At 49.0% G+C, this 46,804-nt stretch carries 40 protein-coding genes (1 of these 40 running past the window's edge); 27 read left to right on the top strand and 13 right to left on the bottom strand.

From position 1 onward, the window contains the following. Positions 1–811, top strand: partial view of a TatD family hydrolase gene (locus EOE67_RS10875; RefSeq protein WP_127699104.1) — the 3' portion only. Its footprint begins 5 nt before the window's first position; the window shows 811 of its 816 coding nt (coding positions 6–816); its start codon lies off the left edge, out of view; its stop codon occupies positions 809–811. A gap of 22 nt (positions 812–833) precedes the next feature. Here EOE67_RS10875 and EOE67_RS10880 read toward each other — a convergent pair whose 3' ends face one another. Beyond that, the gene (locus EOE67_RS10880; protein WP_127699105.1) at positions 834–1,463 is read right to left on the bottom strand and encodes an AhpA/YtjB family protein; all 630 of its coding nucleotides are present in this window, start codon (positions 1,461–1,463) and stop codon (positions 834–836) included. A gap of 80 nt (positions 1,464–1,543) precedes the next feature. On the opposite strand from EOE67_RS10880, the gene serB reads away from it, so the two are divergent. After that, entirely contained in the window at positions 1,544–2,566 is a 1,023-nt protein-coding gene (gene serB, locus EOE67_RS10885; protein ID WP_240652785.1) for a phosphoserine phosphatase SerB, read from the top strand. Beyond that, positions 2,563–3,459, top strand: a complete 897-nt coding sequence (locus EOE67_RS10890) for an alpha/beta fold hydrolase (protein ID WP_127699106.1) — start codon at positions 2,563–2,565, stop codon at positions 3,457–3,459. Before serB ends, EOE67_RS10890 begins: the two co-directional genes overlap by 4 nt. A 52-nt stretch (positions 3,460–3,511) precedes the next feature. On the opposite strand, the gene EOE67_RS10895 is transcribed toward EOE67_RS10890, so the two are convergent. Beyond that, on the bottom strand, positions 3,512–6,049 hold the full coding sequence (locus tag EOE67_RS10895; protein ID WP_127699107.1) for a PilZ domain-containing protein: 2,538 nt from the start codon (positions 6,047–6,049) through the stop codon (positions 3,512–3,514). A gap of 94 nt (positions 6,050–6,143) precedes the next feature. Between EOE67_RS10895 and radA the strand changes: the two genes are divergently transcribed. After that, positions 6,144–7,505: a DNA repair protein RadA gene (gene radA, locus EOE67_RS10900; protein WP_127699108.1), complete on the top strand. Its 1,362-nt coding sequence runs from the start codon at positions 6,144–6,146 to the stop codon at positions 7,503–7,505. A gap of 64 nt (positions 7,506–7,569) precedes the next feature. Here the strand turns inward: radA and EOE67_RS10905 are convergent, their stop codons facing one another. Further along, positions 7,570–8,313, bottom strand: coding sequence for an outer membrane protein assembly factor BamD (locus tag EOE67_RS10905; RefSeq protein ID WP_127699109.1), 744 nt, complete (start codon positions 8,311–8,313; stop codon positions 7,570–7,572). A 125-nt stretch (positions 8,314–8,438) separates the two neighbouring features. On the opposite strand from EOE67_RS10905, the gene rluD reads away from it, so the two are divergent. The 3 genes from rluD to clpB all read left to right on the top strand — a co-directional run bounded on the left by rluD (position 8,439) and on the right by clpB (position 12,873). After that, positions 8,439–9,413 (top strand): 23S rRNA pseudouridine(1911/1915/1917) synthase RluD, encoded by a 975-nt coding sequence (gene rluD, locus EOE67_RS10910; RefSeq protein ID WP_068059986.1) that lies wholly within the window; start codon positions 8,439–8,441, stop codon positions 9,411–9,413. Further along, the gene (pgeF, locus tag EOE67_RS10915) at positions 9,413–10,165 is read left to right on the top strand and encodes a peptidoglycan editing factor PgeF (protein WP_127699110.1); all 753 of its coding nucleotides are present in this window, start codon (positions 9,413–9,415) and stop codon (positions 10,163–10,165) included. The genes rluD and pgeF overlap by 1 nt, the downstream gene beginning before the upstream one ends. Positions 10,166–10,290: 125 nt before the next feature. Further along, positions 10,291–12,873 carry an ATP-dependent chaperone ClpB gene (gene clpB, locus EOE67_RS10920; RefSeq protein ID WP_127699111.1) on the top strand — a complete coding sequence of 861 codons (2,583 nt, stop codon included), beginning with the start codon at positions 10,291–10,293 and terminating at the stop codon, positions 12,871–12,873. A gap of 20 nt (positions 12,874–12,893) precedes the next feature. Here clpB and EOE67_RS10925 read toward each other — a convergent pair whose 3' ends face one another. Next, entirely contained in the window at positions 12,894–13,319 is a 426-nt protein-coding gene (locus tag EOE67_RS10925) for a DUF4124 domain-containing protein (RefSeq protein WP_164852292.1), read from the bottom strand. Between the two features lie 224 nt (positions 13,320–13,543). After that, the gene (locus tag EOE67_RS10930; RefSeq protein WP_127699113.1) at positions 13,544–15,091 is read right to left on the bottom strand and encodes a methyl-accepting chemotaxis protein; all 1,548 of its coding nucleotides are present in this window, start codon (positions 15,089–15,091) and stop codon (positions 13,544–13,546) included. An 87-nt stretch (positions 15,092–15,178) separates the two neighbouring features. Between EOE67_RS10930 and EOE67_RS10935 the strand changes: the two genes are divergently transcribed. Together EOE67_RS10935 and gshA are read left to right on the top strand one after the other, a co-directional pair. Further along, the gene (locus EOE67_RS10935; protein ID WP_127699114.1) at positions 15,179–15,622 is read left to right on the top strand and encodes a CBS domain-containing protein; all 444 of its coding nucleotides are present in this window, start codon (positions 15,179–15,181) and stop codon (positions 15,620–15,622) included. Between the two features lie 92 nt (positions 15,623–15,714). Next, on the top strand, positions 15,715–17,310 hold the full coding sequence (gene gshA / locus EOE67_RS10940) for a glutamate--cysteine ligase (RefSeq protein WP_240652786.1): 1,596 nt from the start codon (positions 15,715–15,717) through the stop codon (positions 17,308–17,310). Between the two features lie 413 nt (positions 17,311–17,723). Here gshA and EOE67_RS10945 read toward each other — a convergent pair whose 3' ends face one another. Together EOE67_RS10945 and EOE67_RS10950 are read right to left on the bottom strand one after the other, a co-directional pair. Next, positions 17,724–18,992 (bottom strand): HlyC/CorC family transporter, encoded by a 1,269-nt coding sequence (locus tag EOE67_RS10945; protein ID WP_127699116.1) that lies wholly within the window; start codon positions 18,990–18,992, stop codon positions 17,724–17,726. Between the two features lie 64 nt (positions 18,993–19,056). Then, on the bottom strand, positions 19,057–19,863 hold the full coding sequence (locus EOE67_RS10950) for a cytochrome C assembly family protein (protein ID WP_127699117.1): 807 nt from the start codon (positions 19,861–19,863) through the stop codon (positions 19,057–19,059). Positions 19,864–19,995: 132 nt separating this feature from the next. On the opposite strand from EOE67_RS10950, the gene ffh reads away from it, so the two are divergent. The 10 genes from ffh (at position 19,996) to EOE67_RS11000 (ending at position 28,917) form a co-directional block, all read left to right on the top strand. After that, positions 19,996–21,363, top strand: a complete 1,368-nt coding sequence (ffh, locus tag EOE67_RS10955) for a signal recognition particle protein (RefSeq protein ID WP_127699118.1) — start codon at positions 19,996–19,998, stop codon at positions 21,361–21,363. A 122-nt stretch (positions 21,364–21,485) separates the two neighbouring features. Next, entirely contained in the window at positions 21,486–22,427 is a 942-nt protein-coding gene (locus EOE67_RS10960) for a GAF domain-containing protein (protein WP_127699119.1), read from the top strand. Positions 22,428–22,524: 97 nt separating this feature from the next. Next, complete coding sequence (locus EOE67_RS10965) at positions 22,525–24,093, top strand: M23 family metallopeptidase (protein ID WP_127699120.1); 1,569 nt, start codon at positions 22,525–22,527, stop codon at positions 24,091–24,093. 96 nt (positions 24,094–24,189) lie between these two features. Further along, a complete protein-coding gene (locus tag EOE67_RS10970; protein ID WP_127699121.1) occupies positions 24,190–24,936 on the top strand; it encodes a hypothetical protein in 747 nt (248 codons plus the stop codon). Positions 24,937–24,995: 59 nt separating this feature from the next. Further along, positions 24,996–25,394 (top strand): ACT domain-containing protein, encoded by a 399-nt coding sequence (locus EOE67_RS10975; RefSeq protein ID WP_127699122.1) that lies wholly within the window; start codon positions 24,996–24,998, stop codon positions 25,392–25,394. A 156-nt stretch (positions 25,395–25,550) separates the two neighbouring features. Beyond that, positions 25,551–25,802 carry a 30S ribosomal protein S16 gene (rpsP, locus tag EOE67_RS10980; protein ID WP_068059953.1) on the top strand — a complete coding sequence of 84 codons (252 nt, stop codon included), beginning with the start codon at positions 25,551–25,553 and terminating at the stop codon, positions 25,800–25,802. A gap of 26 nt (positions 25,803–25,828) precedes the next feature. Beyond that, positions 25,829–26,356, top strand: a complete 528-nt coding sequence (gene rimM, locus EOE67_RS10985; RefSeq protein ID WP_127699123.1) for a ribosome maturation factor RimM — start codon at positions 25,829–25,831, stop codon at positions 26,354–26,356. Next, positions 26,356–27,147 (top strand): tRNA (guanosine(37)-N1)-methyltransferase TrmD, encoded by a 792-nt coding sequence (gene trmD / locus EOE67_RS10990; protein WP_197489946.1) that lies wholly within the window; start codon positions 26,356–26,358, stop codon positions 27,145–27,147. The genes rimM and trmD overlap by 1 nt, the downstream gene beginning before the upstream one ends. Before the next feature lie 7 nt (positions 27,148–27,154). Further along, entirely contained in the window at positions 27,155–27,514 is a 360-nt protein-coding gene (gene rplS, locus EOE67_RS10995; RefSeq protein ID WP_008898080.1) for a 50S ribosomal protein L19, read from the top strand. Positions 27,515–27,690: 176 nt separating this feature from the next. Further along, positions 27,691–28,917, top strand: coding sequence for a threonine/serine exporter family protein (locus EOE67_RS11000; RefSeq protein WP_127699124.1), 1,227 nt, complete (start codon positions 27,691–27,693; stop codon positions 28,915–28,917). Positions 28,918–28,942: 25 nt separating this feature from the next. On the opposite strand, the gene EOE67_RS11005 is transcribed toward EOE67_RS11000, so the two are convergent. Next, positions 28,943–29,704 (bottom strand): substrate-binding periplasmic protein, encoded by a 762-nt coding sequence (locus EOE67_RS11005; RefSeq protein WP_127699125.1) that lies wholly within the window; start codon positions 29,702–29,704, stop codon positions 28,943–28,945. 383 nt (positions 29,705–30,087) lie between these two features. Between EOE67_RS11005 and EOE67_RS11010 the strand changes: the two genes are divergently transcribed. Then, on the top strand, positions 30,088–31,146 hold the full coding sequence (locus EOE67_RS11010) for a 3-deoxy-7-phosphoheptulonate synthase (RefSeq protein WP_127699126.1): 1,059 nt from the start codon (positions 30,088–30,090) through the stop codon (positions 31,144–31,146). A gap of 9 nt (positions 31,147–31,155) precedes the next feature. Continuing rightward, positions 31,156–32,298, top strand: coding sequence for a bifunctional chorismate mutase/prephenate dehydrogenase (gene tyrA, locus EOE67_RS11015; RefSeq protein ID WP_206099563.1), 1,143 nt, complete (start codon positions 31,156–31,158; stop codon positions 32,296–32,298). 78 nt (positions 32,299–32,376) lie between these two features. Here the strand turns inward: tyrA and EOE67_RS11020 are convergent, their stop codons facing one another. Beyond that, entirely contained in the window at positions 32,377–33,612 is a 1,236-nt protein-coding gene (locus tag EOE67_RS11020; RefSeq protein WP_164852293.1) for a response regulator, read from the bottom strand. After that, positions 33,602–36,547 (bottom strand): ATP-binding response regulator, encoded by a 2,946-nt coding sequence (locus tag EOE67_RS11025; RefSeq protein WP_164852294.1) that lies wholly within the window; start codon positions 36,545–36,547, stop codon positions 33,602–33,604. Before EOE67_RS11025 ends, EOE67_RS11020 begins: the two co-directional genes overlap by 11 nt. A 426-nt stretch (positions 36,548–36,973) precedes the next feature. Here EOE67_RS11025 and mtgA point away from each other — a divergent pair, with 426 nt between their 5' ends. The 3 genes from mtgA (at position 36,974) to EOE67_RS11040 (ending at position 40,048) form a co-directional block, all read left to right on the top strand. Beyond that, the gene (gene mtgA, locus EOE67_RS11030; protein ID WP_127699129.1) at positions 36,974–37,678 is read left to right on the top strand and encodes a monofunctional biosynthetic peptidoglycan transglycosylase; all 705 of its coding nucleotides are present in this window, start codon (positions 36,974–36,976) and stop codon (positions 37,676–37,678) included. Between the two features lie 261 nt (positions 37,679–37,939). Beyond that, positions 37,940–39,436: an alanine/glycine:cation symporter family protein gene (locus EOE67_RS11035; RefSeq protein ID WP_127699130.1), complete on the top strand. Its 1,497-nt coding sequence runs from the start codon at positions 37,940–37,942 to the stop codon at positions 39,434–39,436. Between the two features lie 96 nt (positions 39,437–39,532). Then, complete coding sequence (locus EOE67_RS11040) at positions 39,533–40,048, top strand: GNAT family N-acetyltransferase (RefSeq protein ID WP_206099564.1); 516 nt, start codon at positions 39,533–39,535, stop codon at positions 40,046–40,048. Positions 40,049–40,113: 65 nt separating this feature from the next. Here EOE67_RS11040 and EOE67_RS11045 read toward each other — a convergent pair whose 3' ends face one another. Continuing rightward, positions 40,114–40,335, bottom strand: a complete 222-nt coding sequence (locus tag EOE67_RS11045; RefSeq protein ID WP_127699132.1) for a hypothetical protein — start codon at positions 40,333–40,335, stop codon at positions 40,114–40,116. Between the two features lie 149 nt (positions 40,336–40,484). On the opposite strand from EOE67_RS11045, the gene EOE67_RS11050 reads away from it, so the two are divergent. Both EOE67_RS11050 and EOE67_RS11055 read left to right on the top strand, forming a co-directional pair. Next, complete coding sequence (locus EOE67_RS11050; protein WP_127699133.1) at positions 40,485–41,513, top strand: M14 family zinc carboxypeptidase; 1,029 nt, start codon at positions 40,485–40,487, stop codon at positions 41,511–41,513. Between the two features lie 26 nt (positions 41,514–41,539). Then, a complete protein-coding gene (locus EOE67_RS11055; protein WP_164852295.1) occupies positions 41,540–42,283 on the top strand; it encodes an alpha/beta fold hydrolase in 744 nt (247 codons plus the stop codon). A gap of 128 nt (positions 42,284–42,411) precedes the next feature. Here EOE67_RS11055 and EOE67_RS11060 read toward each other — a convergent pair whose 3' ends face one another. Both EOE67_RS11060 and aceK read right to left on the bottom strand, forming a co-directional pair. Beyond that, on the bottom strand, positions 42,412–43,110 hold the full coding sequence (locus tag EOE67_RS11060; protein WP_206099565.1) for a tRNA-uridine aminocarboxypropyltransferase: 699 nt from the start codon (positions 43,108–43,110) through the stop codon (positions 42,412–42,414). Between the two features lie 103 nt (positions 43,111–43,213). After that, positions 43,214–44,956 carry a bifunctional isocitrate dehydrogenase kinase/phosphatase gene (gene aceK / locus EOE67_RS11065; protein WP_127699135.1) on the bottom strand — a complete coding sequence of 581 codons (1,743 nt, stop codon included), beginning with the start codon at positions 44,954–44,956 and terminating at the stop codon, positions 43,214–43,216. Positions 44,957–45,245: 289 nt separating this feature from the next. Between aceK and EOE67_RS11070 the strand changes: the two genes are divergently transcribed. Next, positions 45,246–46,804 (top strand): InlB B-repeat-containing protein (locus EOE67_RS11070; protein ID WP_164852296.1); only part of this gene is annotated, 1,559 nt, incomplete at its 3' end.

The following is a 46,804-nucleotide window of genomic DNA, read 5'->3' on the forward strand; positions in this document are numbered from 1 at the left end:
TGAGTTGCTGTCCGATATACTGCAACCGTCACCGCAGTTGGCCTTGTTTGACAGCCATTGTCATCTGGATTTGCCAGAGCTGTGGCCCGAATGGCAGCAGCACTGGCAACAGGCGCAATCGGCCGGTGTCAAAGGCTGTTTAATCCCTGCGGTGCAAGCAAGCGCTTGGCAACCGCTGCTGGATTTTTCGCGGTCATACCCAGAATTTAATATCGCGTTAGGCATCCATCCCTGGTGGGCAGCGCAGCATGACGAAACCCATCTGGTATTGCTGAAAAGCTTGCTCGAACAGCATCAGTCACAGATAGCGGCAGTTGGTGAAATTGGTTTGGATTACGCGCTGGCGCCGGAAACCTTTGCCCGGCAACAGCAATTGTTTGAAGCGCAATTAAAGCTCGCGGCCGAATTTCAAAAACCGGTGGTGCTGCATCATCGCAAAAGCATGGTGCAGTTGCTGGCGGAGATTAAACGGCAGCAGTTTCAATATGGTGGCATTTTACATGCCTTTTCCGGCAGTCCGGAGCAAGGGCAGGTGTTTGTTGATGTGGGGTTTAAACTGGGTATTGGCGGTACTATTACTTATCCACGAGCGGCCAAAACCCAGGCTGCAGTGCGTCAGTTACCATTAAGCTGTTTTGTATTAGAAACCGATGCACCCGCAATGCCGTTGTCTGGTTTTCAGGGGCAAATCAATACCCCAAAACAACTGGCGCTGGTGTTTCAGGCATTTTGTGGGCTACGGCAAGAAGCACCAACCGACATCGCCGCACAGCTCTGGCGCAATAGCCAAGTGGCGCTTGGCATCTCATAAAGCGCGTTCAATAACTGCGTTATCAATGACCAACATGTTCATGACTATCAATAGCCGCATGGTGTAGCTGCCGGTTTGAAGCCAATTTATGCGATAACCATAACAAACTGCTGCGCGCCATTAAAGCTATCACTGCCGCTAACAGCAACATCCACAACACTTGTTCCATCATCGCATGCCAGGCGCTGGAGACAGCGCTAAAACCGGTATCTTGTTTCAGGCTGATTTTGATATAACCCAGCAATTGTTCGCCCTGATAAATCTCCTGCACCATTGGCTGTAGCGCAACTTCATGTTGTGGCGCGTACAGTAACCGTGCTGGTTCACTGCCGGGCGACTCGCTGAGCCTGACACCATTAGCGTCATACACCACCACATCATGCAAATAAGGGCTGGATGCCAACTGCTGTGTTAAGGCCGTTAAACCATCAAGTTGATCGTTTTCAATCAGATAAGCGGCCGTTTGTGCCAGTGCTTTTAAGGTTTCGCGCATCAGTACCGAACTTTGTTCGGCAAACAGCCGTTGACCTTGCTGATTACTGTCATTCCACCACTGCAACAACGCCAGCAAGCCTAAAGTTGCCACCAATAGTTGGATCCAGCGGAACAAGCGTGCTGATTTTTTTGGCAGTTTTGTAGTTAAATTCGTCATATTCGCCGCCTGAGCCCCTGACAGAGGCTGAAAAATGTCGGTAGAATGCCACGGTGTTTAGCTGAAGTACAGGTGAAAGGGTGGCGTTTTTTGAGCAGTGGGAGCCGCAACAGCAGGTTCAGGTATCCTTAGTACACATCGTTGCAGCACAGGGGCCGCTATCGGTCAGTGCCACAGCGACAGGTTTTCAGTATCGGGCTGAACAGAATGCAACGCAGATGCCAGTCAGCAGTATTCGCTGTTTTGGATCTGAGCTGTTAGCTTCCCAGTTAAGCCAAATCCTGGCGTTGGTAGCACCACAGCAAGCGCTGCTCCGTTTATATCAACCACATCCGGAACTTACACCGGCGCTGGTGCTGGATTTTGCCGTTGCATTGCCAGCAGACCAGGTGGCCGCGATTCGCGAAGTCGCAGCAAACTGGCCGCTGGAATTGGTTTGCCTGAATAATTTTGTCCGTCTGACCGAACCTGGTTTGCTGGTGATGGATATGGACAGCACTGCGATCCAGATTGAATGTATTGATGAAATTGCCGTATTGGCCGGTGTCGGCGCTGAAGTGGCTGCCGTGACTGCCAGAGCGATGAATGGCGAGCTCGATTTTGCGCAAAGTCTGCGTCAACGAGTGGCCACACTGGCAAACGCGCCAGAACATATTTTACAGCAGGTGCTGAATGCCGTGCCGCTGATGCCGGGTTTAACGGCATTAGTGAGCCATTTGCAGCAACAGCAGTGGCAAGTGGCGATTGCTTCTGGTGGTTTTACCTTTTTTACTGAAGCACTGAAGCAGCGGCTTGATTTGACCGCTACTTTTGCCAATGTGCTGGAAATTGTTAATGGCAAACTCACTGGTCAGGTGCTGGGTGAGATTGTTGATGCCGAGCGCAAGGCTGCGGTGGTGGCTGAACTAAGTGCGCAGTTTGGGCTGGCATCTTCGCAGACCGTGGCGATTGGTGATGGCGCCAACGATTTACCGATGCTTAAAGTAGCGGCGCTTGGCGTGGCCTTTCATGCCAAACCAAAAGTACAGGCGGCAGCCAAAGCGGCCATCCGGCAGGGTTCGTTGTTGCAGTTGTTGTATCTGCTTGAGTCAGAGCAGGCATGAAGCATCAACAAAGTTCGACCTTTGTCGATTTAACCGATTACCAGCTGCATTTACGCCGGTTAACGCCGCTGCATATCCAACATCCGCCGGTGTTGATGCTACACGGTGCTATTGAAAATGGCCGGATTTTTTATAGCCATCAGGGCAAGGGCTTAGGTTGTTTTCTTGCCGATCAAGGTTTTAGCGTGTACTGCGCCGACTTTGCCGGGCGTGGTAAGTCGCAGCCAGCTGCTTCCAAAGATTTTGATCACAGTCAGCACCAGCTGATTTGCCGTGATATTCCGGCCTTGATTGAGCATCTTTATCAGCAATATCAGCAAAAAATCCATGTCGTTTGCCACTCTTGGGGCGGAGTGGTGTTGGCGGCGAGTTTGGCCAGATTTCCACAGCTTTGCGAAAAAGTGGCTTCGGTCAGTTATTTTGGCAGCAAACGTCGGATCAGCGTCAAGAGCATGGCGAAAACCATTCAGGTGAACTGGCTCTGGAACCAGGTGGGGCCTTGGCTGTGTCGACGTTATGGTTATCTGCCAGCGAAAAAGTTCCGGTTTGGCGCCGACAATGAACCGACGCAGTTTTTACTGGATACCATTCACTGGATCAACACCGAAACATTTATTGATCCTACCGATCAGTTTGACTACGCCGCGGCGTCGAAAAGTTGTCCCTGGCCAGCCAGCTGGTTTTTTGCCGCGGTGCACGACAAAGTGCTCGGGCATCCCACCGATGTGCAGCTGTTTATGGCAGAAACCCAGTTGCAGCAGGCCAAATTTACGCTGCTCGGTGCAGAAGTGGATGATTTACATGGTTATGATCATATATCGATGCTGACCCACCCAAAGGCGCAGCTTGGGCATTTCAAGGCTTTGGCGGCTTGGCTGATCAGTCAGCGCTAGCTATTTTTACGTTCTATTTCAGGTTCAAGTTTAAGCCTTGGCTCTTTCTGGATTAACCTGCTGCTTCCACACTGCTGACAAATTCACGGCGTTTGGCCTGTTGCGCCAACATCTGCTCGGCGGAAACACCATAACGCAGCAAAATTTCATCACTAATATCAATTACATCACCCACGCCCACCACACTCCATAATTCTTCTTCCAGCACTTTAGCTTTATGAATGGCGTAGACGCTGACATACCCCAGTTCCTTGGCGATATGTTCAGTGTCGGGGCGACCGGTGCGCGATAAAAAGATTTTAAAGCAAAACAGCAAGTCATTTGCCAACGCGTCTTGCACAAAAAACTGCCGTGCCTGCGCCGTCTTTAAATCAAAGTCGAATTCAGTGACAAAACTTTGCTCCATTTTCTTCTGGCCTTGGCGGTACCGAATAAACACTTCGTAGGTTTTTGGCGCGTCCTGGCGTTTCATGCCTTTGAGCTGATTGGCAAAGTGCAAATTGGTGGCATTATTTTTTAACAGCGGCTGTAAGTTCACTTTTTGCTGTTTGTCGCCAAGCACGCCTAACAACCGGTGCAAATTATTCGGCTCAGCGCCACGGCCAATCACGTTTAGATCATAACGAATACCATGGCGGTGCATATAAAATGGGAAACTATTCAAAGCCTTGACATACATATTGCGTAGCGCCTGGCTTAAACCCGCATATTTTTGGGTTTCTTCGGCCAGCGTTAGTTTGGCGCGATTGTTTTTGATTAGCTGTTCAAAAAACAGCCTACCCTGATGTGGGCCGGTCTGTTCGACCACTTTCAGATTCATAATCAGCTGGCTTTTACTGACCGCCATCACTTCATATTCCAGTTCGGTCAGGCCGTATTTACTGGAGATTTTCTGCATGTCCGGCAGTGCCAACTGAATCTTATCGCCTTTTTGGTAAGCAATCTGTTCACCCGTTTCAATCTGCAACCCTTTACTGGAAAAATCGCGGGTGTGGGCTTCCAGAAAAGTTTGCTGATTAATTTTCAGCAACACTTTGGTTTTATACAAAAACCTGGCTTCAGCCCGCAAGTTGACATACTGCAACGCTACTGATTCCAACGGTGGTAATTCGTCTAATTTGGCATGACCAAAAATCTTCAATTGCGCCAGTTTGGACTCATCAAAGGTGATTTGCTGATATAACGCCGTGCTTTCCTGTGCCGTGATATCAGTCAGGCTGACGATATAGCGAAAATCTTTAATCAGCCCTTGCACCAGTTGCGACGGTGGTTGGTTGAGCTTAGCAATGTCTTGATCGGCGGTATCCGGTAACGACAACAGGATATGTGAATCATTCGGGTGGGTGCGCTGAACCACCAGGTGGAACACCCGCCAACTGGGCTTTTGCGCGGCAAACCCGAAAAAAATATTTTGCAGATCTGGCAGTTGCAGTAACTCATCGCAAGTCGCGCTATAAAAATACAACTTACCTTTAGCGGCGTGAGTAAAACAGTACAGGATGGTCGAGCGTTCCGACGGCGCTTTTTGCAGGCAGCTTTTTAGTCTTTTGCCGGTTAAAAGTTGCATCAATACCGATTGCTGCCGTTCATCCTGAAAATACTGCACATGCTGGCGGTTATTCTCAGTCGTCATGGCGCAAACGGGCACCGGTAAACCTTCGCGCACTGCCAAAAATACCGGTAACGAGCTGATCCGAGGTAAATAAAACTGCTCGTAACCTTTCACCACCACGGCATCGAGGGTGTTATCGAGGTTTACTTTATAACGGCGTTTATTGCCGTGAATAAATTGCTTCAGAAAATCGCTGAAGCCATGTTCATCCTCGAGCGGTAGCCGTTTTACCCGTACATACTGCGAACGTTCAACCACTTCGGTGTCGATCACCTGGTAGGGGATGCCATGGCTAAAACCGAGGGCAAATTCTTGCTCCAGACCTTTGAATAAAATGGCAATTTTTTGCCCGGCGGCAAGACGTCGGCTGTTCGGGATTTTTAATTTACTGCCGGAAACCGACAGGTCTACGGTGCTTGCCTGAAACTGTTCGCCATCTTCCACTTCAATTTCGATATCAATGGTGAAGTTCATCCGCTCTTCACCACGACTGCAATAGCTGGCGAACTGAATGAGGGACGGTCCGGTTTTTTCTGGTTCGGTTTCAGTAGTTTCAGGATCAGTGGTCGTGACCAGCGGATCGCCAGCAATCACCGCCTGCATCCGTTGTTCAGTTTGTTGTTTGTGTCTGACCCGATAGTTGTTATCGGTGTTCATCACTTCTTCGTACAGCCCTAGCGTATAGCGGTTATAGCGTTTAATGCCGCGTTCAAAGGCTTTGATCGCCGTGTCGTCCATATAATGGGTTTTGCCGGCATGTTCATAAGGACGTACTTCGCCATCCACTTTGCCGCGTAAATCGATGTAATAACTACAAGGCTGACCTAACCGTTTTAACTCCATTTTTAACAGGAATTGTTTTGGCTTCGGAATATCTGCGGTCAAAATAGTAAAGACCTCGTTAAACTCCGAAGTGTTTATCAAGGGCTGTAAGCGTTCGATCACGCTGATGTAGGGTTGCAGATCGGGTGCCGTCATAGGTTGCTGGTCTGCCGCATCATTACTACTTGTTGTGATACCATGTATACATTAAAAGCAAAAATTATGCCTTTCAATTGTTTCGGTGAAAATTATGGCAAAAGTAAAAACCGCATACGTCTGTAACGATTGTGGTGCCGACTTCGTACGCTGGCAAGGACAATGTACGGAATGTGGTGCCTGGAATACGATCAGCGAAGTCCGGATGCCCACTCTGTCAAAAAGTATTACCCGTAGTAGTGGATACGCCGGTGCAACTGTCGCCAAAGTGATGAAGCTTGACCAGGTCGATTTACAGGACGTACCGCGGTTCAGTTCCGGTTTTGCTGAGTTTGACCGGGTACTTGGTGGTGGCATTGTACCGGGCTCAGCCATTCTGATTGGCGGTAGTCCGGGTGCCGGTAAAAGTACCTTATTACTGCAGATCATGTGTTATCTGGCAGCCCAGGGCCCGGCGCTTTATGTCACCGGTGAAGAATCGTTGCAGCAAGTGGCGCTGCGGGCCAATCGGCTCGGCCTTCCTACCAATCAGCTAAATATGCTGGCGGAAACGCAGGTGGAAACCATCTGTCAGCTGGCGCAGCAGGAAAAACCGCGGATCATGGTCATCGACTCCATCCAGGTGATGCAAATGGCTGATATCCAATCGGCGCCGGGCAGTGTGTCGCAGGTGCGGGAAAGCGCCGCTTTTCTGACGCGTTTTGCCAAACAACATCAGGTGGCGGTCATCATGGTCGGCCATGTCACCAAAGATGGTTCCCTGGCTGGCCCGAAAGTACTGGAGCATTGTATCGATTGCTCGGTGATGCTGGAGGGGGATGGTGACAATCGTTTTCGCACTTTACGCGGCACCAAAAACCGTTTTGGTGCGGTGAATGAACTTGGTGTGTTTGCGATGACCGGGCAGGGCATGAAGGAAGTGAAAAACCCGTCTGCTATCTTTTTAAACCGTGGCAAAGAAGAAGCCGCCGGAAGCCTGGTGATGGTGCTCTGGGAAGGCACCCGGCCGTTGCTGGTAGAAATTCAGGGGCTGGTGGATTATTCGCCGCTGAATAACCCAAGAAGGGTCACCGTGGGGATGGAGCAAAACCGGTTGTCGATGTTGCTCGCCGTCATGCACCGCCATGCTGGTATTCAGATGTCCGATCAAGACGTGTTTGTCAACGTGGTCGGTGGGGTGAAAGTGACCGAAACCGGTGCCGATCTGGCGACTTTACTGGCGCTGGTGTCGAGTTTTCGCAATAAGCCATTGCCGGTAGATTTGGTGGTGTTTGGTGAAGTTGGACTTTCCGGTGAAATCAGGCCGGTGCCCAGCGGTCAGGAGCGACTGCGCGAAGCGGCGAAACATGGTTTTAAACGGGCGATTGTACCAGCGGCTAATGTGCCTAAAGATGCTATCCCGGGAATGACTGTGATTGGCGCCTATAAGCTGACCGAAGCGCTGGAGGCGTTATAACAACAAAAAAAGGTCGGAGCTCCTTGTTTGTAAAACAAACAATGAGCTCCGACCTTTTTAATTTTTAAGACTGCGGGAAGTTCAGATCCAGCACAGCTTTGGCGTCGTCACGCAGTTTGGTCAATCCAAGCTGGTCATAACTACTCACCATCACTTGCAGCGCTTGGAGCACTTGTGGTGAATCGCGATGAAATTCAACCACATATTTTGCACGGTTGGCAGCGGCTAAATGTGCGCCACGGCGGCTGTAATAATCGGCAATCAATAATTCATGACGAACCAGTTTTTCTTTAATTTCCTGCATCCGCGCCTGACCATCGGCAGCATATTTGCTGTTTGGAAAGGTTGAAGTCAGAATTTTGAAATCGTCAAATGCTTGTCGGGTACTGGCTAAATCACGGTCAGCGCGGTCAACACCGAAAAACTCCTGGAATGAGTTATCGTCGGTTTTCTGATTGGTCAGGCCGCGCATGAAATAGACGTAGTCGAGATCGGGGTGATTTGGATTTAACCGGATAAACCGGTCGATGCTGGCCAGGCACTGTTTTGAATCACCAGCCTGATGGTAAGCGTAGATTAAATCTAATTGTACCTGACGGGCGACTGGGCCGAATGGATACCGGCTTTCCATGCCTTTGAGTAGTTCAATGGCCCTTGAGTACAAACCAGAGTCCAAAACATCCTTGGCATCGTTGTATGCTGCCTGAGCGGTTTGGTTGGTATTGACCAGTTGTTCTTCAGATTTGTTGCCGGCACAGGCGCTAAGCGCTGCAGAAATACACAAAACTACAAATATTTTCGCTTTCATTGAAAAATCCAGGACCATTTCAGCCGATTGGCTGTCTAGTCTTCTATAAAGTCGTTAAAATAACCGCAATACACCGATTCTAACCCAGACTGTTCGGGTATGCACACAGGATAACTGGTTCCGACATGACAAAACAGATAAAACTTACAGAAATTGTACCTGATCATCTTTACGGTAAACGCTTGGATCAGGTTCTGGCGGAAATGTTCCCTGATTATTCGCGTTCGCGGATAAAAGAGTGGATCCTGGCCGATTGGGTCAATATCAACGGTCGTTTATGTAACGTACCACGCGAGAAATTACTCGGTGGCGAAAACATCGAAATTAATGCGGAACTGCCGGACGACGAACGTTTTGAGGCCGAGCCGATTGATTTAAATATCGTTTATGAAGATGACCATATTCTGGTAATCAATAAACCGGCTGGTTTAGTAGTGCATCCTGGCGCTGGTAATCATGATGGCACTTTATTAAACGCGTTATTACATCATTGCCCGGGCATTTCGGAAGTGCCGCGTGCCGGCATTATCCATCGTCTGGACAAAGACACCACCGGCTTAATGGTCGTTGCGAAAACCATTCCGGCGCAAACGCATTTGGTTGAAATGATGCAGGCGCGCGAAATTACCCGTGAATATGAAGCCATTGCGCACGGCGCGATGACCGCCGGTGGCATGGTTGACGAGCCGATTGGCCGTCATCCAACCAAACGCACCCATATGGCGGTGACATCTTCGGGTAAGCCTGCGGTGACGCACTACCGGGTGATGGAGAAATTCCGTAATCACACCCGGTTACGGTTACGTCTGGAAACCGGTCGTACCCACCAAATCCGTGTCCATATGACCTACATTAACTATCCGCTGGTCGGCGATCCGGTGTATGCCGGTCGGCCACGTCCACCACGTAAAGCTGATGAGTCGTTATTAGTGGTATTACGCGCTTTTAAACGTCAGGCGTTACATGCGGCGATGCTGCGCTTAGCCCACCCAATTACCGGTGAGTTGCTGGAATGGCATGCCCCAGTGCCTGACGATATGGTTGGTTTGACCCAAGCGCTGCGCGAAGACACCGCTATTCACGGCATGGACAATCAGTAATGTCAGCGCCGGCCCGGTTAACTCCATTGTGGCTCACACCTGACTGGCCAGCACCGGCCTCGGTGAAAGCGCTGTCGACCACCCGGCAAGGCGGGGTATCGACCGGCGTTTATGCCAGTCTGAATCTCGGCAGCCATGTCGGTGATGCTATTGCAGCTGTTGAGCAAAATCGGGCTTTATTGCAACAACAGGCCGCGCTGCCACAAGCACCGGCCTGGCTCAATCAGGTACATGGCACAGCAGTACTGGATTTAGCAAACTGGCAAGGCGAACTGGTTTCGGCAGATGCAGCCGTCAGCCAGCAAGCCGATAAGGTTTGTCTGGTGATGACTGCTGATTGTTTACCAGTGCTGTTTTGCAATCTGCAAGGTACTCAAGTAGCAGCGGCACATGCCGGCTGGCGTGGCTTGTGTGACGGCGTGCTGGAGCAAACTTTGGCGCACTTTGCCAAGCCAGACGAGGTGATGGTGTGGTTTGGGCCAGCTATCGGTCCTGGCCAGTTTGAAGTGGGAAGCGAGGTTCGTACGGCATTTATGCAAAAAAATGCCGGTGCCAATCTGGCTTTTGTGCCACAAGGCGATGGTAAATATCTGGCCAATATCTATTTATTGGCACGGCAACGGTTGCTGGCGGCTGGGGTGACCCGGTTTTATGGCGGCGAGCACTGCACGGTCAGTGAATCAGAATTGTTTTTTTCCTATCGTCGCGACGGTCAGACCGGGCGGATGGCCAGCTGTATTTGGCTTGGTTGAGCCAACAACGTAGGGTTAAATTCACTATTTGTTGACGCAAGTCAATTTTTTGACGTTTGCTGCTTGAAATTGCAGCAAGCGCCCTCCATCTTAGTTCCATCACACGCTGTTCGATGGAGTTAGTCATGCGGTTAGAACGTTTTACCAGTAAATTTCAAGAAGCCATTGCGACCGCCCAGTCACTTGCCTTGGGGCGCGATCATCAATTTATCGAACCTGTACACCTGATGCATGCCTTATTAAATCAGGATGGCGGCAGTGTGCGTGATTTACTGACAAAAATTGGCACCAATTTGCATGACTTGCGCTCAAAAGTATCACAAGCCATTGAGCGGTTACCGAAAGTAGAAGGCAGTGAAGGCAATCTGCAACTGTCTGGCGGCACGATTAATTTATTGAATTTATGCGATAAATTAGCGCAGAAACGCAAAGACCAGTTTATCTCCAGCGAATTGTTTGTGCTGGCCGCCTGCGATGATAAAGGTGAACTGGGGGCTTTCTTAAAACAGCTGGCGATCACCAAAGAAGCGGTTGAAGCGGCGATTGTGCAATTGCGCGGCGGCCAGAAAGTTGATGATGCCAATGCCGAAGATACCCGTCAGGCTTTAACTAAATATACCATCGATTTAACCGCCCGCGCCGAAGCCGGCAAATTGGATCCGGTGATTGGCCGCGACGAAGAAATTCGCCGTTGTATTCAGGTGCTGCAACGTCGCACCAAAAATAATCCGGTACTTATCGGCGAGCCAGGCGTGGGTAAAACCGCCATCGTCGAAGGGTTGGCGCTACGTATTGTCAACAATGAAGTGCCGGAAGGGCTGAAGAATAAACGGGTGTTGTCGCTCGATTTGGGCTCGTTACTGGCGGGTGCTAAATACCGCGGCGAGTTTGAAGAACGCCTCAAAGCCGTGTTATCGGAGCTGGCCAAAGAAGAAGGCCAGGTCATTTTGTTTATTGACGAAATTCATACCATGGTCGGCGCCGGTAAAGCCGATGGCGCGATGGACGCTGGCAATATGCTCAAACCTGCGCTGGCGCGGGGTGAGCTGCATTGTTTGGGCGCCACCACTCTAGATGAATATCGTAAATACATTGAAAAAGATGCGGCGCTGGAGCGGCGTTTTCAAAAAGTGTTAGTCGAAGAGCCGTCTGTCGAAGATACCATCGCCATTTTGCGTGGCCTGAAAGAACGTTATGAATTACACCATGGCGTCGACATCACCGATCCGGCGATTGTCGCGGCGGCCACCTTGTCACATCGTTATGTCAGCGATCGGCAACTGCCCGACAAAGCCATTGATTTAATTGATGAAGCAGCGTCCAGTATCCGGATGCAGATGGATTCCAAACCCGAAGAGCTGGATAGGTTAGAACGGCGGATCATTCAACTGAAGCTGGAAGACAATGCGCTGGCCAAAGAAACCGATGATGCCAGCAAAAAACGCCGTGATTTTATTATCGAACAAATTAACGAACTGGACGCTAAATACAACGAGCTTGATGAGGTCTGGAGTTCGGAAAAAGCTGCGCTGCAAGGTACTCAAAGTATCAAAGCCGATTTAGAGCAAGCCAGGCTCGATATGGAAGTGGCGCGCAGAGCAGGCGATTTAAACCGCATGTCGCAGCTGAAGTATGAGCGTATTCCGGTACTGGAAAAACGCCTCGACTTAGCGTCACAAGCCGAAATGCACGAAATGAAATTGCTGCGCAACAAAGTGACTGAAAACGAAATTGCTGAAGTGTTGTCCAAATCGACCGGTATTCCAGTCAGTAAAATGCTCGAAGGCGAGCGCGATAAGCTGCTGAAAATGGAGCAATCGCTGGCCAAGCGGGTGATTGGGCAAACTGAAGCGGTGCTTGCTGTTTCGAATGCCATTCGTCGTTCGCGTGCTGGATTATCGGATCCGAATAAACCCATTGGCTCGTTTTTGTTTTTAGGCCCGACCGGTGTGGGTAAAACCGAACTGACCAAAGCATTAGCGCATTTCCTGTTCGACAGTGAAGATGCGATGGTGCGCATCGACATGTCGGAATTTATGGAAAAACACGCTGTATCAAGACTGGTTGGCGCACCGCCGGGATATGTCGGTTATGAAGAGGGCGGATATTTAACCGAAGCGGTACGCCGGAAACCTTATTCGGTGATTTTGCTTGATGAAATTGAAAAAGCCCATCCGGATGTATTTAACATTTTGCTGCAGGTGCTGGATGACGGCCGGTTAACCGATGGCCAAGGTCGTACGGTTGATTTCAAAAACTCGGTGATTATTATGACCTCAAATCTGGGCTCGGACTTAATTCAGGAGCATTACCACGAGCAAAGTTATGAGCAGATGAAATCGATGCTGATGGGGGTGTTAAGCCAGCAGTTCAGACCGGAATTCTTAAACCGGGTCGATGAAACTGTGGTGTTCCATCCGCTTGATCATGCGCAGATTAAAAACATTGCTGGTATACAGCTAAAACGCCTGCAACAAAGACTGGCCGAACGTCAGCTGGGGCTTGCGGTATCGGATGCGGCACTGGAAAAAATTGCCGCCGTTGGTTTTGATCCCTTGTTTGGAGCAAGGCCACTCAAACGTGCCATTCAGCAATATATCGAAAATACCCTGGCGCAATCCTTATTGCGCGGCGAAATTTTACCAGGTTCGGTGGTGCATATAGATGTGGTGCAGGAGCAGTTTGTGGTCAGTAGCCGTGTTGGTTAATAACCAACACGGCGGTATGTTCAGCGATATTTTCGGGTAGTCAGTGCCGTAGGCTTATCGCAGTAAAACTGAATTTGTTTTTCTGCGAGTTGCTTTTGCTGGTCGCGCTTGGTGTCATCCAGCAATTCTTTAGTGCCGTCTTCCATATCAAGGTAGACCGGCAATTCCTGTTGCAGGATCCGCAGATTGTCCTGCGCTTTGGTACAGCTTTGGGCATAGTCTGGCGAAGATTTATTGGGACCTGGCGCTGGCATCGCAGCGGTGGGAGTGGCGGTCTTGGCGCCTAACACAATGGTCTGATAATCTACATTTGCTGGTGGCAGCTGGCTGACATGCAGCACGTTGTTGCTGTCACGCCACTGATAAATGACTTGCTCGGCAAGTACCACAGGGCAATAAAGCCAGCCGCAGCACAGCGTCAATAATACTTTTAACCCTGTTTGCATAAGATACCTCTGCACAGTAGTGGCCGGTACTTCCATTCACAGCTTCCATTCACAACACTAAATTACAGCTTTAAATCAAGTGTAACGAAGATTTGCTAAAAAGCTTGTGTGTGCTTAAAAAAGCGACGTTACGAGGGGGGAAGGGCGCTAGAACTCCAGCTTAAAATCAACATTATTTTAAGCTGGATGGGACTAAGATGAGGCTAGGTAAAAATTCTAAATCATTAACTACTAAAGGTTTTCGCCAAATCAGTTAACTCAATGGCTTTATGATGCAGTTTATCGCTGTTATCCGAAACCAGGAGCATATTGTTGTTATTGTCTTGGGCAATCTCAGTAATATCATGCACATGGCTGGCGACCCGGTTGGCGACAGCAGTTTGTGATTGAGTCGATTGGGCAATTTGATCCGAAGCGGCTTCAATTTGATTCACCATCAACACGATTTCATTCAGCTGTTGCTGGCTGATATCACTTTGCGAAACACAATGTTCCGCTTGCTGCCGACTTTGCATCATCACCTGACTCCAATTGAGCAAGGTTTTTTGAATTTCTCCGATCGACAGCTGGATTTGTTCCGTTGCTTTGTGGGTACGAGACGACAATGCCCGCACTTCGTCGGCAACCACGGCAAAGCCACGGCCATGTTCACCGGCTCTGGCGGCTTCAATGGCCGCGTTTAATGCCAGCAGGTTGGTTTGATTGGCTATCCCCTGGATTTCGGTCAGGACAGCCCCAATGCGCTGCGCTTCAACAGCCAGACCATCAGCGGTGCTGGCGGCACCTTCCACTTCTGCCGCCAGTTTTTTAACTGTGCCCGTGGTTAATTGCATCGCTTGTTGTGCTTGCTGACAAATTTGATGGGTGGTTGCCACCTGTGCGGTCGTCTCGTCGGTGTGGACAGATATTTGCGCCACGCTCTGTAGTAACTCGCTGCTCGCCTGCTCAATCTGGGTTAATTGTTGCTGTTGTCTGGCGATGCCGCCGGTGGTTTGGGCGACGGCTTCGGATAAGGTATCCGCGATGAAGCTCAACTGCGAAGTACTGTCGCCGGTGCGGCCCAGCACAGTCTGTAGTTTGGCTTGTTGTAGCTGCTGCGCAAAATCAGCAATGCCAAAGGGGCCGCTACCCGCGTAAATAAAACGGCTGATGGAGTCACCCTGCTGCTGTTGCTGGTGTAACTTTGCTGGTGTGACCAATAATTCATCATAAAAGCAGCATAAAAACAGCAACGGAAGTAATAAAGCCAGCACAAACCAGCCAGAAATCCAGACACTCGCTGCGGCGACTAAAGCTAAAGTTGCCGTGATGGCGATGCCGCGGCGGAGACCCTGATTTAACCGCCAGCCACCGAGCGCTTTGCCTTGTGCTATTTGTTGGTAACAATGTTCGGCGCGATTGATCAGATTGCGCTCAGGCGATCTTCTGACCGACTGGAAACCAACAAGTTGGTGTTTTTGATAGATCGGTGTGACAAAGGCATCGACCCAATAATAACGGCCATCTTTACAGCGATTTTTCACCATGCCACGCCAGGATTTTTTCTGTTGTAAATTTTGCCATAAATCAGCAAAAGCGGCTTTGGGCATGTCCGGATGTCGCACCAGATTATGGTTTTTGCCAACCAACTCGTCGCTGGAGTAGCCGGAAACCTGGCAAAACGCCGCATTGGCGTAAGTAATCACGCCTCGGGTGTCGGTGGTGGAAATCAGTTCAGCGTCTGCGGGAAAGGTAACTTCGGCGTTAACAATTGCTTGATTATGACGGTTCATGCTGCCCCATTGGACTTTAAAATGGCTGGTGTTACAGTAGTTTACTACAGGATTATAATTTCTCCTCAGAGAAAATAGGTACAGATGATGTCGTTAGCAGCCATTATGACTAAAAAAGTGCGGGTAACGACCGAAGACGCCACCTTGGCCAGTCTGCGCACTTTATTTACCGATGCCAGATTTCAGCATGTACCGGTTATCGACAGTATGCATCGGTTGGTAGGTATTGTTTCGGTGAAAGATTATTTTAAGGCGCTAAGTCCGGTGATGGATTCGGCCTCAGAGCATACGATTGAGCTCTATATACAAAGTCGCAAAGTTCGACAGGTGATGACGTCACCTGTCATCAGTGTGTCACAGGATCTTGGCATTTTGCAGGCGGCGGCGTTGTTGGTCGAACGGAATATCAGCTGCTTACCTGTGGTTGATCAGCAACAGCGATTAATTGGCATTGTATCGTGGAAAGACATTATGCGTCGCATTGTGCAGTCGCAGCAAAAACGGCTACAGCAAACAGAAGAAGAGGAATAATCGCTTCAATTCATACTGTTAAGAATTAGGCCTTGTTTTTTTTCAGCAGTCGCCCAATGATCCTGTCACTGGGTCCTTATTAAGGAATGCACTTGAGTCAGCTTTTTTCTGAACGTATCGCGGCGCTGCAAGCAGCATCATGGAATTCAACGATTGTCGGGATCCGTCGCGGCATTGAGCGCGAAACCTTGCGGATCAAACCGGACGGTCGCTTGTCGCAACTTGATCATCCGCAGGCGTTAGGGTCGGCGTTAACTCATCCGTTGATCACCACTGATTTTTCAGAATCGCTGCTGGAATTTATTACTCCGGCGCAATCTGATATCGAAGTGACCGTGGCACAGTTGACCGATATTCACAAATTCGCCCTGAGTAAACTGGCCAACGAGCAGCTTGGCGCTGGCAGTATGCCGTGTTTTATTGAGCATCAGGATGAAATCCGGCTGGCCTATTACGGTACTTCCAATGTCGGACGGATGAAAACGGTCTACCGGCAAGGCTTAAAAAATCGCTATGGCAGCATGATGCAGGCGATTAGCGGCGTGCATTTTAATTTCTCCATTCCGAACGAATTTTGGCAACATTATCAGCAGCTGCTCGGTGATCAGTCGGATTTAGCAGATTTTATTTCAGCGCAATATTTGGGATTAATTCGCAACTACAAAAGATATGTCTGGCTGATTGTGTACCTGTTTGGTGCATCGCCGGCCATGTGTAAGTCTTTTTTACAAGGCCGCCAAAGTAAATATGCCTTTGAGACTTTGGGTAAAGGCACTTTGTATTTGCCTTATGCCACCAGTTTGCGGATGAGCGATTTGGGTTATACCAATAGCGCGCAATCAGCGTTAAACGTCAGCTATAACAATTTACCGGATTATATCAAAGGCTTGCAGCAGGCGATTACCACGCCATCGGCCGAATATCAGGACATTGGTGTCAAAGTTGATGGCAATTATCAGCAGCTCAACACCAATATTTTGCAAATTGAAAATGAGTTTTACTCGACCATCCGGCCAAAACGCACCACCCAAAGTGGCGAGCGGCCAACTTGCGCACTGGCCAAACGTGGCGTTGAGTACATTGAAGTGCGGGCGCTGGATGTGAATCCGTTTAGCGCTGTTGGCATCAGCGCTGAACAAATGCGCTTTTTAGATTTATTCTTGCTGTACTGTTTACTGCAACAAAGCCCAACTATGTCGGCAGAGCAGCAGGAAGTTGCCGATCAGAATTTACGCAAAGTGGTCACCGATGGCCGACGGCTGAATCTGGATTTGCAGGACGGCGCTCACCCGCGTTTGATGCAGGACTGGGCAGAACAGCTGTTCGCCGAGTTAATGCCAATCGCGCATTGGCTGGACGGTGCTTATGGTGGCGATCAGTATCAGAGCGTCCTGAAGCATTTTTATTTAAGTCTGCTCGACCCTGGTAAAACCTTTTCCGGTCAGCTGTTGGCAAAACTCAAAGCCAGTCAGCAGGACAATTCGCAGTTTAGTCTGGCGTTGGCAACCCAACATCAGCAAACCTTATTCGCAGGCGAGTACCAGTTTTATACTGAAGCTGAATTTTTGCAGATGACGACAGATTCGCTTGGTGCGCAGCAGCAAATAGAGCAGCAGGATACACTCAGTTTTGATAGTTATCTTGCACAGTATTTTGTCGAAAACGCGGCGAAACTTTGCGATAAATAGCTTGGTATTATTTTAAGTTACTTTTTAAGTTATTTTTTTAAGTCACTTTGTCAGAAGGCGCCGTTGGTGCCTTTTTTTTTCGCTGGCATTAAGGTGTGATAGGCATCGGCGAGTGGTTGACGACGTTTCGGTCTGGTCGGACTCTTACAAGCAAAAAAACGGCCACATCGGTGGCCGCAAACTAAGGATAGGGAGAATCCAGGGATGAAAACAAAAACTTGGTTGAATCCATTCACAAGGTTAGTCGCTGGCAACTTGCAAAAGTTCAGGATTTTTTTAAAAATTTTTAATTTATTTTTTTAAATGTCTAAATAATTGAATATTATGGATAAAAAGCGAGCGTTCCAGCCATTGAAGATATAAATGACAGCCTGTTGTGCTGTCATTGATTAAGACTTTTAACGCAGAGCACATCAACTGCCCGCTTTTAAATGGGGCAATATCCGTACGGTTTTAATCATATTGTCCTGTACTTCAACAATTTCCAGCGGGTAACCCAGCAGTTTTAAGCTGACATTGGCTTGCGGAATTTCTTCCAGATATTCCAGCACCAGCCCGTTCAGTGTTTTTGGGCCGTCGGTTGGCAGATTCAGGTGCATTTCACGGTTGAGATCGCGCAGGTTGATGCCGCCGTCGACCAAAAAGGATCCATCCGCTTGCGCGATGATGTCTTCACTGTTTTGCTCAGCAATATGAGTGGTAAATTCACCGACCACTTCTTCCAGAATATCTTCCAGAGTGACCAGCCCCTGAATATCCCCATATTCATCAACCACTAAGCCAATCCGCTCTTTCGAGCTTTGGAACTTCACCAGCTGGGTATTGAGCGGGGTACCTTCCGGGATAAAATAGATGTCGTTGACTGAACGCAGCAAGGTCGCTTTGGTTAATTGTTCTTTGAGTACCAACCGCATCACATCACGGGTATGCAAAAAGCCCAGCGCGTCGTCAATGCTGTCGCGGTACAGCAATATCCGGCTATGTTGGGTGTTGGCTAACTGACGGACGATATCTTTCCATTCGTCGTTAATATCGATACCAATCAGTTCGTTACGCGGGATCATAATGTCTTCGACGGTGGCATTTTCTAAATCGAGGACACCGACCAGCATATTCTGGTGTTGTGGCAATAAAGCGCCGGCTTCATGTACCACGGTGCGCAATTCTTCAGAGCTTAAACTATGGCCACGATGATGTTCAGTGCTGATACCCAACATTTTCAACAGGTTGTTACAAATCCAGTTGATCAGCCACACCAATGGGTACATCACTCTCATCAACGGCTTGAGTACAATGGTGCTTGGAAACACCACACGTTCCGGATGGAGTGCAGCAAGTCTCTTTGGCGTGACTTCGCCAAAAATCAGAATAATCAGGGTCAACACGATGGTCGCCACGGCAATCCCAAAATCGCCATACAAGCGCATCCCAATCACGGTGCCGATGGCCGAAGCTGCGATATTGACCAGATTGTTACCGACCAGAATGAAGCCGATTAACCGGTCGCGGCGACTTAATAGTTCAGTGACCCGTTTAGCACCTGGATGATTTTCGTTGGCAAGATGTTTCAGCCGGTAGGGGTTAACCGACATCATCCCTGTTTCTGTGGCAGAGAAATAAGCAGAGCAGAACACCAGAACACCGAGGATGATAAACAAGGTGCTGGTCGATATTTCGTCCAAGAGTGTTAACCTTTATTGCCCGTAGGCCTTATTTAATAAGCGAAAGCGCAGTGCTAGTCAAGAATTACAGCCGTTCCAGCAGCACTTCCCGTACAAATCGACTGCCAAAATAAGCCAGAGTCAGCAGCAAGCTAGCGCTGATTGTCAAGGCATTGGCCACCCGTCCGCGCCAGCCAAGTCTGGCATGTCCAACCAACAACAGGCTAAACAATAAAAACGCCATCAGACTTAACACATTTTTATGAATATTATGTTTCGCTAACCAATCGGCGGTGAAAATTGCGCCGCTGAACAGGGTCAGTCCCAACAGCACGGTACCAGCCAGCATCAGTCGGAACAGCAAAGCTTCGGCTTGCATTAAAGGTGGAAAGACCGTGCCAGGTTGCAGCGGCGTTTTTTGCTTTAAGCGCTGGCTGATGTAGCTCACCTGAAACGAATACAACGTCGCCATAATCAACATCACATAGGCAATAAACGCCACGACCACATGTAGCAGCAACCAGGGATCATGTTCAAAATGTTGCACCTGGGCACCGGCCGGCAACAAACCAACAGCCAGTTGCACCAAAGCGGCAAAACCATAAACAATAGGTAATAGGAGGGTGATCGGGGTGCGCAGTGCGGTGAGCGTCAGCGACAGGGTAATCAGCCAGCAGACCATGGAGCTGACATTCAGCAGGCTGAAATTTTGCCCGTCAGCGGTAAACATTGCCTGACTTAATGCCAGCATATGCAGCACGATACCGGCGGTAGCCGCGGAAAACACCAACTTAAACCGTGGGCCATCTGCATGATACAACCGCTGTGATACCGCAACGGTAGCCGTCAGATAACAAAGGAAAGCGAGCATCGGCAGCAGGGCGAACGACATGCGAATAATTCCAATTTAAGGCGCAAAAAGCTATTGTATTGCAAGCTTTGCCAGAATGACAGAGCCAACGGCTGACGGCAGCGTCCGGCTCAGTTATAATCAGCCCCATTTTGAGTTCCGTGGTAACTAAACATGTTTGAGAACCTGTCCGATCGCTTAACCCGTACCCTGAAAAATATCAGTGGTCGTGGTCGTTTAACCGAAGACAATATTAAAGAAACCTTACGCGAAGTGCGGATGGCGCTGCTCGAAGCTGACGTAGCGCTACCGGTGGTGCGGGATTTTGTCAATCAGGTCAAAGAGCGGTCGGTTGGTCTGGAAGTCAGTAAAAGCCTGACGCCAGGGCAAGAGTTTTTAAAGATCGTCAAAAAAGCGTTAGAAGAAGCGATGGGGGAAGCCAACGAAGAGCTCACTCTCAACACGCAACCGCCAGCCGTGGTGCTGATGGCCGGTTTACAAGGTGCCGGTAAAACCACTTCGGTCGGTAAACTTGCCCGCTTCTTAAAAGAGCGCAAAAAGAAAAAAGTGATGGTAGTGTCGGCGGACGTTTACCGTCCGGCGGCAATCAAACAGTTAGAAACTTTGGCCAAAGAAGTGGGTGTTGAATTTTTCCCAAGTGATATCAGCCAAAAACCGGTGGATATCGTCAATGCTGCGATTACCCAGGCCCGGTTAGGCTTTTACGATATTTTATTGGTGGATACCGCAGGTCGTCTGCACGTTGACAGCGAAATGATGGACGAAATCAAAGCATTACATGCTGCGATCAATCCAATTGAAACGCTGTTTGTGGTCGACGCGATGACCGGTCAGGATGCGGCCAATACCGCCAAAGCCTTTAATGAAGCCTTGCCACTCACCGGCGTCATTCTGACCAAAGCCGACGGTGATGCCCGTGGTGGTGCTGCTTTATCGATTCGTCATATCACCGGCAAACCAATTAAATTTATCGGGATGGGCGAAAAATCCGATGCCTTAGAGCCATTCCACCCGGACCGGATTGCGTCACGCATTCTGGGCATGGGCGATATGATGAGCCTGATTGAAGAGCTGGAACAAAAAGTTGACCGTGACCAAGCGGCCAAAGTTGCAGCCAAGATGATGAAAGGTCAGGGTTTTAGTCTGGAAGATTTCCGTGATCAATTGGTACAAATGCGCAGTATGGGCGGCATGATGTCGATGCTGGATAAACTGCCGGGGATGAAAAACCTGCCGGCTGGTGCCAAAGATCAGATGAACAATAAGCAATTTGGCAAAATGGAAGCCATCATCAACTCGATGACGCCCAAAGAACGCCAATACCCTGATTTGATTAAAGGTTCGCGTAAAAAACGCATCGCATCAGGCTCTGGTACTCAGGTGCAGGATGTCAATCAGTTGCTGAAGCAGTTTATGCAAATGCAGAAAATGATGAAGCAAATGGGCGGTAAAGGCGGCCTGATGAAGATGATGCGTGGCATGGGTGGCAAGTTGCCACCGGGTATGTTGCCGCCGCGTTGAGGCACATTAGAAGGTTAAAATATAGGCAATATCTCACAGCAATTGCCTCCGCAGTCTCTGGTCTGAGATATGCCACAGGCGTAAGGTAGCGCGGTACACACTTATGGATGAGGTGAACCGCCGTGACTACTTTAGCCACTCTTGCTCAAATCAATCGTCAGATTGACCCTATCAACGATATCCTTGGCTTATGCCAGACAGTTAGCCAGTTGATTGTTCAAAGTTTACAGCTGCCAGATAACGTTATTTATCTTAAAAACAACCACAATCGACTGAGCCAGATTGCTGCCGCCGGTGGTAAGTTTTGCGCCAATCAAGGCGTAGTGTCGCCAATTGAACTGGAACTTGGCCAAGGCGTTGTCGGCATGGCTGCTTTATGCCAAAGCAGTCTTTGCGTCGCCGATACCAATAGTTTTACTCACTATGTGGTCGATGATGCGCCAAGGTTGTCGGAACTGGCAGTGCCGGTTTGTTATCAAGGCGAATTACTCGGCATTATTGATGCTGAACATCCGCAGGCTGGTTTTTTCACCATCGAGCAGCAGTATTTTGTCGAAAGTGTGTCGGCGATATTGGCGCCAAGACTGGTTAATTTGCGTAGTCGTCAACAATCCACATCAATATCACCAGCTCGCACCGGCTCGTCAACTGCAACTTACGACACCGCCAACACTTATTGTAGCCAGGACGAATTTTCGCAGCTGCTACAAAGCTGCTTAAAGCATTTTTACCAGCCAGCACAATGGGACCAAAGTCGTTTATCGCAACTGGCTTTGTTACAGCCGGTGACAGAAGTGCGTGCGGCCACCGCAATTCAAATAGAATCGCTGAAACAGCACATCTACTGTTGTCTGCAACAGATGTATCAAAAACCAGCGACGGCGCTCTGGGCAAAAATTCTGGATGAGCGTTATATCAGTAGCCGGATTGGCCAGATCCAGCTTGCCGATCAATACCACATGAGTTTCAGCACCTTCCGTCGTCAGCAACAGCAGGCGCAGAATTGTTTGCAACAAAGTTTATGGCAACTGGAGTTACAAGCGCGTGATCTACGCCGCGGCTGAGCAGTTTCTGAACAGTTTTTGGGCAGTCTCAATTGCCAGGGTTTTATACAATTGCTCTCGAGTTGACATCAATGACTAATGCAACAAGGAGGCAAGCATGAAACATCTCACTCTGGCACTCGTGATCGGCGCCATCAGCAGTTCAGCCGCAGCAGCGACTTATGATTTACCATTTAAAGGACAAGATTTTGGTGATCATGAAAAAGTGCACACTTTTGACCATGCACAAAATTATTCGCAAAAACATGGTTTTGACATGGGCGCCCGTCGCTACGATTTTGACAATAGCCGCTGGACATCGGTAACGACCACCGTGGCTGATTACAACGCAGCACCAACCAACAACAAATTTGTGGTTTATAACAAATCGATTTATGCGATGCACGCCGGCAAGGTGATTGGCTGCTGGCGCAATGCCCCTGAGAATCCACGGCCAAAACTTTCCGGCGATTCGGACACCACCAAACCATGGCTGCACAGCAATCTGAAAAACGGCTTGATGCCAGGGGGCGGTAATATGCTGTGGATTGAGCATAGCGATGGCACCCGGATGTTGTACGCCCATATGATCCCAGGTTCAATCAGCACGAGCTTATGCCCGCATAACGCCACAGCGTATCCGGCGGCCATCGGCGATAACAGTGAAATGTTATACGTGGCAGTTCCTGCGGCGCAGCAGGCCAGTATCAGCAAAGGCCAGTATCTGGGCAGAGTCGGTAACAGCGGTAATTCGACCGGACCACATTTGCATATCCACTTACAAAACAGTGGCGGTGAAGGTCAGTTGATTAGCTTTAACCGGGGCATCGCTGCAACGCCAGACGATACCAAACCCTATCCAAGCTGGACCCGTTTTGCCGGCAGCACTATTCCAACGGGTTCACAACTCATTTGGGCGCCGCGCACTGTCGGCAGCCAGTATGTGCGTCATGGCATGAAAGCCGAAATGATGCAGGGCTTTTTCAGCCATCTGGCAGACTCCGGCTTTAAAGCCAGCTGGTTTGATGGTTACAGCGTCAGTGGTAACAGTTTTTACAATATGGTGTGGGAGCCGGCCAATCTGGCTTGGCGTGGCTTTTTTGGCCAAAGTTCAGCTGGTTATCAACAAGTGTTTAACCAGGCAATAGAAGATGGTTATGCACCGGTGCAAGTTGATTCGCATCAGACAGGCAGCGGCACTCGTTATAGTGTTATTTTCGAGAAAAAGCCGTTGGCGACTTTGGCTAAACATGGTCTGACATATGCTCAGCATATGCAGGTGATGGATCAGGCAAAAGATTTAAATATGCGCCCGGTCAGTGTGTCGGTGGTGTCGTCAGGTGGCGATCGTCGTTATACCGTGCTTTATCAGCAACAAAACGTCGGCAGCTGGACCGTCAGTTCGCAGTTAACCTCCGCCGCCTATCAGAATAAGGTGAATTCTGAACTGGAAGCAGGACGCCGGCCCATTTACCTGAACTCTTACGTGCATCAGGGCGAGGTGAATTACACTGCAGTGTTTAGTCAGCTACCGCAGCTGAGTTGGGGCGCCAAACATGGCCAGACTTCGGCGCAGTTCCAGACGCAGTTTGATAACTTTAGCGGTCAGGGTTATCAAACCGAAGTAGTGAGTGGCGTTGACGGACTGAATCAACACAACTTTGGCGGGATTTGGACTAAAAACTAGCAGTTGATGGATGTAAACCCGGATTCCCAAGCAATCCGGGTTTGTTTATCGCAGGCAGCATGTGGCTTTGTTAGGCTAAAACAAAAGGAATTGATGATGAAAATGTTTCAGTTAGCGTTACTCGTGATCGGCAGTTTTGGCGCAGGTTTCCTGTTGGCGGACGGTTTAGCAAAATCTGCACCTGAACTGGTGTTTGTAAAGGGTGAGCCAACCGCAGTCACGAGCAAAGCAGAGACGGTGAAATGTGCTGCTGCGTCAATGGCTGTGATTGATGAACAACCTGATAAACTGGCCAATAAACAGCATCGGGCAACCAAACGCGATGTTGTCGCTCAGCGCACTGTCGGTGTTAATGAAACCGATATTGCGATGCCACTGGAAAGCTACAGTGCGTTAGTGGCGTCACAACAACGACCAGCCACACAACTTATCTTGCAAATTGATGATGCTGATTTTGCGCAGATGATTGAACAGCAGCAACAGGATCAACAATTTGATGCACAAAGCGAACTCTATCAGCAGCAACTCAGTGAATTTATCAACGCCCATCCCGAAGTAGTTCAGCCGCAATATCTGACTTGCAGTAGCAGATTTTGCTTGCTTGAACTTGAAGTGCAAAACTTCGCCGCCTGGCCGGCACTGTTTAAAACGCTGACGGCGCAACAGTGGTGGCAATCGATTAGCTATCAAAGTGCGGCTGAGAGTGTGGCTGAGATTGCGGCTGAGAGTGGCGCGGATAGCGAACAGCAAAGCCGCCGTATTACTTTATTATTGCAGCAAGACTGGGTGCTGGCCGCTGATCCACAACAACTGGCGGTGGCTGACGGCGGCCAATTTGACTGATTGAGTACCTCAGCTGCGCTCAGCATAATCACCACAGTAAAACAAGAAAAGGAGGGCTGATGATCCCGGAAAGTACCAGGCAAGTGATCCGCGACAGTGATTTTTATCTCGAGCCGGATATTTTCTATTTTGTCGAAGCACAAAGCATCGGCAATCCGGAACTGCACCGACTCGTCTGCCGGGATGACAAAGAAATAACGGTGGTCACGACTCAGGCTGGTTTGGCAGATTTGGTGATTAAAGCGCAGAATAAAGAGCAGTGGCGGTTACTGGTGATTAACTGCGCCAATCCGTTTTACTGTGTGGGCTTTTTACAAAGTATCGCCAGCGCAATGACGGCGGCGGGTTTGGATATTCTGCTGGTGTCCACCTTTAGCCGTGATTATGTGTTTGTGAAAAATCAGCAGACTGAGCAAGCCGTGGCAGTGTTGTTGGACATTGGATTTGTAAAGCGTTAACGCCAGAATCTCAGGTTCCGCGGCTTCGGCTATTCGAGGCAAAGCCGTGAAATACCTTGCATTCATGACAAAAATCCGTACAATTCGGCGTCCCTGTGGTTTGACTGCAGGGATTGTTATTTTAATAAAACCTGAACGATTGATTTAGAGGCTGGTATGGTAACTATTCGTTTACAACGTGGTGGCGCGAAAAAGCGTCCATTTTACCAAGTTGTGGTCGCAGACAGCCGTTTTGCTCGTGATGGCCGCTTTATTGAGCGCGTGGGTTTCTTTAACCCAATCGCTAGCGGTACTGAAGAGAAAGCGCGTATCGACCTGAACCGTGTTGACCACTGGGTAGCGCAAGGCGCTTCTTTAAGTGATCGCGTGGCTTCACTGGTAAAAGCAGCTAAAAAAGCTTCTGCTTAATTTAGCAATCTGGTTGGAGTTTAACCTTGAACGGTAAAGATTTAGTTGTCTTAGGTAAGTTTGGCGCTGTTTACGGCATCAACGGGTGGCTAAAAGTAAACTCCTACACAGAGATCCCGGAAGGGATATTTGATTACACACCCTGGCAGATTCAACAGCAGGGTAACTGGCGACCAGTGCAGATCAGCAGTTGGAAGCGGCACAGTAATGGCTTAATTGCCAAAATTGATGGCGTGAATGACCGTGATCAGGCGCAACTCTTTGTCAATATTGACATCGCAGTGACGCCCGCTGCCTTACCAAAGCTCGAAGACGGCGATTATTACTGGAAAGACCTGATGGGGATGACCGTAGTAACTGAAGCTGGCTACGACTTAGGTGAAGTAGTGGACATGATGGAAACAGGCTCGAACGACGTTATTGTTGTCAAAGCCAACCGGAATGATGCATTTGGTCAGAAAGAGCGTTTGTTACCGTTTTTAACTGACTCTGTCATTAAAGCGGTCGATAAAACGCAAGGTCGGATCATTGTCGACTGGGATCCTGAATTTTAATGGCCGAACAGCCAAAATTGTGGTTTGGGGTCATTACCTTATTTCCGCAGATGTTCGACGCTGTGACAAAATTCGGTGTGACCAGCCGGGCAGTCAAAAACGGGTTAATCGACGTACAGTGCTGGAATCCAAGGGATTTTACCTCGGATAAACATAACACTGTCGACGACAGACCTTTTGGTGGCGGTCCTGGTATGTTGATGATGGTGCAGCCTTTAACGGATGCAATTCGCGCCGCTAAAGCAGCTGCAGGTGGTGATGTCCGAACGATTTACCTTTCGCCGCAAGGCCGGAAGTTGGATCAGGAAGGCGTGGCTAAACTTGCGACTTATTCGAAGCTCCTTTTGGTAGCTGGCCGTTACGAAGGCATTGATGAACGCGTAATAGAGTCGGAAATTGACGAAGAATGGTCAATCGGCGATTACGTGCTGAGTGGGGGCGAATTGCCTGCGATGACGCTGATTGATGCGGTGTCGCGACTAGTACCAGGTGTACTGGGGCATGATTTATCAGCAGTCGAGGATTCGTTTGCCTCTGGATTGCTTGATTGTCCGCACTATACCAGACCAGAAGTGTTAGACGGCAAACAGGTTCCGGCTGTATTACTCAGCGGACACCATGAAAACATCAGACGCTGGCGTTTGAAGCAGGCCCTTGGTAGGACCTGGTTGAGACGGCCGGATATGTTAAATGTCCTGGCTCTGACTAAGGAGCAACGCAAATTACTGGACGAGTTCCAACAGGAACACCAGGCGTTGCAGCAACACGATAGTTTATTCCAGGTAAAGTGAGATTGTTATGAGCAAAGTTAGCCAAAACATCATCAAGCAACTTGAAGACGAACAGCTGAAAACAGACGTTCCAGCTTTCGGCCCAGGTGATACTGTGGTTGTTCAAGTTAAAGTTAAAGAAGGCGACAAAACCCGTCTGCAGGCTTACGAAGGCGTAGTTATCGCTAAACGTAACCGTGGTTTACACTCAGCATTCACAGTTCGTAAAATTTCGAACGGTGAAGGTGTAGAGCGTGTATTCCAGACGCACAGCCCAATGATTGACAGCATCACGCTGAAACGTCGTGGTGCAGTACGCCGTGCCAAGCTTTACTATTTACGCGATCGTTCAGGTAAATCAGCGCGTATCCGCGAAAAGCTTAACTAAGCACACTTTAAAAGCTGCCTCCGGGCAGCTTTTTTTTTGCCTGCGATTTGGGTAAGTCAGCATCAATTGCAAATTTCCCTATTCCGGACAGCCACTTATTCTTTTTCTGCGGATCTTCTTTTTTTGCGTTAAGCATGGCTACAATTGCCAGCATGCCCAGCTAGAAGGAAGTTGTTGTGGATTCAGCCAGTTTTATTGAAAAACGTCGATTTATTGTGAAGCTTGGCAAAATGCTGCACAAGTTTGGTACTCCTGCCTATCGTTTAGAAGTGCATTTATTAAATGTGGCGGAATTTCTCGGTATCGGCGCTGCTTTTGCGATTACGCCCACAGTGCTGACTTTTGTGATTTGGCAGCCAGGTGAAGAAAACGAGTACACCCATGTGGCGCGGGTGATGCCGGGCGAGCTTGATTTAGGATCGTTGTCCCGCACCGATGAAATCGTTGACGCGGTTGCCAATGGCGACATGACCTTAGAACAAGCCACAGCGCGCCTCAATGAAATTGCAGTGATGCCAAACCCTTATTCGCGGATCTTTACCTTTTTAGCCTACGGTGCCGCCGGTGGCGCTTTTGCCATGTTGATGAAAGCCAGCTGGCATGATGTATTCTGGGCCGCGCTGATTAGCCTGCTGGTGTATTTATTTGTGCTGTGGGCAGCGAAAAGCCGTCGGGTCACCAATATGCTCGAGCCTTTGGTGGCGATGGTTTCGGCTTTTGCCGCAACGGCCATCGCGGCTTATCTCGATCCGACTATCCAGGTCCCCATCGTGGTACTTTCGGCAATTATCGTGTTTATCCCAGGTTTGGCGTTAACGTTGGGGCTGGCTGAATTGGCCGCCCGGCATCTGGTGTCCGGCACCGCCCGGATCATGGACGCGGTGATGATCTTATTTAAACTGTATTTTGGCGCTTATCTCGGCCTGGCGCTGGGGCAGCTTTGTTTTGGCGAAGCTGTATATCAGCCGGTGCCGTCAGTACCCGCCTGGAGTGCCTGGCTGGCGATTGCGACCTTATGCGGTAGCCTAGTGATTGTATTTCGCGCCCGGAAAAAACACGCACTGTGGGGGATCGCCTCTGGTTTTATCGCTTTTGCCGCCAGTATGTTTGGCGGAGTTTATCTTGGTCTGGCGTTAGGGGCTTTTGTCGGTGCTTTTGCCGTCGGCGTTTATGGCAATATTTTTACCCGACTGATGAACGCGCCGGCCAGTATTGTTTCGCTGCAAGGCATGATTGTGCTGGTGCCGGGCAGTAAAACTTATATCGGACTGAACTCATTTATTTCTGGTGAACAAATGGCGCCGGTGGATCAACTGGGACAACAAACCTTTTTGATTTTTATGTCGCTGGTGGCAGGGTTTATTTTTGCCAACGTGGCGTTGCCACCGAAGAAAAGTTTGTAAAACATTGATGCCGGCAAGCAGGCGACTACTTCAGTTTGTCTGCCCAGCCGGCAATGATTTGGGAAAATTCACCACTGTCTTTAAGCTGCTGTAAGCTGGTTTTTAGTTTTGTGACGATGTCAGTTGAAGTTGTCAGACTACAAGCCAGATGAAAATCCAACGGCAGATCCGTGACTTCCATTTGTTTTTGTAAGGCTTCGAGCGGCACACCCGATTCAAGCGCCCGGTATTTTAAAATCGTGTCATTGATCAGCACTAAATCAATGTCCTTGCGGCCCTGCAGTACATTGAGCATGGTCGTAACACTTTCCAGTAAATACAGCTGTTCCCCTTCTTTAAAGCCATGTTTGAGTAAGTAATGATGGGTGATATCGTCCTTGGTGACGGCAGTGACCAACTTTTTCGCATCTTCCAGCGTTTTTAACTGAATATCCGGCCGGTTTTTTAGTGAATACATTGACGTGATAGTGGATGCCAATGCACCAACCCACTGAAATAGTGGCGTTCGTTCGGTACTTTTTGAAATGGAATAAATACAGGTATTGGTCTGGCGCAGCGTGCGTTGATAGGCCCGGCTCCAGTCCTGAACTTCGATCTGGTAGGGGATGCCGGCAATTTCAAACGTACGTCTGACCACTTCGGTGGCAAAACCGCTGACCCCACTTCGGGTATCAATCTGATACGGCGGCAAGTGTTCTGTCAGCACCTTAATGGGTTTGGCGCCAGCGGTAGGGCAACATGCCAGCAGTAGTAGTGCCCCCAGAAAACGTTGCCGACCTTTGATCATCAACTTCACCTTTGTTCCACCAAAGCGCCTCAGAATTACTGTATCGGTGATTGCCAGTTGCAGCAACTTTTGAGCTAAAGATAGTTGTGCAGATCCGCGCCAGCTAACGGCAAAAATCACAGCTATGCTTTACATCTGATGAGTTAGTCGTGAGCCAGCCATACTATTTTGTAATCTTATGTTTACGGCGCGTGTAAGTGATTGGTTTCTATGGATCGCCTTAATCTATTGACTTATTTGGTTGACATTTAGAGTGTCACTTTTTAATATGTCGGCATTCGTAATTAATGTGATACATTCTGTATATTTAAGTTTACGCTTATTTCTGTCTGCAACTGCCCGGCTGAAGTGACAAGCGAAACAAAACTTCTGGAGCTAAAGCGATGAGCAAGATAGTTGATGATTTAAGGATAGTGGCGGAAAAACCACTAAGTCCGCCTTTGGTATTAAAACGGGTGCTGCCGCTGGGGGAACAAGGTGCGTTGTTTGTCCAAAAAGCCCGACGTGAAATTGCTGACATCATTCATGGTCGTGATCCACGTTTGTTAGTGGTGACTGGCCCTTGCTCTATCCATGATCCGGTGGCCGCGATGGACTACGCCAGGCGGCTAAAAGATCTACAAATTCAATACAGTGATAGCCTGTACATCGTAATGCGGGTGTATTTTGAAAAACCACGCACCACGGTTGGCTGGAAAGGCTACATCAACGATCCACATCTGGATGATTCTTTTGATTTGGAAACCGGTTTAACCCGCGGCCGCGAATTGTTGTTGCAACTGGTTGATATGGAACTGCCAACAGCGACGGAAGCGCTGGATCCGATCAGCCCGCAATATATGTCGGATTTGATTTCATGGGCAGCAATTGGCGCCCGTACTGTGGAGTCGCAAACCCACCGCGAGATGGCCAGTGGCTTGTCGATGCCGGTTGGTTTTAAAAATGGTACTGATGGCAATTTAGGTATTGCGCTTAATGCGCTGCAATCGGCGGCGAGCCCGCATACCTTTATCGGGATTAACCAACGCGGTGAGGTGGCGCTGGTGCAAACAGCTGGTAATCCGGACGGACATATTATTCTGCGCGGTGGCAGCAAACCGAACTACGACGCGGCCAGTATTAATAATGCCGTGGAGCAACTGACAAAGCTGGCGTTACCAACGGCGATTGTCGTTGATTGCAGTCATGGCAATTCGAATAAAGATCATAACCGGCAAGGCCAGGTGGCGGAGGCGGTGGTGGCACAGCGCCAGCTTGGGAATAAAGCCATTATTGGTCTGATGTTGGAAAGCCATATCAATGCCGGGCGGCAGAATATCGTCAATGGCAAAGCAGAACTTTATGGCGTGTCTGTGACCGATGCCTGTATCGATTGGCAAGCCACATCGCAGCTGTTATCCGGGCTGCATCTGCAGATGCAACAAGTGGTCAATGCCGCTTAAGAGGTTCCGATGCCGCAGAATGAACATGCCGATCCAATGGCCGCTTTAGCACCGCTGCGCCAGCAAATCGACCAGCTTGATAGTCAGTTGGTTGAATTATTAGCGGCCAGAGCCAAAGTGACTGCCGAAGTCGGGCGGGTGAAGCAACAACATGCGTTACCACTTTATGTGCCGGAGCGGGAACTGGCATTAATTAAAGCCAGGCGCGAACAGGCAACAGTCGCCGGCGTTTCGGCCGAACTGATTGAAGATGTGCTGCGCCGGGTGATGCGCGAATCCTATCAGACACAGGAAGCTGGTTTTGTCTGTTGCCGACCAGCCGGTGGCAAAGTGGTGGTGGTTGGCGGTGGTGGGGCGCTCGGCCGAAGATTTGTGTCGTTGTTTGAGCGCTCCGGTTATCAGGTGGCCATTTTGGAAGCGACTGACTGGCTACAGGCCGTGTCCATCGTCGAAGGGGCTTGTCTGGTGTTGATGGCGGTGCCAATCAATCTGACCGAACAACTGATCCGTCAGTTGCCGCCATTACCTGCTGATTGCCTGCTGGCTGACATTACCAGTATCAAACAAGTACCGATGCAAGCCATGTTGCAGCAACACCCAGGGCCAGTGCTGGGGTTACACCCGATGTTTGGGCCTGATATCAGCAATATAGTGAAACAAGTGGTGGTGGTTTGCCATGGTCGCGGTAGTGAACAGTATCAGTGGTTGCTGAAACAATTTAGTGTCTGGGGCGCGGTGCTGACCGAGAAAGCGGCGCCACAACATGATGAACTGATGCAGCTTATTCAGGCGATGCGCCATTTTTCATCCTTGGTGTATGGCGTCCATCTGGCGGAAGAACAGGCCGATTTACAACAACTGCTGGAACTCAGCTCACCGATTTACCGGCTGGAGCTGGCGATGGTCGGGCGGTTATTTGCGCAAAATGCCGAGCTTTATGCGGACATTATGCTGTCATCTTCGGCCGTCACTGGTTTATTGCAACGTTATCAGCATCGCTTTAATCAGTTATCGCATTTGCTGGCTGCTGGCGACAAACCTGGCCTGATGGCTGAATTTGCCAAAGGCCAACAATTTTTTGGTCCGGTGGCAGAGCAGTTTTTACAGGAAAGTCGCAAGTTGTTGCAAAAGGCGGCAGATGAGCGCAGTTAAACAAGCTTCGTCGTCACGGTGACCGGAACTTTAGCTGAACCGCCTGTTGTATTTCGGTCGAGTCCGGTCAGCAGTTGATTAACTGCCATATTTTTCGAAAATTTTGGCGACAGAATCTTTGTATAAGGGTTTAAGCAGATAACCTTTTGCACCACGGTCGATGGCTTCTTTGACGGTATTTTTGTTTTTGTTGCCGGTTAACATAATAAACGGAGTTTGCTGATTGATACCGCTGTTTCTCTGGATTTGATCCAGCACATACAGCCCATTGGTGTCAGGTAAGTTTATGTCCATAAAGACAAAATCATACTTTTTGTTTTTCATGTAAGAAAAAGCGATTCGGCCGCAGGTCGCGGTATCAACCTCGACGCCAAAACTTTTCAGTGTCATAAATGTCAGATTTAAGCTGATTTGGTCATCTTCAACCAGCAGTACCCGGCGCAGATTTTTAATCTCCGATTCGACCAATTTGTCAGTATTGATGGTGTTGTAAAGGCGATTGAACGGTTGTGCCGTATGGACACTTGCCGCTGCTGAAGGGAATTCCGGAAGCTCTGGCAAGGTGTCATCGAGGTCATGCTCTGGACGTTCTTCTGCAGGAAACCGGTGATCGTCCGCAATCATCACTGCAAGAATATCAATGACTTTCTGTTGTAGCCTTAACAGTTCTGGCCGGATCTCTTCAGATTTAATCTGGCCGAGGACGCTGCGGATCAGATCAAAGTTTAAAGCGACTTCCTGCTGCAATTGAATTTTTGCGATGGCATCATCCAGCGATTGTTCGATGAACCTGATGCTATATTCGATTTTTGCCCGTAACTGCGCTTTGGTTTCCAGTGCTTTGGCAATTTGCTGGTTCGGTGTTGTCACCGCAAGGGCTGCTTCCGTCGACTGCGGATGATGGACCACCGTCGCCCCGAGTTTGCGGATCAAATGGTCGCAAACAATGACTGGCCGATGTTGTTCGTACAACGGGCGGGATACCAGATAATCATCGAGTAAACCGCCACAAAATGCATCGTAAGCTTCTTGCTCTTCACCGCGGCTAATCAGCACAACAAAAGCATGCGGACAGATATCCTGCCCTTGTACGTTATTAAAAACGCAATAGTAAAGATCCAGACTGGCTTGTAGGTTTTCCGCGGCAATGATCAGAATTTTGCTGCTTTTTTCCAATAGCATGACCTGTAACCGGTAGCGGGTTTCGATCAGGGTGATCCGGGCGCCACTTTGCGCCAAAATTCGCAGCAGCATCTGATCACTTTCGCGGTCCGTTGAGTAAAAAACAATGTGACTGCTGCTATCAATGTTCATAGCTTTGTTCCAGTTCAATAAATTTCTCAATAACTTCGTTGAGCTGGTGGTTAAATCGCGCCAGTTCCGCCGCATTCAGGTCGAGCAATGCCGGATCTGCCGCCGCATATTCATTATTTTCGGCCATTAAGCTCAGGGTGTCAGAACCATAATATCGGGAGGTACTTTTGATATTATGGAAAATCTCCATCAACAGTTGCCGGTTTTGCTGCTCGGTTGCACGACGAAGCAACGTTTGTTGTTTACAGAGGTACTGGCGGAACTGCTCCAGGGTAGTTTTGAGATGTTGTGGCTCGAGCGGTCCGGTGAACATCATAATAGTGTCGGTGTTCACCAGCGTGTCGTGGCTAAAGGTTAATTCACGGTCGATATCGACAATACATTCGGGGTAGCTGTCAGTTTCAGATTCAGTTTCAGTTTCAGATTCAGATTCAGTTTCAGTTTCAATCTGAGTCTCAGCCAGCCGGTCGTTGAGTCGTGCGAACTGCTGTTCCAGCACGGCTAGTGAACAGGGTTTAATCAGCAGCAGATCCACCGCAGAACTGTCACATTCGTGTTGGCAACTTAAGGTATTGTTGCCGGTCAGTACCCAGATTTGACAAGGAGCGAGCTGATACTGGCGTTCGTAGCTCCGCAGATGGTAAGCCAGTTCAGCCCCATTCCAGCCGGATAACTGATAGTCAGTGATTAACAGCTGATAATGCTGCAACTGACACAGGTTGTAGGCGGTTTCCGCATCCGATGCCGTGTCGGCCTGATATCCCAGCGCTGCAAGTTGCTGTTGTAAAACAAATAAGTTTTCCTGATGGTCATCCACCAACAAAATTCGCAGCTGGTGTTTGGTGGTATGAACTGCAAACTGCTGTTCCGGAAGCATGGAGGGCGGCTGCTGTTGTAACGCCTGTAACCATTCGGCCAGCCGGAATGGATACATTTCCAGGAGTCGGGTACTTTCTGTGCGGAATTTTTGTGCCTGGGTCGAGTTAATGACAAAGCAACTGCCAGGCAACAGCTCATATTGCTGCAGATACAGTTGTTTATCGATGATCGCCGCATCTGTCAGGTCCAACAACCGTACCTGATCGTTGGTCGTTGGTTGCAGCATTTGCTCAGCACTACAAAAGCGGGTGCTAAATGGCAAATTGCATTGATATCTCGATAACAATGCCAGCAGCGTTTTACTGTTGCTAAACACCGGCTGCAGCTGCAAATGATGCGGTAATTGCCAATCTGCACTGCTGATCCGCGACAAGCTGGTCTCGAAATAAAAATGCGCCCCCTGGTCCAGTTGGCTTTGCACCTGTAACGTACAGCCCATCAGTCTGCAGATATAAGCCGAAATCGACAGGCCAAGGCCAGTGCCACCAAAGCGATAGTAGATGTCAGGAGTGGCTTGGGTAAAACTGTCAAAAATATATTTTTGCTGCTCGGCACTGATCCCGATGCCATTGTCTATCACATGAAAACTGATCTGTTGTTTGTGCTGATCTTCAGCTTCTGCTTTCAGATCCAGTCTGACGACACCGTGTTGACCTGAGGTAAATTTTACACTGTTGCTGAGCAGGTTCTGTAATACCTGACGCAAGCGCAGCGCGTCGCACAGATAAAAACCATGAATGGCCGGATCAATATAAACTTCGGTTTTCAGCCCTTTGAGTTTCGCCTTCGCAACAAAAGACTCCAGTACATCTTCACACAACCGGCGTAAATCGGTTTCAACCAGTTGCAACCGGGCTTGTTCTGACTCCAGTTTTGACAGGTCCAGCACGTCGTTGAGCAACTGCACCAGATGGCGGCTGGTGCGGTCAATGGTGGCGACGTACTGGTGTTTCCCTAATACCGGATCGGCCATTAATAATTCGATCAGACCGACGATCGCGTTCAGTGGGGTGCGGATTTCATGGCTTAAGGTTGAAATTAACCGCAACTGCTGATTATTGGCATTTTCGGTCTGAGTGGCGGCGTGCTGCAGTAACTGATCCAGCATTTTGGCCGTGGTGTCATCACTGATTAATCCCACTCTGCAGCCATTGGCCTGCACATAATCGCGGTACTGAAATGACCGGCCATCCAGTAGCTGAAAATTGTACCGGACTTTATGGTGTTGTTTTAGTTGCCGGCGCAGCCAACGCAAAGTCACCGCAACCTGGCGATCGTTGAAGTCGCGGCAGTTGTACATCACTGCACGGGCCAGCAGTTCTGAGGTTTGGGTTGTTGTGGCATGATCGGCAAAATAGGGAAAGTTTAAAGAGATCTGCCGCGATAAATAGCGAATGTTACCATCCGCATCCATGATGACAATGCCACCGGCCAGGGTCTCTAAAGACTGCAGCAAGGCCGATAAATCGGGTTCTTTCAGACTATGTTGCTGCTGGTGGATCAACAAATACCCGGTACCGGCAATCTTCTGTGGAACAAATAGATAACGCTGCTCGCCAATCATTAACTCCAGACTTTGTTGTAGGGGCTGCGCCTGTGTGAGTTGTTGTTCTAAATCATAAAGTTGATAACGTTGGGTCAGCAGTCGCAATTGAGCAGAAAATTCGCGTCCAGCCACAAACTCAGCGATATCGCTTTGTAATATTTGATCATTGTTGACCAGGGCGGTCCGCAGCGAAGTTGGTGTCATGGTCACTGCCGGGCTGACGGATGCTTTGGCTGACAGCGGGTTGCCCATTTTGGTGTTTTCCCGCAACGGCTGGCAACTGACCAACCAACATCGGCACTGCTCATTGTCGATCTGCATTAACGACAACATATATTTCTTTTGCAGCAGTTCAAATGGCAGCATCCGGGCGTGTTGATAGGACAATTGCTCGGCAGCTTTATTCACCAATTCATGCTGATGTAACACCAGCACCGGATCCGCGTTAAAACTGTGACTGCATCCCAGCATTTCACCATCGGCATTCAGCACAAAACAGGGAGTTGTCATTATCCTTAGAAAATCCAATATTCCGGTGACCATACCGAAGTCCCTTTTTTCACTCCGTTGCATTAGGTCTAACAGAATTCAGCCAGATTGAAAGCAAAGTTTGTAACAATGAACGGTGCGGTTTTCTGTCGTTGTATTGCCGTTGTTTACTGAATTTCGCTAACAAGTTCATCTGGAAAGTTTTATTCAGTCCGGGCATACCTGAGATTGTAAATAAAATCGTACACTCCCGCGCCAGCGGCCGCGGGAAATTGTGATGATGCGCAGAATACTGATTTTGAGCAGAGATTGACCCGGTTCTGCACTTAATAAAGTTGCAGCGCCACAGATCCCGGTGTTGCAGGCTACTGCGCAGAGTGACGGACTATTCAGTGTCGCAAGATCTCTTTATACTTTCTGCAGTTACCTATGAGTTGATGCCCTCACGTGTCCCAAATCTTATCAACATTGCTACGCAAATTACTGCAACTGCTGCGTTATGGCAGCGCTTTAGTGCTTGGGCTGGTGTTATTGTATTCATTCGTGCCGGTGCCTTATACCGGCATGATGCTGGAGCGGCAGCTTGAAGCATGGTGGTCAGGTAAAAGTAACTATCAGCTACGACATCAGTGGGTGCCGTTAGAGGAAATGTCCCGTCATCTGCTGCAAGCCGCCGTGGCTTCTGAAGATCAGAAGTTTCTAGAACACAATGGCTTTGATATGCAGGCTATTGAAAAAGCGCTGGTTTATAACAGCAAAGGCAAAAAAATCCGTGGTGCTTCGACCATCAGCCAGCAAACGGCCAAAAACGTCTTTTTGTGGAGCGGCCGCAGTTGGCTGCGCAAAGGTCTTGAAACCGGCTTTACCCTGCTGATTGAAGCGGTCTGGGGCAAACAGCGTATTCTGGAAATTTATCTCAATAGTATCGAATTTGGTCCAGGCGTGTTTGGGGTTGAAGCCGCAGCACAGCAATATTTCAGGCGTTCTGCCGCGCAGTTGACGGCAGCACAGGCGGCCCTCATGGTGACCGTGCTGCCAAACCCTCATCGTTTTCTACTGCAAAGGCCTTCACCTTATATGTATAAGCGCCAACAGTGGGTACAAAAACAAATGCGCCAATTGGCGCCCGTCACCAGAGCATTTGGCGATTAAATAGCTCGTTAGATGTCGAAACCCATCACAATCGGCTGCAACCAGATGGCTGATGATCATTTTGTGCAGCTAAAATTAGCCGTTTTATTGCGCGGATTTGGCTTACATTAGAGAAATAATACTGTGCCTTTTTCACAGAAACCGTTATCTTATGCGTCCTGTCTGCGCTGCATTTCGGGAACATTGACTACTTTCATCAGCACAGATAAAGCGGCTTTTACCCTACACCGCACATAACAAAAATAATCGAGGAATTTACCAATGAATGAATTTGTATCCACGGCGAACTCCATCATCTGGAGTCCGGCGTTAATTGTGTTGTGTCTGGGCGTTGGATTGTACTTTTCGATACGTTCCCGCTTCCTGCAGGTCCGCCATGTCAAAGAGATGGTTCGACTGATGTTTGATGGAAAAAGCTCAGACAGCGGTGTTTCTTCATTCCAGGCCTTGACCATGACATTGGCCGGTCGGGTCGGTACCGGCAACGTGGCCGGTGTTGCCACTGCCATCACTTTTGGTGGACCAGGCGCTGTGTTCTGGATGTGGATGATGGCGTTTCTGGGGGCCAGTTCTGCTTTTGTCGAATCTACGCTCGGCCAGGTCTATAAAGAAAAAATCAATGGTCAGTATCGCGGCGGCCCAGCGTTTTATATCGAAAAAGGGTTGGGTATTAAGTGGTACGCTATTTTGTTCGCGATAGTAACGATTATCGCGACCGGTTTGTTGTTGCCAGGTGTGCAGGCCAACTCTATCGCTTCTAGTATGGAGCAAGCTGCCGGGATCAGTCCGACAGTAACCGCTTCTGTCCTTGCCGTAACTCTGGCTTTTATTATTTTTGGCGGTGTGAAACGTATCGCCAGCTTTGCTGAATTTGTGGTGCCTTTTATGGCGATTGGTTACATTCTGGTGGCGTTGTTAGTCATTATCCTCAATCTGGATATGCTGCCTGGTGTGTTAAAGCTGATTATCAGCAGTGCTTTTGGTTTGGATGCTGGTTTTGGGGCAATGTTGGGTCTGGCGATCCAATGGGGTGTCAAACGAGGGGTTTATTCAAATGAAGCAGGTCAGGGTACTGGTCCACACGCATCTTCTGCCGCATCCGTCAGCCATCCCGTCAAACAAGGCCTGGTGCAGGGATTTTCGGTCTATATCGATACCTTGTTTGTGTGTTCGGCAACGGCATTTATGTTGTTGATCACTGGTCAGTATAATGTCGAAAATCCTGATGGTTCAGCCCTATATACCGGGGTGCAGGGCGTTGCCGCCGGACCAGGTTATGTGCAAACGGCCATGGAAAATGTGTTACCAGGTTTTGGCTCGTTGTTTGTCGCCATCACGCTGTTTTTCTTCTGCTTTACCACCATTGTCGCTTATTACTACATTGCTGAGACCAACATTGCTTACCTGACCCGCAAAACCAATCTGCCTTGGTTACCGCTAGTGCTGAAGTTTTTCCTGATGGCATCCACTATTTACGGTGCGTTAAAAACTGCTGAAGTTGCCTGGGGATTGGGGGACATGGGCGTTGGTTTGATGGCGTGGCTGAACATTATTGCCATTGTGATGATGCATAAAGTGGCATTCAGTTGTCTGCGCGATTATGAAGCGCAGAAAAAGGCCGGGCTGGATCCGGTGTTTCATCCGGAAAAGCTGGGGATCAAAAATGCGCATTATTGGGAAGGTAAAACAGATGCAGAACTGTTGAGTTCAAGTCTGGCGAATGTTGCGTTAAAAGATCCGGACAAAAAACCTGCTTAGTGATCCACTCAAAAAAGTCAGCTCCGGCTGACTTTTTTACAGCTGTTGCAAACTGACATCGCAACACAATGATTAGTTTTTGCAGTCGAGGTAATAATGTTATTGAAAACCAATCGGTTATCTTTGCACAAATTAACGGCCGCCGATGCGGATATCATGTTGCGACTGCTGAATGAGCCTAGTTTTATCACCAACATCGCTGACCGTGGGGTGCGGACTTTAGCTCAGGCACAACAGTATTTATTAGATGGTCCAATTGCCAGCTATCAACAACATGGTTTTGGGATGTATCGGGTTGAGCGTCAAAGTGATGGCGTAACGCTGGGTCTTTGTGGGTTGGTGTACAGACCCTATTTAGCAAAACCTGATATCGGTTATGCATTTTTTCCGGAGTTTTTTGGCCAGGCTTATGCTTTTGAAGCGGCGCAGGCAGCCTTTGACTATGGCAAAAAAGTGTTGCAGCTATCTGAAATTGTTGGCATCGTGTCGCCGACAAATGTGCCGTCAAAACGGATCCTGGAAAAACTGGGTCTGGAAACACTGCGACAAGTACAATCACCTGATACCGGGCAGTGGCTGGATTATTACACCGAAACAACAGGTTCGTTTTGAATCAGTCGCTTTGCCGCTTGATGACTGACGACTTAACTTGCTGCCGACCGACTTGCTGACAGTGCTTATTGATGCGGTTGCTGCTGGCGGTTTTTAACAAAATCCTGATAGCTTTTGGCAGCAACGTCTTTTAAGCAACTGCTGGACAGTGGCTCTGGCAGCAAACTGCACTGGGCACGTTGATCGGCAACCATCTTATTGTACCAATATTCTTCACTGCCGCGTTTGGCAACAGTGCAGCTTTGCAGCAGCAACATCAACAGGATAGTGCCGGTGGTTCGGGTCATTGTGGACTCCCAGGTAATCGAAACTGCACTATGGCATAGTCTGCCGGTTGTGCCAAATTTACGCCAAATGTTTGAAAATTCATCAAAATGCCATCTTTGGCGAGATCCATTGCTTTAAGCTGCTAAAAAATGCTTCGCGGAGATCGCCGTTGTCTGCATATTCGCTGCCAGAACTGCATCAGCTGGAACTCCTGCTACGCAGTGCGCCAGATCTGGTGCAATCCAAAGTGCTGGGGCTGATTGATTTTCAGCAACAACAATTACCGATTTACGCCATCACTGTTGGTAATGCGGCGCCAGACAAACCGGTACTGCTGCTGACTGCCGGCGTGCACGGTTTGGAACGGATTGGCACCCAGGTGCTGTTGGCGTTTTTGGAAGGCCTGTGCAGTCGCTTGCAGTGGGACCCCAATTTTGCCGCTTTGTTCGATAAAGTTCAGCTTTGTTTATTGCCATTGATTAATCCGTCGGGGATGGCGCTGGGCTGGCGTTCAAATCAACATCATGTGGATTTAATGCGTAATGCACCGGTTGATTGTACCGAAAAAGCTGCTTGGTTGCTTGGTGGGCAGCGCTATTCAAAACGTTTGCCCTGGTATCGCGGTTTGGCCGGTGAGCTGCAGCAAGAAACCGGTTGGGTGATTGAGTATGTGCAGCAATTGTTTAAAGCACCTTTTGTACTGGCGCTGGATTGTCATTCCGGCTTTGGCCGCACCGATCGGTTGTGGTTTCCGTATGCTAAATCAGCACTGCAGCCCATTGCTCATTTAGCGCAAATGCATCGGTTGCGTGAGCTGTTTTTTCAGACTTATCCGCAGCAAAATTATATTTTTGAACCGCAAAGCCGGCATTATTTGTGTCATGGCGATTTGTGGGATTATTTATACGATTTATCGCAGCAACCCGCGGCTAGTCATGCTGCGGGCGTGGCGGACGCGCCGACTTTTTTACCATTGACTTTGGAAATGGGCAGCTGGAATTGGGTGCGGAAAAACCCGTTTCAACTACTTCGAAGCCACGGTTTGTTTCATCCGGTAAAACCACACCGCATTAAAAGAGTATTGCGCTCTCATTTGATTTTATTCGACTTTTTACTGCATGCCACCGCCGCTGCACCGGATTGGTTGCCGTCGGTCAGTAGCCGCAATGCCAGCGAAGCGGGGGAGTTATGGTATTAACCGGCGTTTCAGGTGAGCCATGCAAGGTGCTTCCTATTGTATTACTGCGTGGGTTGTCACGGGAGCAAGCACATTGGGGCGACTTTATCGGCCAGTTGCAACGCACTGTGGTTAACCCAGTGCTGGCGCTGGATTTGCCTGGCGTTGGACAGGCCCGGCATGAAAGTGCTCCGGCAAATATTTCGCAAATGGTGCAACAGTTGCGCTCGCGGCTGGTGTTGTTACAGCAAGGACCTTGTCATCTGCTGGCGATGTCGCTGGGGGCGATGGTGGCGATGGAATGGTCGGCGCAGTATCCGCGGGACATTGCTTCGTTATTGCTGATCAACAGCAGTAGCGCCGGATTAACGCCCTTTTATCAGCGGCTAAAATGGCGAAGTTATCCGCTGGTGGTGCAGGCATTGTTTGCTTCGGTGCAAAAGCGCGAGCAGCTTGTTTTGCAACTCACCGCGAACAATTTGCAGCTGCGACAGCAACAGTTACCACATTGGCAGCATATTGCTCAGGAAAGACCGGTGCGTAAATTGGATGTTTTACGGCAGTTGGTGGCGGCAAGTCGTTTTCGTTTAACGGACAAACCCCATTGCCCGGTATTGTTACTGGCCAGCAGGGCAGATCGGCTGGTTGATTGGCAAGCCAGTCAGCGGATGGCCGATTTATGGCAGGTGCCGTTGTTGCTGCATCCTAGTGCCGGTCATGATTTAGCCCTGGATGCACCGGCTTGGGTTTTGCAGCAGGCTGTTGATTTTTATTCCAACGTCAATAACTGACCAGCCAATTGTTTGTGCTGTTGGTTAAATAAGTGCAGGGGCTGGCGTAGCGAGGGGATCCGTTCAAGGCGCTCGCAAAATCCGGCAGTTTTACCGCCGACACCCATTTCTGCTCACATTTCTGCGGCTCAATTTTCGCCATCGCCAGAGCGCGCCTGAAAGTTTAAATGCGGTTTACCAATCATGTAATGTTTGCGAAACGTATGGAAATAATCGGCTAAGGCGCTGGCCGCTGCCTGGTCGTTGGCGACCTTGAGCACTTCAATCACCACTTCCGCCGTGCACAGCTGGTGTAAATGCGCCGCTTCACGGAGTTGATAACTGGATGCTTGCTCTGGCTGAATACCCAACACCGGAAATTGATCCAGATAGGGGCTTTTACTAAACATTTTTTTTGCTTCGCGCCAGGTGCCGTCAAGTAAAACAAACAATGGAATTTTGCCGTTGTCATCGATTTGACTGATGCAGCGCTTCGGCGCGGCATATTGGGTTGGGAAAATAACAATTGGCTGATAAGCAGGATCGCTGAGTAACGCCAGCAGCGCTGGATCCGGCACTGTTCTATCCCAGACAAAAGCGTGGTTATCCAGCGCAACATCGGCAATCAACCGGCCGGTGTTAGTCGGTTTAAAGCATTCACCGGTATACATTAAAAACAAAAAAGCGCTTTTCGCACAAGGCGTTGGCTTGGCGAAACAAATGCAATCGGGCTGCGGCAATAAACAATGTTCGCAGCGGAGCACTTTACTGCCGCGGGCATTAAAAGGTTTGGTGGTCCGTTGTAGTTCTTGTAGCCGTAAGGCCAATACAGAATTTTGATGAGTCAAAGCAGAGTTCCTTCAAAAACGCCGGTTATTGTAGCCTGAAAGCACCGAACTACGGCACTGCCTTTTTTTGCGGGCTCATTCAAGGCGTTCATGAGATGTAGCTTTAAAGTGGCGGTAGAAGCTGCATAAAACGTTGGCTGATGGGATAGGGAAAAACATCTTCGATGATGCCGGCGCGGATTTTTTGTTGTTTTTCGCACCAGAAGGCTGCGTCCAACAATTCCGGATGCGCTTCGAATAACAAAGCCCGCAGCTGTGGTTGTGGTGTGACAAAAGTGGCAATTTGTTCCGGAAACACGTCACCTGGGTTCACCGGATACCAGGGCTCGCTCGACAGCAAATCGTCCCAGTTATCGGTATGTGGGATAGTACGAAAATTCACATCAAGCAGATATTGCACCTCGTCGTAATCATAAAACACCACCCGGCCGTGGCGGGTGACACCAAAATTTTTCAGGAGCATATCGCCCGGAAAAATATTGGCGCCAATCATGTCTTTCAAGGCCTGGCCGTAGTCCTGCATTAAGCGGCTTTTCTCGGCATCACTGGCTGATTCTAACGCCAGATTCAGCGGGATCATCCGCCTTTCGATATACAAATGTGAAATCACCACCATGTTGTCTTCGATAGTTAATGAACCTGGGATCGCTTCGATGAGTTCTGCCAGCAGCTCTGGTGCAAAGCGGTTTTTCGGTAATGCGACATCAGAATATTCCATGGTGTCGGCCATCCGGCCAACCCGATCGTGCTTTTTTACCAGAAAATAGCGGTCTTTCACCGTATCACGGCCGAACGCTTTGGTATCGGAAAAACGGTCGCGGATCACTTTAAACACATATGGAAAAGAGGGCAGGGTAAACACCATCATCACCATACCGCGAATGCCGGGCGCCGCGACAAACTTATCCGTCGAGGCCGCCAGATGCTGCAGTAATTCGCGGTAAAATTCAGTTTTAGCCTGCTTATGTAACCCGACCGAGGCGTAAAGCTCGGCCAGTGTTTTATGGGGCAGCAGCTCTTTTAGAAAGTGCACCAGGGCAGATGGCACCGGTGTTTCCACCATAAAATAGGCGCGGGAAAAGCTAAACATAATGGTCATCTGCTGTGCTTCGGTGATCAGCGTATCAATGTACAGCAGGTTATTTCCGGCAACCTTTTGTTGTAACAGCGGAATAATAAATGGCTGCTGGCCGTCAGGGCTGACCACCCGACCGACGATATATGCCGCTTTATTGCGGTAAAACACCGATTTAAGCATATCAAAGCGAATTTGATGCACCGGGTGGCGACCATGGCTGGACTGGTGCCGGAATGCCTGCAGTAACAAGCGGATATCGCGTTCTAAATCAACAAAAGGCAACGGCAATGAAAAGCTGGCGAATATTTTCGGCACACAAACCCGCAGACCGTCCTGGGCTGGAAAATAGCTGTCATACACCGAGGCGATGGGCGCCGGTAATTTTTTTTTGCTGAGGGTAGATTCGACAAAAATATTCTGATTGTGAAAATATTTTCGGTCAAAAAGTCTGCAAAACACTGAGTTATAAAAAGTTTCTGCAAGTTCTGCTTGCGGGTGAAAACCCAGATAGTCCAGATAATGCTGTTTCACTTGTTGCCACAAAGGCTCGTCCAGACAATGTTGCGGCAATTCTTTGACCAACTGATCGATGGTTTCCTGCACCCTCAGATCATAAAACGAAATCCGATCTGAGCTGTCCCTGGCAAAACCCGGCCAGTCGGCTGTGGCAAAACGCTGCTTGGCGGTTGCTGTCATTTGCTGGAACAAGCTGAAATGACGGCGAAAGCCTTTGAGGATCGCCTCTGCAATATGTTGCGCCTGTACCATCAACGTTCCCGATTGGAGTGAATACTCTAGATTAGGTTTTATTGATAACGCAGCACGCAGGAAAAAGCAATCTACATTCCGGTACCTTTCATTAAGGTCGCTGAGGCATTTCCAAAAAATGCCGATTGTTAAATAAGTGATATTTTTATGATATTTTAAAGTAAACATAAAAATCACATTAAATTAACTATATTTCGATTGTTTTATCACAACAATGGGAATTGATATGAATGCATTTGGAAGGATCGGGACATTTTTGTTGCTTGGAGCCATAGCGTTGCATAGTGCGATGCTACGATCTGAACAAACAACAGTCACCTGGCAGCAGCGCCAATACCAGCCTGCTTTTTTTGATTTTAATCAAGACAATATTGACGATCTGCTATTGCAGGCGATATCGGCAGAAGATCGATCCCTACTGGTACTTGGACATCACAGCAGCACCGATGAAAAATTTGTACCGCAAAATAGCCAGATATTACCGGCACTGATTGCCGGATCCGGCTGGTCGGCTGCGGACGCGCAATTGCTGCCGTTACGGCGCAGCTCAGATGGCGGGACTGGATTATTGGTTATTTTTCCGCAGCGCCAAGCTGCAGTGTTGTTTGCTTTTCACGGCCAAAACCTCAACTTGTCCCAGCCAATTGCCAAGTATACGGCCGCACAATGGCCATTTCTGAAGGCGGTCGCTGCGCATAAATTGCATACAGCTGATTTTGATCACGACGGTGTTGATGAAATTCTGCAACTTGGCAAGGTTAGTGGTGAACATCAAATTCTGAAACTTCAGGCTAATTTCAGTTTTTCCACACAACAAAAAATTCAGAAAAAAGTAGCGTGGGGCCTTCAAGACCAAGCGCGGATTATTGTCGGTGATTTTGATAACAATGGTTTTGCCGATATTTTTGCACTAGCGAAAAAAGCTGATTCGAAGCATTACCTGGTGATGGCGGATCAGCACGGGAAATTCTCCGATGTCGAAGTACAAGAGATTTCGCCTGAAATTGGTGGCCTACCGTGGCTTGATGAAAGCTCAGGTACCATGTTAGTCAGGCGGCGGGATGATCAACGCGCGAATTTGCTGCGCTTTTACAATGCTGATGAGTTGGGTAATGCAACTAACCAGAGTTGCATCGGTTGGTTATATGATCCGAAGTTAAAAACCAGTCAGGAATATTGCTTGAAATCAGCTTCATCCGGGGATGGCCGTGCCAGCAAGCAAATATTTCAGAATCCACCTTTGTCAGTGGTGAATCCTCTGACACAACTCGATGTTGATTCTAATCCAGAATGCCCGATAGTTCCTTATTCGACAGGGGGGTTGCTGTCGACAGCATTACAACTCTCCAATGAGTGCGAATACATGCCGATTAAACCTTTTTCAGCTCCGCGGATGGATGCCAGTAGTTTTGCGGTGAATCAGAATTTTAATGTGCATTTGGACAGTACCGGAGATCCCCGGGCATTAACTTATGAAGTATGGGCAATCTCCGGAAGCAATCTTTTCTACAGCGTAGCGACAGTGATCGCTCCCGGTGCTACTCACACGTTGCCAACGACGACAGTCAGTGGCCGTTTATCGATTGCCGGTGATTATCTGGTCAGATATCGCAGTTGCAACGATAATGGTTGTAGTGGTTTTGGACCGGCAGGCTTCCTAAATATTTACGCTGCGCCTGTGACGCATCTGGTATCAACCAATGCCGGAGCTGGCGGTAGTGTTTCTCCTTCATCGCGCAGTGTAGTGCAAGGCAGCAGCACCAGTTTTACGGTCACTGCGAATAGCGGTTATACCATCAATGGCGTTAGCGGTTGTGGCGGCAGTTTATCTGGCACGACTTTCACCAC

It is taken from the genome of Rheinheimera riviphila (assembly GCF_004005945.1).
In the GTDB taxonomy this organism is placed as follows: Bacteria; Pseudomonadota; Gammaproteobacteria; order Enterobacterales; family Alteromonadaceae; genus Pararheinheimera; species Pararheinheimera riviphila.

Excerpts from the sequence above, each read along its gene's own strand:
- EOE67_RS10965 (WP_127699120.1), top strand. The coding sequence starts at position 22,525 with ATGAAACATCTCACTCTGGCACTCGTGATCGGCGCCATCAGCAGTTCA.
- EOE67_RS11005 (WP_127699125.1), bottom strand. The coding sequence starts at position 29,704 with ATGATCAAAGGTCGGCAACGTTTTCTGGGGGCACTACTACTGCTGGCA.
- tyrA (WP_206099563.1), top strand. The coding sequence starts at position 31,156 with ATGCCGCAGAATGAACATGCCGATCCAATGGCCGCTTTAGCACCGCTG.
- rplS (WP_008898080.1), top strand. The coding sequence starts at position 27,155 with ATGAGCAAAGTTAGCCAAAACATCATCAAGCAACTTGAAGACGAACAG.
- EOE67_RS10935 (WP_127699114.1), top strand. The coding sequence starts at position 15,179 with ATGTCGTTAGCAGCCATTATGACTAAAAAAGTGCGGGTAACGACCGAA.
- EOE67_RS10930 (WP_127699113.1), bottom strand. The coding sequence starts at position 15,091 with ATGAACCGTCATAATCAAGCAATTGTTAACGCCGAAGTTACCTTTCCC.
- EOE67_RS10925 (WP_164852292.1), bottom strand. The coding sequence starts at position 13,319 with ATGCAAACAGGGTTAAAAGTATTATTGACGCTGTGCTGCGGCTGGCTT.
- EOE67_RS10905 (WP_127699109.1), bottom strand. The coding sequence starts at position 8,313 with ATGAAAGCGAAAATATTTGTAGTTTTGTGTATTTCTGCAGCGCTTAGC.
- EOE67_RS10950 (WP_127699117.1), bottom strand. The coding sequence starts at position 19,863 with ATGTCGTTCGCCCTGCTGCCGATGCTCGCTTTCCTTTGTTATCTGACG.
- rpsP (WP_068059953.1), top strand. The coding sequence starts at position 25,551 with ATGGTAACTATTCGTTTACAACGTGGTGGCGCGAAAAAGCGTCCATTT.
- EOE67_RS10895 (WP_127699107.1), bottom strand. The coding sequence starts at position 6,049 with ATGACGGCACCCGATCTGCAACCCTACATCAGCGTGATCGAACGCTTA.
- EOE67_RS11045 (WP_127699132.1), bottom strand. The coding sequence starts at position 40,335 with ATGACCCGAACCACCGGCACTATCCTGTTGATGTTGCTGCTGCAAAGC.
- radA (WP_127699108.1), top strand. The coding sequence starts at position 6,144 with ATGGCAAAAGTAAAAACCGCATACGTCTGTAACGATTGTGGTGCCGAC.
- EOE67_RS10890 (WP_127699106.1), top strand. The coding sequence starts at position 2,563 with ATGAAGCATCAACAAAGTTCGACCTTTGTCGATTTAACCGATTACCAG.
- EOE67_RS11035 (WP_127699130.1), top strand. The coding sequence starts at position 37,940 with ATGAATGAATTTGTATCCACGGCGAACTCCATCATCTGGAGTCCGGCG.
- EOE67_RS11010 (WP_127699126.1), top strand. The coding sequence starts at position 30,088 with ATGAGCAAGATAGTTGATGATTTAAGGATAGTGGCGGAAAAACCACTA.
- rluD (WP_068059986.1), top strand. The coding sequence starts at position 8,439 with ATGACAAAACAGATAAAACTTACAGAAATTGTACCTGATCATCTTTAC.
- EOE67_RS11040 (WP_206099564.1), top strand. The coding sequence starts at position 39,533 with ATGTTATTGAAAACCAATCGGTTATCTTTGCACAAATTAACGGCCGCC.
- EOE67_RS11025 (WP_164852294.1), bottom strand. The coding sequence starts at position 36,547 with ATGACAACTCCCTGTTTTGTGCTGAATGCCGATGGTGAAATGCTGGGA.
- EOE67_RS10975 (WP_127699122.1), top strand. The coding sequence starts at position 24,996 with ATGATCCCGGAAAGTACCAGGCAAGTGATCCGCGACAGTGATTTTTAT.
- pgeF (WP_127699110.1), top strand. The coding sequence starts at position 9,413 with ATGTCAGCGCCGGCCCGGTTAACTCCATTGTGGCTCACACCTGACTGG.
- ffh (WP_127699118.1), top strand. The coding sequence starts at position 19,996 with ATGTTTGAGAACCTGTCCGATCGCTTAACCCGTACCCTGAAAAATATC.
- EOE67_RS11020 (WP_164852293.1), bottom strand. The coding sequence starts at position 33,612 with ATGAACATTGATAGCAGCAGTCACATTGTTTTTTACTCAACGGACCGC.
- clpB (WP_127699111.1), top strand. The coding sequence starts at position 10,291 with ATGCGGTTAGAACGTTTTACCAGTAAATTTCAAGAAGCCATTGCGACC.
- aceK (WP_127699135.1), bottom strand. The coding sequence starts at position 44,956 with ATGGTACAGGCGCAACATATTGCAGAGGCGATCCTCAAAGGCTTTCGC.
- trmD (WP_197489946.1), top strand. The coding sequence starts at position 26,356 with ATGGCCGAACAGCCAAAATTGTGGTTTGGGGTCATTACCTTATTTCCG.
- EOE67_RS10880 (WP_127699105.1), bottom strand. The coding sequence starts at position 1,463 with ATGACGAATTTAACTACAAAACTGCCAAAAAAATCAGCACGCTTGTTC.
- EOE67_RS10970 (WP_127699121.1), top strand. The coding sequence starts at position 24,190 with ATGAAAATGTTTCAGTTAGCGTTACTCGTGATCGGCAGTTTTGGCGCA.